Below are 57,671 nucleotides of genomic sequence, written 5' to 3'. Positions count from 1 at the left end.
AGAAGCCCCCGACACCGTCACCGACAGTGCCAAGGGCTCCCGTTATCCCGTTATCCCGATACCTCAGTCAATCTCCGTCTGCTCAAAACCACTGGAGCCGCTGGTTCAAGGCGCCTCTCGGCACCATAAACCCTTGGGCCCGTTTGAAATAAACCGGCGCTCCGCGCACGACCGTCAGCGATTTATAATAATCGATGTACGGGAAGCCGTAAGTCTCTCCCCTCGCAAAAGCGTACACGCTAAGCGCTTTAATCCACGTCTCGAACGCATCCTCCGGAATGTCCACGAACACCTCGGGCACGAACTCGTGCATATCTTCCCAGTTTTCCGAGAAATACAGCTTGCCGGCATAGTGGGAAGGCAGATCGCGCTCGATCGTTTTCAAGGCGGCATAAAAATGCGCGTCCTCGACGATTTTGTGCGTATTGGCATGGTCTTTATGTATGCTGTTTTTCCAGTGAGTAATAATGATGTCCGGCTTCACCTCGCGGATGATGTCCGCAACTTCGTATTTGATCTCATCGTTGACCGGAATTTCCGCATCTTTGTATTGCAGGAAACGGACGTCCGCGCCGAGAATTTCGGCCGATTTGTACGCTTCCTCGATTTTCTGCTTCGCATATTCGTCCGGCGTCAACCGCGGATGCCCTTTCTCCCCGGGAGTCAGATGCAGGAACGTCGCCTTATGGCCTTCCTGCGTATATTTCGCAATCGTCGCTCCGGCTGTCAGTTCCTGGTCGCCGGCATGGGCGCTGATCGCCAGAATATGTTTTTTACCTTCTCCAGCCATGGTTGATCTCTCCTTTATGTCTGTATAACGCCAAACCAAGTCCGTTCGCTCATCTACAATATTTTCTTGCACACATGAAACCGCCGCGTAATCTCGAAGCCGAGCTTCATATACAGCTGGCCGGCCGCCGTCGCCTCCCCGGTCCATAGAAACCAGGCGCCGTGCAGCCCTTGCGCGCGCATGTTGGCAAGGCAGTCGTGCAGCAGTATTTTGCCGAGCCCTTTGCCCTGCTGCGACGGATCGACGCCGAACGGCCCGAATCTTTCGCGGACGCCCTCGTAGCCGCCGTGCATACAAAACCCGACCAGCTTTCCTTCATGCCGGACGACATGGATCGCGGTCATCGGCAGTCCCCGCAGCAGCCCTTCACGGATCGCCCGGCCCCAATCGGGATTAAAGACATCCGCAGCCAGCTTGATCACTTCGATCAAATCCCGGTCCTGGGCCAAACCAAACTCGTAGCCCTCCCGCTCTCTTTCGCGCTTGAGCGCCTTCACCTCTTGCGGATACGCATAACGGACGAGCGAATAATCCATCGCAACCGGCGAGTACAGGCGGGCAAAGCCTTGTGCCGTCAAAAACGCGTACCCTTCCGGATAGCTCTCTTCATCGACGCCCGGTACGAAATAGTTCGGAGCATACGACGAGAAAAACACCTGCTTGCAGCCCCGCGCCGCCAAAAATTCGAATGCATCCTGCAGGAGCCGGGTTCCGACGCCTTGACGGCGCATCTCGGGGGCTACGAAGAAAAACGTGATCCATCCGTTGTCCGGCTCCAGCTCCGTTCCGATCATCGGCAGCAATCTGCGCAAGCTGTACACTGCCCCTACGAGCTGCTTTCCTTCAAACGCCAGGCGCAGTCCTTCCGGGTCAAAGTTGCCGTCGAGCAGCACCATATTGCGGAACCTCAGCGGCGTTACCGGATCGTGGCGCAAACATTCGTTCCACAGCTTGACGATAGCCGCTTCGTCGCCGGACTCGTAATAACGGTAGACGATTGACGTCATCTCAGATTCTCCTTTGCCAATTACTCGTAGATCAAATAAGCTTTCCGGGTTTTCGACCATTCGGCGGCTTCCCGGTCCCAGTCGTCCGCAATCCGTTCGGCGGACGATTCGTGCAGCGTCAGCCTTACCCGGTCGCTGCCGGTTAACAAGTCGATGAAAGGCTTGGAGCCTTCCTTATAGGGCGGCAGCCATTCGAAATGATCCGCATGCAGATCCTGTACCTGTTTCAGCAAATACAACCCGGTCCTTACAGCCCGGTACTCCGCCCGATCGGTCACATACACTTGAACGCCGCCGCACAACTCTCCCTTATGTTTGGAGAACATGGGGGTAAAATATACCGGATGAAAGACAACGCCTGGCAATCCGCGCCGGTTCATCGCTTCGGCCGTCGCTTTGCCGTCCAGCCAGGGGGCGCCGATCATTTCGAACGGTTTCGTCGTTCCCCGGCCTTCCGAGAGATTCGTTCCCTCGAACAGACAGGTGCCCGAGTAGACGCGCACGGTATCCATCGTCGGCATGTTCGGAGAAGGCATTATCCACGGCTGCCCCGTCTCCGGGAATTCCATATCCCGGGTCCAGCCTCCGAGCGGAACAACGGTCAACCGGCATTTCGGCTGCGATTGGTCGTTCACGAGCTTGGCGAATTCCCCGATCGTCATGCCGGTCCGGAACGGAACCTGCCAGACGCCAACCATCGACTGATAGCCGTCTCGCAGGACGCCTCCCTCTACCGTCCGTCCGCCAAGCGGATTCGGCCGGTCCAATACGATCAGTTCCTTGCCCGCCTTGGCGCAAGCCTGCATTGTATACACCAGCGTCGTTAAGTACGTATAAAACCTTACGCCCAAATCTTGAATATCAAATACGACGGCGTCCAAAGATTCGAGCATCTCCGCAGTCGGAGCCCGGTGTTTGCCGTAGAGGCTGAATACCGTAATGCCAAGACCCGGGTCCGGCTCGTCTTCGAAATAAACCCCGGCCTGCCGCTCTCCCCGAATGCCGTGCTCGCACGCGAACAAGGCGGTCAACTGGGCCGAGGATACACCGGCGCATACGTCGATCGTAGAACGAAAATGTGTAGTGATTCCTGTCGGATTCGTTAACAGTCCGATTCGTTTTCCGCCCAGATAAGCTTCCGCCGAATCTTGCAGCCGATCGGCTCCGGTTTTCACGGAAGGATGCCGCGTGAGACGTTCCAATTGAACGACCTCCATTCGTTATCTTCTTGGTATCGCTTACATCGTTTCTGTTTTCCGAAAAATTCCGCTTCCTAGTTTGTGCAATTCCGAACGCTCGTAAACCTTATTTCAACCACAGCCCCATTATAACACTCTGAAATAATATTTCAATATTAAAAATATATCATGAAAATTTGTTTTATAATCCAAATGCAGACAGCGACGTTCGACTCTCCTTTCCGAGCTCAAAAAAAACCGCAGCGCTTCGAGCTGTTACGGCTCGAGGCGCTGCGGTTTCGTTACTCCTTAACGCTGCTTCACCAAATTGTAGATCGCCTGTGCGGCTTCCGCCCGGGTTACAGCCGACTTCGCTGCGAACCGCTCATCACCCGTGCCCTGCATCAAGCCGGCTTCCGAGGCGGCATATACGTCTGCGCGCGCCCATTCGGAAATTTCCGACTCATCCGAATACCGCCCGGCAGCCGTGCCGGCCGGCCGTGTCCCCGACGCGTACGCGTACGCCCGCACCACCAGCGCCGCCATCTCCTCCCTGGAGATCGTAGCTTGCGGCTCAAACGCGTCAGCCGAACGGCCCTGGATCAATCCGGCATTGTAGGCCGCCGCAATCGCGTCGTAATGCCAGTCGGACCGCGTTACATCCGCAAACGCAGGCGTTGTTGCTCCGGAAGCGTCCTTCGTCAGTCCGAGCATCCGCACGAGCAGCATCGCAAACTCGGCACGCGTCACGTTACGGGACGGTTCGAAGGTGCGAGCCGACACCCCTTCGACCAGATGTTTCGCCGACAAGCTCCGGGTCGCTTCATACGCCCAATCCGTTTTGCCGACATCGTCAAACGTCTTGTCATATTCAAGGACGGCATACGTGCTGAAGTGATTCAGCGCGGCGGTCACGACACCTTTGCTCGCATCGGCCTTGCCGCCGACATAGTCCCATTCCTTCGTGCTTTCCTTGTATACATACAAACCGATCAGGTTTTCGTTTACCGATCCTTTGCGGTACGGCACTTCGACGTTAACCGGTTCACTGAACCGGTCCAGCTTTACCGACGTTTTGCCGCCAGCCGGTACGATCGTGATCGCGAATTCGTACAGGTCGCCCGCCGCAGTGACAGCCAGCCCTTCGCTTCCTCCAGCCGGCTTTTTGTCATTGGCTTGGTCAGCAGCAACCGGACGCACCGTAAAGATCACTTCCGCACCCGCACCGTTACCGTCCGCTGCGAGCTCCGTAATCTGCTTCAGGACCGCAGCCGGCACTTGTACCGAAGCGGCTCCGAAATGCAAAGCCAACCGGTCGTCGCCCAGCTTCGCAACTTCTGCAGCCGGCAGGACTGCCTCCCGGACGCCGGCCGGCAGTTGAACCGTCACTTGACCGTCCCGGCTGCCGCCAAGCTGCTCCCGGCCAATCGTCTGCCGTTCCCCATCGGGAGTCGAAGGCTGAACCGTTACCGGTCCAGGTCCAGGTCCGGGGCCGGAGCCTCCGCTAACCGGTCCGCTGCCCGGCGTGTCGTCCGTGCCGTCATCCGGGTTGTTGCCCGGGTTTTCGATAACGGGCGGAACATACTTGTCCGGATACGTGCCTTTTACGAAATTATACGTGTCCTCATAAATTTTCCGGTCTCTTGCAACCGTACTCTTATAGGCAAGCTGGAACGTATCGGTCGCCCAATACCAGGCGAGCGCCGACTCTTTCATATATTTGGCTGTGACGCCCTGATCCAGATAATCGTAAAACTTCGTCCGCAGCGCCTCGTCTCTGAAAATGTTATGATGCACTTCCATCTCCACGCCTAGTCCGAACCGTTTCGCCAGATCCGCCGTATCCGTCGGTCTTGTTTTCGGGCTGGTGTAGAAAGCGTAGTTCGGCTGGATAAAAGCGAAGTCGAAGCCAAGTTCCTTCCAGCGGAACGCTCCCGCCGCCTGATAAAACGGAATCCAATGAATCTTTTTGCCTTTCGCGTGCACGTAGGCCGTCGATTGCTTCACCAGCTCTTCTTCCCGGTTGCTCGCATAATTATGTACCGCCTCGTCGTACCAGTAAAAGCCCTCAAGCGACAAATGCTTGAAGCCGGCGGCTTCCCATTTCTGCATCAACAGATCGACATACCATTTCACAGCCGTCATCCGGTTGTCCAGCGCTTGATCGTCTCCAACGGCGTTATGGTCGAAATTGAGCGTTTTGCCGTTGACGACCCCGAAATTGTTTTGGATCGGAAGCGCTTTCGGAATGGAGATATATACTTTGTACTTGTAGTCCGGCTGATTCAGCTTCGTCTTGACGTCCGCAACCGCTTGCTCCAAAGCGGCAAGCTGAACGTCCGGCTTGAACAGCAGTTCGGCGTACTCCTCCCAGTCCTCCTTGTTCGAGGCGTAGGCGGCGGAAGTCACCGTACTCGCACTGATATAGGAGCGGTTTTTGGAGCTCGTCGGATAGTTCATGAATAGGATCGTGTCGTAAAACCAATCCTTAACAGCCCCGTCTTTATCGACATAAGCAACGACCGGTAAAATGTCCTCATATGTTCTCGGCAAATACACTTTTCCGTTTGTGTGCCAGCCCCCGTACAGCAAATATTCATGCTTCAATCCGCCTACCTGATCCGAGCCGGGAGCCGGAAACTTGTGCTCCTCGTTAGGCAGATACGGGCTGAAGTCCGCTCCGGCCGGAACAACGGCGTCTGCAGCTACCTGCGTCAGACCAAGCGCCTCAATCTCATCGAGGAAAATAAAGACGTCAACCTCGAAGCTGATTTTGATTTTCGAAGCTTTGACGTTCAGTCCTCCGAGCGTATACACATACTGCTTCGCGTCGAGCTTCACCGCCGAGCTGTTCGGAATTTTCCCGAGAAAATGCCACGACTGCCCGTCATCGTTCGATACCGATACGGCTAGATAGTCGGGTTTGTAAATCCCGGCGGAAGGGTCGTCAAGCGCCCGCACGTTCACTTCCCGAAGCGTAGACGGCTGACCGAAATCGATGACCAGGCTTCTGCCGATGTTGCGGAAAAAGCTGGCATACCGGGTCGCACCCTCTTTGCCCCAATCCCCAGTGCCCAGCAAGCTGTCCGTCAAAAACTTCACCTTCGCCTGCTCGCTGGTCCGAACGGCCGCATCCCCGGATTCGACCGACAATACCGGCTGCTTGTTGTACACCAGGTTGGTTACGGTATCTCCCGGAGAGCCCGCAGACCCTCCCGGATCTCCGGCCGCATAGGCCGGTCCGAACGGCAGCAGCGCCACCACTATGGCGAATACGAGCAGTCCGGTCATTTTGGATTTCCAACGCATAAAACGAACCTCCTTCTCGATAGTTCCATGCCTTGCACATCAGAAACTTCCGATGCAGCTTCCTTGATACCTACCACGTCACTCTCGGCTGGCCGCGTTTACATCCCTCCTTGTCGGAAAAGGTTTAAAAGCCGGAACGTTTCGCAACCGCTTACATTTTATGCGCATTCGCCGCCGGCTTTTTTCGCCTGCGAGAACGGCTGTAACGAATAATGCGCTTTCAGCCAAACGGTCCAAACGTCCCCGCACCGCGATTTATGTTACCGACACGGCCATTTAAACACAATTATCACTTCAAGCGCATGGAAAGATAAAACATTTCCCGTAAAAGAAAAAAGCCCCGCTGGGCTTTAACGACTTGGAAAACGTTACATTGGCGCTTCTTTTTTTGGGTGATACATTCACGCCGCTGGCTCTCCAAAAGCAATAAGAGTTTTTTGCAGCCTCTATTTTCAGCCTATTAGGAAAACAGAAGCGTATAAAGGCGGTTTGCGCCTCTTATTTCAACCAGTTGGCCGGTCTGCGCTCATATCCCGGAAATTAGGAGCCCCAAACCGCTCCTATTCCTTCCACCAAGACGATTTCAGACAAAATAAAAAACGTACAAACGAGGCTGTCGATTCATTGAGTAGAAGTGTTAGCAGGCCGTTCGAAGTGAAAAGTTACCTTCTTCTGCTCAAACAGGTTGTCCGGAATCCCTTGATTGAATAAGGATTGTAAGGTAGGGGATTCCAGACAAAACTCGCCAGAAGCTAATCTTTTCCCTTTCCACTTGGTTGTCCACAGTGAATCGACAGCCTCACAAACAACTCTTATCCAGCTCCAGCCGGCCCATAAACAGACGCCCCACAACAGCAGGAATTTATCTTAGCGGCTAAGGCAGCCTCTACTTCGCCCAAACCATTTTGGGCTCAAACAAGTTAGGCTCTCGTCCCATTTTGATACAGTGCAGAGCTGCCATATCCCGATACAAGCACGAAAGGCGAGCGGCCAAACCGCTCGCCCCCCTGCCTAACTTAATCGCTGCAGCTCAGCGCGTAGCTATGTCCCGCTTTCGTCGCAAAGCGGACAAGCCCTTCGCCTTCCGCCAGCACGTCGCCCGGATGCTCCGCGTCCAGCACAACCAGCCGGGCATCGCTGCGGACAACGCACACGCCTCCGCTCCTCGAACGGATGGCGGCCCGGGTCAGCTTGCCCTCGCTCCACTCGATATCGACCTCGAAGCCGCCTCTTGCCCGCAGTCCGCGGACACGCCCGCCGGGCCATGCCGCAGGCAGCGCCGGCAGCAGCCGCAGCTCTCCGCCGTGCGACTGCAGCAGCATCTCGGCAACCGCAGACGTTCCGCCGAAATTCGCATCGATCTGGAACGGCGGGTGATCGCCGAACAAATTCGGATGAACCGAGTGTCTAAGCAGAGCCGCATAGTTGTCGTACGCTTGGTCCCCGTCCTCAAGACGTGCCATAAAGTGAATAATCCACGCCCGGCTCCAGCCCGTATGGCCGCCGCCATGCTTCAGCCTCCGGTCCAGGGTGACGCGCGCCGCCTCGGCCAGCTCCGGAGTACCCCGAAGCGTAATTTGCTCCCCGGGGTGCAGCGCGAACAGATGCGAGATATGCCGGTGACCGGGCTCGACCTCCTCGTAATCGTCCGCCCACTCCATAATTTGACCGTGACGGCCGATCGCCGGCTCCGGAAGCTTGCCCAGCGCCTCCGCCAGCCGCATTCGGAAGTCTTCGTCAACGCCCAGCCGCACAGAGGCTTCCACGCAGCCTGTAAACAAGGCGCGCACAATTTGCGTATCCATCGACGGCCCGACGCACATACATCCGGTATTGCCGTTCGGCAGCCGGTATTTGTTCTCAGGAGACAAGGAAGGAGCGGTTACGAGCCGGCCTTGGTCATCCTCGATCAGAAAGTCCAGGAAAAACAACGCAGCGTCCTTCATAACCGGGTATGCCCGCTCCGCAAGGAACGACTCGGACAAGCCGAACCGGTAATGCTCCCAAGCGTGCAGCGCCAGCCAGGCACCGCCCGTCGGCCAGTACACCGCCGGAATGTACGTGCCTTGAATGGCCGTATCCGCCCATAGGTCGGTAGCGTGATGTGCGACGAAACCTTCGGCTCCGTATACGATCCGGGCCGTACGCCGCCCGTTCTCCCGAAGCCGGTCCAGCAGATCGAACAACGGCTCATGGCATTCGGCCAGTCCGGTGACCTCCGCCGGCCAGTAATTCATCTGCAGATTGATATTGATATGGTAATCGGCCTCCCAAGGCGGCGTATGGCTCTCATTCCAGATCCCTTGCAGGTTGGCGGGCAGAGATCCCGGTCTGGAGCTGGCCATGAGCAGGTAACGTCCGTATTGAAAAAATAACGATTCCAACCCGACATCCCTTCCGCCTTCCCGCACGCGGCGAAGCCGTTCGTCAGTCGGCAGCTCCGCCGTCTCCTCCGCCTGCTCGTCGTCCAGCTCAAGCGCCACTCTGCCATACAACGAACGGTGATCATCCTGGTGATCGCGGAGCAGCGCCTCATAGCCTTTCCGTGCCGCGGCCTCCACTTGCTCAAGGCACAGCCCGCGCGGATCACCGCACCGGAACGTCGTCTGGGCCGCCAGCAGCAAAGTAACGGAATCCGCCCCTTCCACCGACACAACGCCGCCGATCGTATGGACGCTCCCCCCTTCGGCAACCGCTTTCAATACGACGGAGTAAACGACGCCGTCCGGACCGCATTGTCCGCCCATCGCAATCGTATCCGATCCGATCAGCGAGATCTCCCCGTCGAACGGCCGCCGGTTCAAGTCCGCTGTAAAGGTAAGTGCCCCTGGTGCACCGGCAGTAAGCCGAATTACGATAACCTGGTCAACGGCACTTGAGAATTGGACCCTCCGAAATGCCGCCGATCCGCTGACAAATTCGACAACCGCCTTACCGCACGCCAGATCCAGCTCCCGCTTGTAGTCCTGAACGTCCTTCTCCACCCCTTCGAAGAACAGTGACAAATCGCCAAGCGTCTGATACGGGGCAAAATGATGCGGCATCGAGCTCATCGTGATTCTGGCGAGACGCTCCGCCTCCTTCGGTTTGCCTTCGAACAACAGGCGGCGAATGTCCCCAAGATGTCGGATCGCCTCCGGGTTGTCCCGCTGCTTCGGACCACCGTACCAGACGGAATCCTCATTAAGCTGAATCCGCTCCTCGGCCGCCCGGCCGAATATCATGCCTCCCAGCCTGCCGTTGCCGATCGGCAGCCCCTCGACCCAGCTTCTGGCCGGCTTTATATAAGTTAGCTTTTCGTTCATTTGACTCATCGAAATCCTCCTTTAAGGTTACCGGTAACCTCAATGTAAACGGACTTCCTCATTCTGTCAATGACCAGTTGTTCGACCGGGTCATGCAACCTGACCGTGTTTCCCTGTGTTTACGTATAGGAGCCCGTACATTCCCAAACGGTAGAACTTAAAGGAGGCATGAAAAGAATAAGCGTTTGGTTCCTATGGCTAGCGATAGCCGGTCTATTGTTTGGCTGCACGATGCATAAGCAGCCGGATACAGCCGGGCCTGGACATCAGGAGAGCGCCTCGTTGAAGCTGAAGTCGATTCAGGACATGAAAAAAGCAGCCCTCCAAGGCCGAATGAAAGAAATCAAAATGCCGCTGGGTTCGACTTTTCAAGAGATTGCTCAAACCTATGGTGAGCCGGAAGGCATCTCGAACGAAGAATGCTGGACGTATTCGTATGGTCATACCCGGACAGAAGGCGCTTTTTATTTTCATCATGACTCCTGTTCGGACGGGCTTAATGTTCTGAAGCCGGAAACCACGCTTAATAAAATTTCAGTGACTGCCGAGTTTTTGCAGATCCGGATGACAGCTGAGGACGTAAAGCTGGCATTGGGGAATCCCGACATCGAGTATGTGGGCGAAGCATACGGCGGCTACTACCTGATTTACAATTTAGCGCCTTATCAGCTGATCTTTATTGCAGATATGCATAGCGAATCCAAAAGCATACACAAAGTCAATGTGACCCGCATCAACGAGAAACAAAGTTAACAACCACAAACTGGCAGACAGCAAACAAAGAAAACCGCCCGGCGCTGAATCATCAGCATGAGCGGTTTTTTGATATTTTCCCATTACGCAAGCAACAAGACGATTATCCGCTATAACCCTCGCAGACTTAACATGTTACCCGCCAAACCATTCCCGGTCGATCAAAGCGAGGCACAAGTCCATCCCCTTCCGCTGAAAAGGGAGCGCCGGATCACGCTGGATCAATTGCGGGTCCTCCACCTTCGCGTAAGTGAGCAGCGCATCCCCCTTCTCGGTCATCATGCAGTTTACGTTCATATACTCGTACGGTCCCGTCTCAATATCCCCGACCTTGCTCCATGTCGCTCCGCCATCGCGGGACAAGGCGGCGGTCAGAGGCGTACGCAGTCCGTAGTGATGTCTGGTCGGATCGTACTTGCTGGCATTGTAAAACAACACCAGATCGCCCGTTCCCGGTATTCGCCGCAGACACGTACACGATTCCGGAGCGTGCAAGCCGGAAGTTTGCGGCATCGACCAAGTCTCTCCGTAATCCTCGGAGCGCGACAGGAACACCGCACCCAGCTGCGTACGGATCGACATGAGCAACTGCCCGCCGTCCCCTTCGGCCACAGACGCCTCCATAGCGCCTCTCATCGGCAAATCCAGAACCGTGCTCGCCCGCCGCCAGCTCACCCCGTCATCGTCGCTTAAGAAGCAGCTGATCGTATTGTGCTGGCCTCCCTGATGCCCCGTACCGAAATGATACGGCAGCAGCAGACGGCCATTGCTTAATACGTTCATATGGTTGGCTCCGCCCTGCAGCCATTGTCCCGCGCTCCGCTCCCATATGGCTCCCGCTTCCTGCCAAGTCTCTCCTTCGTCCGAGGACCGGAACAGGATCATACTCGAGCTGCTCGCGCCGTGATGCCCGCGCAGACAGTGCAGCAGCAAGTCGCCGGAAGGCAGCCGGGACAAGCCCGGAGCTTGCACATTATGATCGCCCGGCGATACGTCGACGAGCATTCGTTCCCCGTCCCAGGTGATCCCGCCGTCAGCCGAAGTTTTGGAGTAGATGCGGCACAATCCGAAATCGCTGCCTCCCCCCGGCCCCTCCTCGTATTTATGCCATACGAGCATCAAGCGCCCGTCCTTTAGCGCCACGATACTCGCCGTATCGTTACGCGGATTGCCGGCTCCGGATTCGGCGACTACTACATATTGAATCCCTGTATTCGACATAAGCTTCAGCTCCTTAATCCTTCACTCCCAAAAAATCGAACTGCTGCGCAAACAGACGGATCTGCTGCCGTTCTTCCTCCGTTAGTTGCTGAATCGGCTTTCTCGGCCGCCCTGTGTCTATGCCTTGCAGCCGCAAAATTTCCCGCTCGAAGGCGATAAAATCGTATTTCAGCAGCTCGGCGATCACCCGGTTCGCTTTCGCCTGCAGCCGGAGCGCCTCGGCCATGTCCCCCGCCTTGAACTTCGAGTACAGCTGTGTGAACAATTTCGGCATGATGTTATACGTGCTTCCGATTGCGCCGCAGCAGCCGACCGCGAGCCCGGCCAGCAGACATTCGTCCGGACCGTTGAAGACACGGAAGTCCGGCCCGCACGCTTCGATCAGTTGCTGCAGCTCAAACGTATCTTTGGACGTGAACTTCACTCCGGCGATATTGTCCACCTTGGATAACTCCTCGTAAAACCGCACCGTCGATTGAACGCCTGTCATCGCAGGGAAATGGTACAGGATCAGCGGAAGGTCCGACGCTTGCGCAATATCGAGATAGTGGCCGCGAACCTGCTCCGCACCGTGCTTGTAGTAAAAAGGGGCAACCGACGACACCGCATCGGCTCCGGCCCGTGCCGCATGTTGGGCCAGCTTGACGCTGGTAGCCGTATCCATCGCACCGACGTGGGCGATGACCGGAACGGTTCCGCGGACTTCGTCTACAATCACTTCCAATAATAGTTCCCGTTCCCCGGCGGATAACAGAAACCCTTCTCCCGTACTTCCGCCTACATAAAACCCGTCGACCCGCTTCCCCAGCAAATGCCGGACAAGCTTGCGGGTTGCCCGCTCGCTTATATTTCCCGATTCGTCATAGGGCGTAAGGATTGCCGAAATAATACCTTGAAATCGTTCTAAAGCTAACATGCTCTCACCTATCTATCCCGTCTCTGCGTTTTTTAGTTGCTGAATCGTCTTACCATTCTCCGGATTTCCTGTAAGCCTGCTTGGTTCGAAGAGCGAACTCGCCGCCCGCGGCATCGATTGCCTGGAGCAGCTCCCCGGCAGACTTGCCGGGCGCATTTCTGGCCGCGGGGATCAGCGTATCGCATTCATTGTCGTCCATGAAACGGACGGCCTCCAACAGCCGGCGCTCATCTTCCTGCGGAATGACGATGAAGCCGTGCTTGTCCGCATGAATGAGCTGGCCCGGCCTAACCGTACAACCAAATACTTCAACTTCACAGCCCCAGCGGACCGGCGTGCTATAGGCATGACCGACACACAATCTGCGGGCGATCGCCTTGAAGCCGGCGTTCGTCATTTCATCGAGATCGCGGATCGCACCGTCGGTAATCGTACCGACGCATCCTAAGGCGCGGTGAATATTGCTGTTCACCTCTCCCCAGAACGCTCCGATTACCCGGGGTGCATCCAAGTCCTGAACGACGACGATTTTAGGGCCGGGGCGGCTTGCCACATAGTGCCGGTATTCGCTCCACGCATTCGGATTGCTTTGCGGATGCGCCGGGTTCCCGGGCTCGATCTGGACCGTTACGGCATAACCGGTCATCGGTCCCATCTGTGGCATATAATCCCGCGTTTCCTCCCGATTGAACCCCGTCGTAATGTCGTGCTCCGTGATCGCTTCCCAACCATTGTAGATGGTCGGCGTATTCCATCTTTTCAACTTCAACAATTCGCCGTAGCTTGGACGCTGCAGGTTCATCCTTCAATCCCCACTTTCGCTTCTTGCCGCGGATGCTTACTGTTTCTTTTTAGCCTCCACAGCCTGGTTCAGCTTCTCGTCAGCCGTACGTAGAGCCGTTGCCACATCGCTCTCGCCCAATATCACTTTCGACAGCTCCCCGGCCGCGAAATGGAATTCATTAATGCCGATCAGCTCCGGATTGATCTTGGGGGCAGACGCAGACTTATTGTAGAAATAAGCGAAATTGTTTTTGTCTTTTAATTTCGGATTGTTTTGCATATACGCTTTTTGAATCTCTTTATTTTGCAAAGCCGTTGCCCGCCCATCCTTGGACGCCTTCATTTGAAACTCGTCGGAGGTGATGACGGTGATCGCTTTAAACACATCTTCCTTATGCTTGCTCGTACTCGTGGGCAACAAATATCTTCCCGCCGTCTTCGTGCCCATACCCGGAGCCTCCGGATAAGTCGGAAGCGCCACATAATCGAAGTTGATCGCTTTATCCGCGGCCGCAGCCGCTCCACCGCCTACCGTCATCGCTACGGTTCCGGTAAGGAAATCGCGTTCTTGAATCTGATCCGAGAGCGTATCCTTCGTGACGTGGTTGCCCGGAATTTCATAAAACCGTTTCACGTTATTAAACACCATTTTCCAGGAATCCGTGTTGATGACCGCCTTATCGTTGCCATCCAATGCCAGCAAGGAGAGCTGATTATTGATCACGAAAATATTCGACCAGTTGGCGCTTAGTCCCCTGATCTGCACGCCGTCCTCGACCCGGGTAAGCCTTTTGGCGAGCTCGTAAGTCTCGTCCCAGGTCATACCGTCCTTCGGATACGGAACTCCGAATTTATCGAAAATGTCTTTGTTGTAATAAAGCACGTAACCCAAGGAGGCATTTTGGTAAGGAATCCCGAAAACCATCTGATCCGCCGTCATATCTCGCATGGCCTGCACCGCATTCGGTTCCAGCCTGTTCAGATCGAAATTATACTTCTTAATCCATTCGTCCAGATTTTGACCGAGCTTCAGATCTAGAAACATCGGCAAATTAACTCTGGCGGTCATATACACGTCGGGGATCGTCCCGGCGGCAATCAGATCTTTCAATTCCGTACCTTTCCCCGGCACAATGTATTTCGTAGAAATGTGCGGATATTTCTCGCGAATCGGCTTGCCGAATTGCTCCTGGAACTCTTCTTCCGTGATCGGGATACCGGTAAATACAAGCTCTACCGGTTTATCGCCGGGTCCCGCCGTCTGCTGCCCCTGCTCCCCGCTTGTTCCGCCGGCTCCGCAGCCGGAGACCGATGCTGCGGCCAGAACGACAGCGGCGGCTAATAAGCTTTTTTTCATAGTAAAACCCCCTGTGTTATGATAGATAGCAGCTCCTGTTAAAGCGCTTTCCCTCTTGCTATATTCAGAATAACTTGATTAACTTTGGAATACGTCCTATATTTTTTCGATTCCTCTCATTATTTTCACTGTACGTTTTGTAAACCGAACTTCTTATTTCTACCAGAAGCTAGACTGATTACGCAGCAAAGGGGGCCCCCCATGCCGTCCGTATTCCCGCCGGTGCTAACCGATTATCCGAACAAAGACGGGTTTCCGTTTTACATTATCCAAAAAATAAATAATAACATCCCCCCTCACCGGCACGACTTCCTGGAGCTCTGCCTCGTTGTCGAAGGAAGAGGAACCGAGATTGTAAACGGAGTGTCGCATACGCTGGAACCGGGGACGATGACCTTTCTTCTTCCCTACCAAATCCACGAGATTCATGCAGACGCTGGCCTGGATCTGCTGCTCTACGTATGCAACTTCGACATGGGGCTGCTGCTGAACGCACCCGATCGCGAGCTCGGCCACTGCTTGCTGCATGACGACGAGACGAAGCTCGCGCCTTTCGTTCAGATCAGCCGCGAGCAGTACCGGGATATGCTCGCCTTGTTCGACCGGATGCAGCTGGAGTATAGCCGGAACGAGCGATGGAAACGGCTGATGCTCACCTCGATGCTGTTCGAGGCTCTGGCCGGATTCGACCGGATTCGTTGTCAGGCGGAACCGTCCATAGAGGCGGCAATAACCCGCAGATCGGATCATTCGACAATATGGGAAATCATTCACTACATCCACCAGCACTATCAGGAGCCGTTAACGCTCGCCGAGCTGTCGAAGCTGTTTCATTTCAGCGTGCCGAATCTTAGCAAACTGCTAAAGCGTCATCTCGGGACGAGCTTCATCGACTTCATCCACGAGCTGAGGATACGCCAGGCATGCAGCTTGCTCCAGTCGAGCCGGATGTCGATAACCGACATCGCGATGGAGGTCGGATTCCGTTCGTTCGCCAGCTTCTCGCGCGTGTTCAACGATCTGAAGGGCGTCTCCCCTTCGGTATACCGGAGAACATGGAGCGAGCGCTCCACGGACGCCGAATCTTGAACGGACAACAAAAAAAACGAACTGCTGCCCGCCAGCAGTTCGTTTTTTATTCATTCGGGAAGGGTTAACGTTGTGCAATCCCCCGCTCCGGTTCGGAGTAAACCGCCGCATACAGCTGCGCCATTAACCCCATCCCCATCTGTGACAAAACCCGGTATCCCCCTCGCTGCAGCTGGAGCCCCCCGCAATTATGCTGGCAGACGCCCTGCAATACCCCGTCCGGCGTCAAATACGTCTCCAGCGCCTGCATCGCTTCCCGGGCTGCGTCAAGCATTGTGTGCGGCAGCACACCGGCTCGCGCCCCGAGCGCCAAAGCGGCGGCAATCCCTGCCGAGCCGGAAGTCTCGATGCCCGTCTCCGGCTCCCCGAGAAAGCAAGACCACAGCCCTCCCGGCTCCCGCCGTGATAAAGCAATTTCAGACATACGCCTGAATTCCGCCGACACCTCTTCCATACCGGCCAGCTTGGCATAACGCCGCGAACCTTGAAACTCCATAAAGGTCCGGACGAATCCGAGCATGTACCAGGTGTAGGAGCGCGCCCAGTTCCGCATAATCCGCTTTTGCCCGCTACCGGAGACGATGCCGTACAAGTCGCGGCCGTCCGTAAGCGCCTTCCGGCGAAGCAAAAGCTGCCGTAGAGCCGTCTGCGCAAGCTGATCGTTCCCGAGTCTCGACGCAATGACCGCCATCGGATACCCCATCGTATAGGCGCCTTCCGCCGTAAGGGAAGTCTCCGCAGAGAGGATTCCTTTCTCTTCGACGAGATGGGAGTTCCAGTACGAAACCAGCTGCCCTACAAGCGGATGATCCGGTGTCAGCTTCGCGATAACGGCGATCGGCAGGGTGCTTTCGATTCCGGAAAAACTCCCGTCTGACGGCAGTCCGTGCAGATCCTCGTAAATCAGTTGGCCGTTATCGTTCACATATTGACCCATATGACCGGCGATCACTTGCTCGGCCCGATTCGTTTCCCCCATACGGCGCATATCGTACAATCCGTCGAGAACGCATCCTTCCAGCCAGCCAAAAGGCTGCAAACTGTCCAGAGACATCATCCGTTGCCGGAACTGCCGGATGTGCTGTCCATCCTCCGCCAGCATCAGGTGAGGAGCGAAGAACCTTCGGGTATCGTCGGCATTCAAGCCGTCAAACACCCATAAAGTCGAATCGGTCTCGATGATCCGCAGTCCGATGCCTTGCCGCAGCGCTGCTTGAACCTGCGCACGGGTTAACGGCAATTCAAAGGGCTGAAATACGTAGGCGTAGCGAATGTCGTAAGATCCCAGCCGTTCTCCGGAATCAAGCAAGTACGCTTCAACAAACAACACTTCTCTCATTTCCACAGCGATTGTAATGCGCAGCCTTGCAGCCAGGTGCGGGTTGTCCAGAAACCGCTGCATGGCCGAGCCATCCCACGTTAATTTCAATTCGTGGCCTACGCCTCCGATCGGTACAGCCGACCAGCCTGCGGGGACCCTTTTTCGTTCCGGCAGGCTGCGAGCCGGAGCGGCCCCTACCTTCGCCGCCTCATATATAACGGTGGTGTCTTCCATCTTGTGATGTTCCTCCATCCTGCAAAACCGAAAATCATGCCGCTCCGCGATGAGGGCCGTCACTTGCTTTTACTCATTTCGGCGGCAATTTTCTGATCCGTGCGTTCATCCGCCTCACGAAGTACAGTGTTAATGTCTTTTCCGTTCCACTGCAGGTCGTTGAAGGCTGTCTGGACTTCCGCCAGCGCTATTGCCTGGAAGCGGGTCAAGCTCGCGATCGGCGCCGGTTTCGCCGTAAACAAAGCTTTCACGTTTTTATCGTTCAGAAAGGGAAGCTCTTTGCCGAATTCATTCACCGTGTCCGCGTTTTGCAGCGCCGGTACATATCCTTTACGGGCCAGATGCTTCTGGAATTCCGGCGAAGTCACGTAGGCCGCAACCTGGAACGCCGCATCCTTATGCTTGCTGTTGGATGTCACATAGAAATAGCCGGGCGCATTCTGAGGTCCTGTATTGGCCGCCTCCTTGTAAGTAGGGTAGGTGGTCAAATCCCAGTCGAGCGTCTTGTCCTTATCGGCGAAGTATCGCGTACCCAAAGCATTGGGCCCAAGCAGCATCGCCAGCCGCTGTTCGCCGAACAGCTTCAATTGAGCGGAATAAGTCAGCGTGGTTTTGTCGTATTCGTTGTTCGGTATTTGAAATAAGCCCGTCAAAGACTGAAAGATCAGCTTGAATTTCTCTGACGACATCGTCGCTTTATTGGTCGCCGGATCGATAAACGACGGGGCAAGCGGGTCCAAAGACATCACAAAGCCGAGTGAAGTGCCGAAACCATAATAATGGACGCCGTCCACCACACGGCTCATCCTGCGGGTCAAGTCGTATAATTCCTCCATCGTCATGCCGTCCTTCGGATACGGAAGGCCGAACTGATTGAAGAGTCCTTTGTTATAGATCAGCGCAACCGAATCGATCGAAACCGGAAGACCGTACATCCCCCCATTCGCCAGCTGACGCTGCGCATCTACAGAAGTTTTCTCTAGCGGAGACAAATCATAGTTGTGCTCTTTCATAAGACCAGTCAGATCGTATTGAAGCCCGTTTTGAAGCAGATTCGTAGGGGTATTTGCGAATGAGTCGTAATAAATATCCAGTTGCTGTCCTGTTTCCAAAATCGCTTTAAGCGTGATATCCGGCGCGATGAATTCAGGTGTCACATGCGGAAACTTCTCCTTGATTTTATCACCGAATACAGCCATAAACCCTTCCTTCGAAGTGATCGACCCTATATTCATTTTGAATGAAAGAGTGACCGGTTCATGGGAAACAGCCGGCTCTCCCCCCTTGCCTGGCTGTTCGTTTCCCGCCTTGCCGCCGCTGCCTCCCGAGCAACCGACCAGACCCGCCTGCACCAACATGCATAGCGACAGCAGAACTGCGCCTTTTCTTATTTTCATTGTGCTTCCCCCTTGGATATTATGAAAGCGCCTGCAAATTTACCTGCGGCTGCCTCCGTCGTTTATTGCCTGACCGCGATGATCCGGTCCACGTACAGATTGGCGATGGCGCTGGAGTTCGGCGGAGCCAGCCAGAAATAACGGTTGGGCTGGTTCGGATTGTACTCGTATACCCACGGAAATTCCACGAAGCTGTAAGCACCGTCGGCTACATGAGCATAATCCATCGACGTCCGGCCTCCACCCGAAGGAGAATTGAAGCCGTAGTTAAATGCGATCGTTCCGGGCAAGCCGGTACCCGGATCTACACGGACGTTCGCGTACAATTTCCACTGGCCTTCGCGGGGCAGGACCGTATCGTGCAATTGAATGGCCCACTGATTCGTGCTCCCCTTCACCTTGGCCGCTGCTTGATCGGAAGCGGCCGCATCGCTTACGAGCGTTGTCCCTGCAGGTTCGTATAGCCAGAACATATGATCCTGGAAGTCCATCCAATCCGAATCGGGCAACCCGCTAACAAAGTCCGGGATCGTCGGAAGCGTCCGGCGTATATCGATCAGGCGGTACAACGATTCCATCGTACCCTTGCTCTTATAATTGATAATATCGGCCGTGTACGTTTTAAACCGGGCATAACGGTTATCGTAATCGGGGTCCCATTGGATATTCCGTTTGCGCGCTTCGCTCATATAATCAACGTATCGCATCAGGATCGTATAGTCCACCTCGATGCGCGTCCGCTGCACATGATTCAACGATACCGGATCGTTCGTCGCTGCCACAGCCTGGTCAAATAATCCGTCGATTTGACGCATCAGATCAAACGAAAGAAAAGGAGACGTGATGGGTGTAGAGATCGTAAGCGTAGAGTCGCTTTGCTCGAACGCCTCATGCAGCAGCGTAATGTACTGGCTGATGTACGGCGCGGCGTCTCCATAATACCCATTAACAAATTCGTCGATCAGCTCGCGGTAATCCTGATCCGGATTCCAGAGCAGCCGGGCGCCGACCCATGCGCGCAGATCGGTAAGTCCCGTACTGATCGGTGCGGTATTGCCGACAATATGCTCTCCGAAGTAACCTTTGACCGCAGGGAGGGTCGCCAAATACTGGATCGTTTCGCTCATCGCATATAGACTCGGATAAGGCATCAGATAGCCGCCGCCCGAAAAGTCCATGATATAGTCCCAAAACAAAATATTGTCCGACATTTGCGCCCATTGTTCGATATTCGCTTTGGAAAAGCTGTTTTTGGGGTCATTCAGCGCCCGGCCGTGATCTTTATAGATCGGGGCGAACGTAATGACTACATTATCCGGCAAAGTCATACCGGTCGGGGCCTCTTCCGTAAACATGTAAGCAAGCGTACCGATCCGCGCATCCGGAATTTCCGTCTTCACCCGGGTCGCAATATCGCCGACCATATCCATAACTGGCGCGGCAAGCGAGCCTCCGTGCTGGTTGGCGAACGCCAGAGAGTCCGGGTCCGGATTCCAGGTCGTGTCCTCTTGGCTGAAGCCGTAGGAAGCGTCTTTTCCCTCATTGACCCTTTGGGTAATGAGCTGGACCAGATTGCCGGCCGCGATACTGCGAACGCTTTCATTCATCGCCAGCAGTTGGTTTCCATGGTGATATTGAGTTTGCGGCACGATCTTTTTGAAGTTGTGCACGTCATAAGGCCAATAGGAGGACCAGCTGTCCAGCCAAGGTTCCGACTGAGGAACATGGATAGACCGGTCGCGATACTTCCCGTTCAGTAAATTATGGGCGCGGTATTGCTCATTATTGCCGTCATTGACGTACATTTCGCGGTATTCAAAGCGCGGCACCTGCACGTCGTTCGTGACACGGAGACGCAAGTTCGGGTTGGTCGGCACGAACGTATAGGAAGGCGAATACCATTTGACCCCGACATAATAATCCAGAAAATAGTTGACTCCATACATCGTTCCGCGCGGATCGCTGCCCGCGATGATGATGTACCGCTGGGCGGCGCGGATGACAAAGCCGTCCTCCCCAAGCGAATCTCCCGCCAGTTCCGGAACGAGATTCTCGGTCAACGCGTTTCTCCCGACGACAAATAGCGGACCGGCCGGCGGAGTCGTACCTTCGGACAGCTGAAAAGGCGCTCCGGTGACCTGGGTCAAATAATTTACCAGCTCTTGAGCGGCATGGCGTTCGATCGCATCGGCATTGGAGCTGACGAAGACGCCGTATTTCCCTTTTCCGTTGCTCGCCAGCATCATCTGGTTCCCCTGTCCGGTCATAGAGTCGGGCGCCGCGAACGTGAAGCTTTGCATCGTTACCACCACTAGAAGAAGAGACAATAACACTGACATCGATGTTCTAACCATCCGTATTCCTCCCGTTGTTCATAGTGAGACCCGCTTTCCTTCATAATCGCGATAGACGTATCCTGCTGCGCTCATGCCCTATGAGCCATCACCTCCATTCCGGCTCCGATTCTGTTGCTTCATCAAGGGGCGAGCGCAGTTGCTGCTGGAGATAGGGACACTGCCAGACGGAGAGACTTCACTTGCTGCGGCTAAGGCCGGTTCTTCTATACTTCGTCCCACACCCGTTTGGCGTACTCGAATCCTTGCCTTGTGGCGCTTCGGCATTCCTCTACGCCTTCGAACTCGATCGACATGCAGCCGTCGTATCCGGACTGCTTGATCAACCTCAGCACCTCGCGCAAGTTGATGTCGCCTTGGCCCACAATCGCACCGCGAAGCCAATTGCCTCCCGCCGTTGGAAACCAGCCGGGGCAAGCCGGGCCTGGGCTTCGGTCCGGCGTTCGGATATAGAAATCTTTCAGATGAACCATGGACGCAAGGGCTATATTATGTCTGACGCCGGTAAGCGGCAACTCGTCGACACATAGAAAATTGCCAATGTCGAGCGTAGTCCGGTAATTGTCGCGATTAACCTCATGGATCAAACGTTGCACCCTTTCGCTGGCCTGAACGTAATAGCCGTGGTTCTCTACACTCGTCGTAATTCCGTACGGAGCGGCGTAGTCGGCAATCGTGCGGCACGCTTCCGCCAGCTTCGGAAGATCGCGGTTGAAGTTGAGGACGGAAATGTCGCCGAGAGGACGCGATGCCACGTCATGACGCATCCGTTTCGCGCCAAGCCGCCGGGTTATCTCAACATGGCGTTTCACCCTGTCGATCGTCCGCTCATATTCCTGCTCATCGGCCGCAATGAAATTCGCACGGACGCAGTAGTTCGACACCTCAATCCCGGCCTGCCCCGCCTTGTCCCGAATCCGGTCTGCAAGCTCCGGCTGCTCCAGCAGATCGAATCCGACCGGAACGATCTCGACATGCTCCCCTCCAACTTCCGCAATCCACTCGATGGCATCCGTCACAGTCATTTCTCCGGATACGATCGCACCTTTCAAACTATACAAACTGATCCCCAATTTCATAAGCTTGCTTCTCTCCTTTGTCTTCCTACTGCAACCGCTTGTTTTTGGCAAAATCGGGGAAAAAGACCGGACTTCCGCCTCGTAATGCAGATTGCGCCGAAAGCGGCATGATGGAGCTGACGGCAACGGAATCGTACACATCGAAGTCGGGCCGGCGCTTCTCCACAACAGCGGTTGCGAATTCTTTCATGACAAAATAGTCGCCGAATCGGGCGGCCTGCACGGCCTGCTCCCGGTCGGTCTCGTCTCTCCACCACGGGTGTTCGAAAGTCCCGGCGTATTCGGACAGCTTGGACCAGGATACATTGCCCAGGTACGATTTTCCGGGTGTGCTGCCATCGAGCCAGATCAAGGGCTCCTCCACGGTGTCGCGGCCGGATACGAAGGCTCCCTTCGTTCCTTGCAGCTCGTAGGACAAGTAGTTGAAAGGCCGCGGGGACGAAAAATCGTTGCGCAAATAAATAACGGCTCCTTGTTTGGTGCGTATAAGCGACAAGCAGGAATCGCCTTGCTGCCAATAATCCATCCGGGCGCCGGGGTGATCCGGACCGAACACTTCCTTGAAATAGTCGCTTTGCGCCGCCGGCTTCGATACGATGGTCGTCATATAATCAAAGGCATCCCCCCTATTGATGCCAAGCCACTGCGATACCGGTCCGAGCGAATGGGTCGGGTAATTGTTGCCGTTGAACTTGCGCATCATCTCCCCCCTCCACTTCAATTCCCCCCGGTCATCGTGAGTGGCTGTCCGGACATCATGGATGTAACCGCACTCCGCATGGGTCAACTCCCCGAAGGCTCCGGATTCGGCCATAGTCCGCACCATCATGTTCGTCCGGGTGTAGCAGAAGTTTTCGGCTAACATGTAGACGGCCCCCGTCCGCTCGACCGTCTGGACCAGCTCCCAGCATTCTTCTATCGTTTGCGCGGATGCAACTTCACATAGCACATGCTTGCCGGCATTCATCGCTTGAATCGACTGGCTGGCATGAACCTCCATCGGCGTGGCCAGCAGCACCGCATCGATATCGCCATCGTCGAGCAGGTGCTCGAAGCTTGTGAACGTGCGGATATCCGGATACTGCCGCTTCCATTTGGCAAACACCTCTTCATTCAGATCGCATATGGCGCTCACTTCGACAAGTTCGGGTAAAAAATCGCAGCATTTGTGGTAGGCAAAACCGCGGTTCCCGCCTACTACAGCCAATCGCACTCGTTTGGTCATCCCGATCGCTCCTTTAACTCGATTCTTACTATGAATTATAAGAATTCAAGCCGGAATCGGAATGGAAAACAGTCAGGCCAATCTGTAAAAAACTCAGATCCGACTTTCTGACCCCATCGTCCCTATACGCTGCCGGAACAAGTGGGTTATAATCAGACACAGATCGCTCACGACCGCTGTAACCCAAAATCGATCAAGGGGGGAACGGTTTATGCAAAGCGCGCAAAGACAAAAGGGGAACTTTTCCAGCTATCTTGCCAATGTACAGACCGCTATTCTCAGATCTTCTTATCGGATGTTAGGTGCAGAGTGGAGTCATTCCAATTTGACATACGATTTCAACCTGTTGTATTACATGGTTTCCGGGAGATGCAAGATATGGGTGAACGGATCGGTCATCACGCCCACTTCCGGACAGCTCGTTCTGCTGCCGGCAGGTGCTACGATTTCCGCTTCATCGTATAACGGGGAAGTTTTCGGAAAGTATTATTGCCACTTTACATCCACGATCGGCGAAACCCGCCTGTTCGATTTGCTGGAGCTGTCGCTATTGATCGATGTGGAGGATAAACCGCTCATGGGTGAGCTGTTCCGGGAGCTGAACGAATCGCATAACGGCAATGGCATGACCTCTCTTCTGCGCGCCAAAGCGACGTTATTGCAACTGATTTGTTATTGTATAGAGAAAAGTCCGAAGCTGATCATTAACGATTCCGGTCATCTGGACGTGCAGCGGATTACCCGGGTGCTGGAATATATCAACTTGCATCTGGCGCAAAAATTGTCCGTAGACGAGCTTGCGAAGCTGGCCCATTTTCATCCCCGTTATTTCATAACGGTGTTCAAATCGATGACCGGTTTTTCCCCCATGCAATATATTGCCAAACTTCGCTACGACCGCGCTTGCACGCTGCTGCGGACAACCAACCTGAATATGAACGAGATTGCCGACCGGGTCGGGGTATTACCTGACTATTTCACGAAATTTTTCAAGCATCATGGCGGCGTTTCCCCGTCTGCGTACCGGATCGACTTCGCCACAGCGTTCCGTGAAACCGACTGGCAGGAGTATCGCCGACCGTAGTGCCGGGAGCGAGGCTGGGCTGCCGGGTTTATGTCCGCGGGATGTTGATGGGCGTCTGCAATGCAAATAACCTTCATCAGAGATGAAGGTTACCCGTACGTATGGAAGCCTGTTGAAGATTCAACAGGCTGGCTGAGTAGTCTCAATCGTCGTCCTCGTCATCGCCTTCGGCGAGCCGGCGCAAATATTCTTCGTCCGCCCGGTCGCGGGCGCGGCCTTTTTCCTTAAGCCGTTCGATGGCTGGCATGATGAGCAAGTCGACTTCTTTTTGCACGGTGTAGGCGAGATCGTACCGGTTTTGCGACTCGAGATACGATCCGACTTCCATCAGCGCGTTATACCGATCCAATTCCTCACGGGTGAGCAACCCCCGTACCTGAACGCTGCAATGTCTCACGGGCCAACGCCTCCCGGTTCATAACGATTAGAACTTTCCTTTGCGCAGTACGAGCGAGATGCCTCCGATAATGTACAAATACCGCATGTCGATCAGCTTCTTCATCATTGCGGCGGTGCCGCCCTTCAGCTTCTTGCCGAAGACGATCCCGATCGCTTCGCCTTTGCCGAGCGAGGCGACGACGCCTTTGTTGTCGAACTTGAACTCGCGCAGCGGCTGGTTCCGGATCGACGCGACCAGGTTGTAAGCGCACGTGACGCCTTGCTGCATCGCAATCTGGGCCGTAGGCGGGTAAGGCCTGCCTTGTTCGTTCATAATGAGGGAGCAGTCCCCGATAATGTACACATTCTCATACTGTTCCGTCCGCAAATACGAATCGACTTTTACCCGGCCGCGCATCGCCTCGAAGCCGGCCTGCTCGACGAGCCGGTTGCCGCGGATGCCGCCCGTCCAGACGACCGTGGACGACTTGATGTTCTCTCCGTTCGCCAGGACGACGCCTTCGGGTGTGCACTCCTTGATCGCCGTCGCAATTTTGAACGTAACGCCTTTGTCCGTAAGCACCTGCATCGCGTATTCGACCAGCTCCGGATCGAAGCCCGGAAGAGCGGTCGGAGCCGCTTCGATATTATAAATTTTGACGAGCGACGGATCGACGTCGAATTCTTTGCACAGCTTCGGAATCCGGTCGGCCAGCTCGCCGATGAATTCGATGCCTGTAAACCCGGCTCCGCCGACGACGAACGTCAAATAATCTTTGCGTTCCGGCTCGCGCTTGAACTTGGCGAACTGGTATTCAATATGCTCCCGGATCAGCCGGACGCTGTTGATGCTGCGAATATTGAAAGCAAACTCCTGAAGTCCCGGGATGCCGAACGTTTCCGATTCTCCGCCCAGGCCGATGACGAGATAGTCGTAGGACAGCGTGCCGTCTTCGAGAATAACCTTTTTCTCCTGGGGCTTAATTTGAACGACGGTCGACTTGACGAAATCAATCTTGAACTCATCGATCAGTTTCGATATGCTGACGCGGGCATTTTCCGGATTGTCCGTACCTGCCGCAGGCATATGAAGATGAGTTGTGATATAATGATAATCGTGCTTGTTGACCAGCGTGACATTCGCCTCGTTATAATTGAGCTCTTTCTGCAGTCGGAGAGCGGTCAGCACCCCGCCATAGCCTGCACCCAATATGACGATTCTTGGAACTGTACTCATCTCGTATCCCTTCCATATCCGGTTTGTTGGCTGTCGGATAGCTGTGAAAAATTACACAAGCGTTGTCAGACAAAGCTCAGTTCAAGCTTTCCAGACGCCGACTGTTCATGCAACCTCACGCACACCGTCAAGCTCTCTCTATATGACCCAAATTGCCGCAGCGGCAAGGCCGCTCGTACAATATTCGACAATACTTATCAATATTTGTTACCTGCAATCATATATCTTCCTATTGAAAATATCAAGCGACAAACTGTCTAAATTTTGTCGTTATTTGTGACAAAATCGCTTCCCTTCTGCACATTCCTTTGTTTATAATAAGTGGTGTGAGAAAATGTAACAAGGCTGTACAAAATGCTATGGAGGTGTCTTTTCGTGTCAGCGAATGTACAAAATCAAGGCGTGACGGATATTATCGTCATCGGCGGCGGGCCTGCCGGGATGTTTGCAGCATTTTACGCAGGAATGCGCCAAGCTTCCGTAAAAATCATCGAGAGCATGCCGCAGCTAGGCGGACAGCTTGCAGCGCTTTATCCTGAAAAATATATTTATGATGTTGCGGGATTTCCAAAGGTGACTGCACAGGAGCTTGTGAACCGTTTGAATGAACAAATGAGCCATTTTCCGGTTGATGTCCGGCTGGAAGAGAAGGTTCTGAAAGTGACGAAGAAGGACGAGCGTCTGTTCGAGGTCGAGACCGATCAGGGCGTCCACCAATCCAAGGCGATCATCGTTACGGCCGGCGTCGGCGCTTTCGAGCCGCGGAAGCTGGATTTGCCGGAAGCGGCCAAATTCGAGAAAAAAAATCTGCATTACTTCGTAAGCGATCTGAACAAATTCGCCGGACAAAAGGTGCTGATCAGCGGCGGCGGCGACTCTGCGGTAGACTGGGCGCTGATGCTGGAGCCGATCGCCGAGAAAGTAACGCTCATCCACCGCCGCGACAAGTTCCGCGCTCACGAGCATAGTGTCGAGCTGCTGAAGCAGTCGAAGGTTGAGGTGGTTACGCCGGTTGAGATCGAAAGCTTGAACGGAACCGACAAGATCGAATCGGTTACGATTAAGGAAGTAAAATCCGGAGCGGCCAGCGTCATCCCGGTCGATGCGGTCATCGTCAACTTCGGCTTCGTCTCCTCGCTCGGACCGATTGCCGAATGGGGCTTCGAGATCGAGAACGGCTCGATTATTGTCGACTCCCGTATGGAGACGTCGATTCCCGGCATCTTCGCCGCAGGCGACATTACCACTTATCCGGGCAAGCTGAAACTGATTGCGGTCGGGTTCGGAGAAGCGCCTACCGCGATCAACAACGCCAAGGTATACATCGATCCGGATGCGAAGCTTTCCCCGGGCCACAGCAGCAACATGAAGTTTTAATATAGCACGCTTAGAAGCGCTCCGCGGCCATCCGCGCGGGCGCTTTTTTTCGCGTTCCGCATCCGCCCGAATAGGTTTCGCCGTGCGGAGGAAACCTATGGGCGGATTAGGATCGGGATTTTCCGATAACGGGACGTTGATCATGCGCGATCAAGATGTCCCAACCGGAAAGGAGAATGGCAGATGTCCTCGTTATGCCCTTACTGCAACGGAATGACCGCTCTCAACCTGCAATGCCCGCAATGCGGAAACCGTTTGTTCGACGGCGGCCGCCTCGACGACTACCTCGGCCCGTATTCGCCTTATCGCGCCATCGACGACCTGAAACTCACGAACGGATACCCCGATCTGGACCGGCGGCTGTGCGTGCACCAGACCTATTGCGAGAGCTGCGGCTACAGGCAGGAGGTGCAGGCGGAAGAATGGCTGACATAACGCCTTGAATCCTTCCGTTCATCGGCCGTCAGCCATCCGCCTCGCCTGCCGCATGGCGCTCCCGAAATTCCGTCGGCGTCATTCCCTCGTATTTATGGAACACCTTCGTAAAATAGCGGCGTTCCGCATATCCTACTTTATTTCCGATCGACGTGACGCTTTTGCCGGTCATCACGAGCAGCGACTTGGCCTGCTCCATCCGCTGCCGGGTCAAATATTCGACGAACGTCTCCCCGAACTGCTGCTTGAACAGCAGGCTGAAATAGCTGCAGCTGATGCCGAGATAATCGGCAACCTCTTCGATTCCGAGATCGCTGGACATATGCCGCTGAATATAGTCCTTGGCCGACACCATCAGCACTTCGCCCGTTTTCTTCGCCAGTCCGGCGTTCATGCAGGCGGTTGTCAGCCCGTCGATCGTATCGAGCAGCTCCTTTACGCAGACGCTTTTCTCCAGCTTCGCCCATACCGCTTCTTCCTGTTCGCCCTCAAGCAGCCCGATCTCCCGCATCTCCCGCATCAGATGAAGCACGACGAAGTGCAGCATCTGCTCGCCGCGCAGCACCGAAAATGCGAGGATCGCCTTCACGCCGGCATGAAGCCCCTGTGTCGCCTGTTCGACCTTGGCTCTGTCCTTCGTCTTCAGACCCGCAACCAGCTCGTCGAGCACGCTCCAGAGCGGCTCGTTCGTCTCGCCTCCGTCTCCGGCTCCGTCCACGAACACCACATGCTGTTTCCCCGGCGACAGTTGAAGGGACCGCTGTACGCATTTATAAGCTTCCGCCAAACGCTCCATCGGTACCGGCGACGCGAAGATGCCGATACTGACCGTCAGCTTGGCGTACTGTTCGACAGCCGCCTGCAGCGAGTGCGACCAGACACGGATCTGTTCCGTTCCGGGAATCGCGCGGTCCGGACGATGCTCGAGGAGCAGGCACCATTCGCCTTCGCGGGTTTGCAGCACCGCGTAAGCCTGTTCATCAGGAAGCAGCGCCTCCTGCAGCACGTTGCGGACCGCGAAATTCCATAGCTTCCGCTCCCGTTCGCTCCACGGCCGGGCGATTTGCGAATAGCCGTCCAGATCGGCGATGAGCAGCGTATAAGCGGGTTGGTCCGGCAGCTCGCCTTCCTCGGGAAGCAGATGCAGCGAGCAAACCGACGTATAGTCGAGCAGAACGTCATGCAGCATTTTCTCATAAGCGAGGCTGGACAGCCGCTTCCACGTCTTCTCTTCCTTCAGCCGTTCCATCCGCTTCTCCCGGATTTGCAGGGCGAGCCTTTCCACAATCTGCCGGAGCTCCTCGTAATCGATCGGCTTCAGAATGAAGTCTTTGGCGCCGTATTTGACCGCCGAACGGGCGTAGTCAAACTCCTGGAAACCGGTCAGCATCACGACCTCGCCCTCGTACTTTTGCTCCTGCAGCCATTTCAGCAGCGCGATCCCGTCCATAACCGGCATCCGGATATCGGACAGGATAAGGTCGGGAGCAAACTCCCCGACCAGTTCCATCGCCTTCACCCCGTTCGTCGCCATCCCGACGACGCCGATGTTCAGCTCCTCCCAAGGAATAACCGTCTGCAAGTTGCGCATAATGTTGATTTCGTCGTCGACGAGCAGCGCCTTTAGTTGCATCGCTTGTCACCCCGCCTCGTATTTCGGTATCGTCAAGCGAATGATCGTGCCCTTCCCTTCCTCGCTGCAAATGAACAAGCCGTACCGGCTGCCGTAATGAATCCGGGTCCGGTCCGCCACGTTCGGCAGGCCGAGGCCGACCCGCTCTTCGTCCGGTTTGCCGGACTCGGCCGCACTCCCCGTGCCGGGTATCTGCTCCGGCGTCTTATAGCGGAAACGCGACAGCGTGCCGTCCGCCATCCCCGCCCCGTTATCTTCCACGAACCAAACGATGCTGTCTCCCCGTTCCTCAGCCCGGACCCGGATCAGACCGCCCTGCTCCATCCGGTCGAAGCCGTGCTGGATGCTGTTCTCCACCAGCGGCTGCAGCGTCAGCTTCAGGATGGAATAGGACGCCAGCTCGGCAGGCACGTCGATCTCGTAGTCGAACAGCTTTTCGAACCGGTAGCTCTGGATCTGCAAATAGTTGCGCAAATGGTCCAGCTCCATCGAGATCGGAATTTCCTCCCGCTGGCTGAAGCTGATACGGAGAATCGTACCGAGCCGCTGCACGAGCTGGCTCACTTTGCGTCCTTCGTTCTGGGCCGCGAGCGCATTGATCGATTCCAGCGTGTTGAACAGAAAATGCGGCTTGATCTGCGCCTGCAGCACCATCAGCTCGGCCTTCGTCTTGCGCCGCTGCTCCAGCTTGACCTCCTCAAGCAGCGCTCCGATCCGCGATACGAGGGAATTGAAGCCTCGCGCCAGCACAGCCGTCTCGTCCGTCGCCCTCGTCTGTACGCGTATGTCGAGATCGCCGATCTCGGCCCGCTTCATCGAGCTGACGACGCGGAGAATGAAGCGGATGTTCCGGTGAACGAACAGCAGGTTGAAGAGCAGCGCGCACAGCAGGCAAAACGCCGTAATCGCGGCGATCCATTGCAGCAGCAGCACTGTCGTCCCGGACAGCGCCGCCCAAGGCGTCACCGATACGAGCGTCCAGTTCATCGAGCCGAGATCGCGCAGTTCCAGATGATGGACCGATACGACGCTTTCGACGCCGCCGAACGTCATCTTCCCGCTGTCGTATCCCGCCGACAGGTCGAACTTCCTCTCCGTCTGCTCGAAGATCACGCTGCCGTCCAGCAGCTTCATATTGTCGACCATCACGACGCCGCTGCCGTCCACGATCATAAACCGGATCTCCTTGCGGGGCCCCGTCCCGAAGAAGTTGAAAATTTTGTCCAGCTCCTGAAACTGCAGCTGCTGCACGAGAATGCCCTTGTTGTCGATCGTATATTTATCGTTGACGATCCGGATCTGCGTGAACAGCCGCCCGTCTCCCGTCAGCTCCGGCAGCTCGTGCGGGCCGATCCATTTGGACAAACCGTTCAGCCGCTTCACTTCCTCATAGACCGGATGCCGGATCAACTCCTCGAACGATATGAGCTTGTGGCCGATTTTGCCATCGCCGAATCCTTGCCCGCGTAAATTGTACAGCACGGCGGAATATACCGGCGGATACGACAAAAACGTCCGCTGCAGCAGCCGGTTGTACTCGGCCAGCTCGATCCAGTCGACAGTCTCCTTCTCCTTAAGCGCCGCCTGAACGTCCTGCTGCAGCATATGCGCTTCGGAGAAATAGTTCGCTTCCTTGAGCATGTACGTAATGTTGCGTCCGACCGCCTTCAGCGTAAATTCCGACTGCTCCGCGAAATTTTCCTCAATAATATGCTGGGAGACGGTATACGTGATGACGCCGAGAACGAATAACGGAACGACGATAAAAGCCAAAAACGCTGTAAATACTTTTTTGCGGAGATTCATCCGATCAACCTGCTTCCGCCTGACGAACCCGGGGATGTCTCCAACCGTGCGGACGGTCCTGTGCCGCCGCCGTACCGGTCCTGAACCGGTTTATGCAGCTCCCGGTTGGCGTTGTCCTGTGCCTGCTGCACACGCTCCAGCAGCTGGATCGCCGTCGTTTTACCGCCGATCAGCTCCTGCATCCCGGTTTCGAGCGCTTCCCGCACCTTCGCCTGCACGATCGAGTCGAACGCCGGAAACGTCCGTGTGTCAGCCGCCTTCAGCAGCTCGCCGACGATCGGACGGACGCCGGACAGATCGGCCAGCTTCATCGCCGGCAGGATGCCGACCTCGGCAAGCTGCCGCTTCTGCATCTCCTCGCTGAACATGATCCGGATAAACGCTTTTACGGCCTCCAGCTCCTTGGCGTTCAGATGGGCGGAGAAGCCGTACCCGTTCGAGTAGCTGGCATTGATCGTCCCGTCCCCGGGCCCTCCCATGCTCGGAAAGTTAAAAAAGCCGACATCGTCCTCGACGACCGACCTGCCCGGAGCCGCGAGCCCCGAATTCGCCCAGCTGCCGTCGAACACCATCGCCGCCTCTCCCTGACGGAACGCGGTCTGCTGATCCGCATATTTCAAACCCAGACTATGCTCGGGAAAATATCCTTTCTGAACGAGCTTCTCATACCGCTTGAACGCTTCGGCTACGTCCGGATCGGTCCATTTTTTCGTGCCGTCCACGAAGCCCGGCACCGAACCGGTTCCCGCCATACGCACCCACATCGTATTCATCATCATATTGATCACCCAGGCGTCGGCAGAGGCGAGGGCGAATGGAGTGATGCCTTGGGCATGCGCTTTTTCCGCAACGGCCAGCAGCTCCTCCCATGTCGCCGGCACCTGGGCGCCGAGCTCGCGGAACAGCCGTTTGTTGTAAAACACCCCTTCGACGAAGCCGGCCGTCGGCAAGCCGTATATTTTCCCATTCACCGAAAATTCATCAAGATTGAAAAACTGCTCCTTCAAGCCGAGCTCGCTTAAGATCGGCGTCAGGTCGAGCAGCCGGTTCGCCTTCGCGTATTTGTGCGTATCGGCCCCGCCGAACAGATCGAATATTTTCGGCGGCGCGCCCGCAGCCATCTCCGCCGGCAGCTTCTCGAAGCGGTGCACCTTGTCCTCCAGCCCTTCCATCTCCACCTTTAAGCCGGGAACGGCCGCTTCCATCCGGAAAGCGACGTCCTCCAGCATCTTCAGCCTCGGCCGCGCATCGTCGCGCACCTGCACATGACGCAGCGAGATCGTGAACGGCTGCGCCTGCTCCCCGGACTTCCTCCCGCTTTCGAAGCTGCAAGCGCTGCCAGCGATCGCAAGACCGAGTATGCAGGACAGCAGGACGGACGCTTTCCGGTTCATACGATCGATCCCCCTTGCCGCTTCTTCTCCTTTTATCATAGCCGATTCACCGCTCGTTGTCAGTCCGCCCCTCCCGGCGGTCAGCGAACCCGAAAGAGCCGGTGACGGGTAAACAGATAGCCTCCCGGCGCCTCTACCCTTTGACGCTGCCGGCCGTCACGCCCTCGATAATTTTACGCTGCAAAGCGGCGTAAACGATCATTACCGGAATGCAGCTGATCATAACCGATGCGCACAGCGCCCCATAGTTCATATTGAATTTGTCCATGAATTGCACGACCGCCACGGGAAGCGTCCGGAGGCTTTGGCTGGACAAAAACAAGTTGGCCATAATGTATTCGTTCCAATGGTTCATGAAATTGAGAATAAACACCGTTACGAGCGTAGGCGTGGTCAGCGGCAATACGATCCGGCCCAGCAAGCCGTACACGGTCAGCCCGTCCACGATGCCCGCCTCCTCCAGCTCCTTCGGCACCGATTTCAGAAACGCCGCGATGATGAATACGGACAGCGGAATCCCGAACGCCGTATAAGGGACGAGCAGCGCGAACGGCGTATTGTACAGCCCCATGTCTTTAATCATAATATACAACGGGATCAGCAGAGATACCGGCGGAATGAGCAGGGACAGCAGCAGGGCGCCGTACACGAGCTTGCTGACGTTCGGGAATTTCATCCGGGTGACTGCGTAAGCGATCCCTGTCGCGAGTAAAATCCCGATGATCGTAGACAGCCCGCTGACGTATAAACTGTTCAAAAAATACATGCCGATATGCGAGCTCGAAAAGGCGTTGACGTAGTTGTCCCACTGGAACGTCTCGGGCAAGCTCCACGGGCGGAGCACAATTTCGGAGTTGCCTTTGAACGACGAGTTAAACACGAACAGCAGCGGATACAGCACGACAGCGACGTACACGAGCAGCACGAGATGCGAGATCCATTTGGTCCGCTGCAGCGTCATCCGTATTCGACCTCCTCGCCCCTTCTCGTGATCAGGTGAAAAATAAGCGTCAGTACGCAGGTGAAGAGGAAAATGAGGATCGAGATCGCGTTGGCGTAACCGAACTGCGACATCGAATACGCCTGCTTGTACATATAGGTGCCCATAACCTCCGAGCTGCCGAACGGTCCGCCCGATGTCATGATCATCACGATATCCATCGCCTTCATCGCCCCCGTAATCGACAGCAGCATAATGACGAGGATGACCGGACGGATGAGCGGGATCGTCAAGTAACGCGCTTTGCGCCAGCCGACGGCGCCGTCGATCTCCCCGGCCTCCTGCATCTCTTTCGGGATGGCGAAGATAGCCGCGAGCACGAGAACGATATAAAAACCGGTCCACTGCCAAGCATTTGTGACGAGAATGGCAAGGAACGCGAAATTTTCTTCCCCGAGCCAACCGAGCGCCCACGATTCGAGTCCGACCGCGCGCAGCACCTGGTTGACGAGTCCGGCATCCGGATGATAAATAAACTTCCATATGACGCCGACGATGGCCGTCGAGAGCACGCTGGGCATAAACACCGTCGTTTTGTAAAAGTCGAGAAACCGCCGCACGCCGCTGACGAGAATCGACAAACCTACGATAACCGGAATTTGGATGAAGATGGAAAATAACACGAAGATGATGTTGTTTCGAAGCGCGATCAGAAACTTTTCGTCCCGGAACGCCTTTATAAAATTGTCCAAACCGTTAAACGTCGCTTCGTTGATGCCATTCCAGCTCGTCACCGAATATTTCAGCGAGCTGAACATCGGGACGACATAAAACGTCATGTACAGCGCCAGCGCCGGGAAAACAAACAACGCGTAAGCGAGCGGGTTGCGCAGCACTTTGTTCATGGCGGCCTCCTCAATCCGGCATAGGCCGGCGAGCCGGAAGCCACCGCAATCCCGTGACGCCCGGCTTGGCCGCTGCCTGTTTATTTTCGTTAGATGTAACGCAGCATCTCCGCTTCTGGCGGATTTATTTCGCTTTGTTCGCCTCGTCCTGCGCCTTCTGCATCGCCTCGGCCGCTTTGGCCGGCGTCACTTTGCCGCCGAGCAGCTCCTCCATCGTCGTCTCCAGTGTCTTCTTGACCGTCGCCTGCACAAGCGAGTCGAATGCCGGGAACGCGCCTTTTTTGGCGGCGACCTGCGTTTTCACCACATCGGCTACAAGCCCTTTCGTATCTCCGATATCCGCCAGCTTCATCGCCGGGATGCGGCCGGAGTTTTTCAGCTCGCGCAGCTGATTCGCTTCGTTGAAGTAGTTTTTGATGAACGCCTTGACCGCCTTCAGCTCGTTTTCGTTCAGTTTGCTGGAGAAGCCGTAGCCGTTGGAGAAACCGCCGTTGATCGTATCGTCGCCGGGACCGCCCATGCTCGGGAAGTTAAAGAAGCTGACGTTGTCCTTGATCGTCGACTTGTCGCCGGTGATGCCGGCGATCGCCCAGCTGCCGTCGAACAGCATCGCCGCTTGGCCGGTGTAGAATTTCGCCTGGCCGTCCGGGTAACGCATCGCGATTACATTTTTATCGATATAGCCGTTTTGCTTCATCTCCTCGAGCTTCTTGAACGCTTCAACGACCGGAGCGTCCGTCCATTTCGACGTGCCTTTGGCGAAATTTTCCTGAATCTGCGTACCGCCCAGCCGGACGAACAGCGTGTTCACCACCATGTTGATGACCCAGCCGTCGCCACCCCCGCCGCCCATCGCGATCGGAGTATACCCTTTGGCCTTCAGCGCTTCGTTCACTTTGAGGAATTCGTCCCACGTCTTCGGCACCTGTACGCCGGCGTCCGCGAACATTTTCGTGTTGTAGAAGAAGCCTTCGACGAAGCCCGCATCCGGCAAGCCGTAAATTTTGCCGTCCACCGTAAATTCGCTCAGGTTCATAAACTTGTCTTTCAGCCCGAGCTCGGCGAGGATCGGGGTCAGATCGAGCAGCCGCCCGGCCTTGGCGTAATTTCTCGTGTCGTCGCCGCCGAACAGGTTGAAGATCGGGGGCGGATTGCCCGCGGCCATCTCCGCCTTCAGCTTCTGGTCGCGGTTGACGACGTCATCCACCCCGTCCAGCTCGAACTTCAAGCCGGGCACCTGCGACTCGGTCGTTTTGACGACGTCCTGCAGCAGCGCCAGCGTGTTTTTGGACGTTTCCCGGACGTTGATATGACGGAGCGTCATTTTAAATTCTTTCGGCTTCTCCGTCTCGGCCGGTTTGGCTCCCGTCGCCGGAGCTTTTGGATCGGTTCCTCCGCTGCCGCAAGCCGCAGTCGTCGCTGCCATCGAGAGCGCCATCAGGGCGGTTAAGACGGTTTTCGTTTTCTTCATTAGAAGAGACCTCCTCGTTCGAGCGTCTAATTTGGATTCGCTTACAATTCAAATTATAGGAAGGATACCAAATTTCCAGTAGACGGACATTTCTCGAATCGGGGGATAAAAATCTCTACCGGAATATGCGCGGAGGCTGGTCCGGGCTGCCACTTCCGGGCTCTGCGGTGAGGGGGCCAGAGCTGTCATAGGGAGCCGGGCGGTACAGTTTTCCTGTGCCGCCACGGGAGCACGGGCTTTTGATCAAGTTAGGGGGTAAACTTGACTTCGTTTGGGCAGGAGAGGTGCCTGGGGAATGGGGGTGAGGCTAGTGCAGGTAGGGTGGGAACGCGGAGAGTACGGCTAGAGTGGGAGCGCGGCGAGTTGTGAGTTTGGGGAGTTTGGGGGTGCGGGGAGTTTGGCTAGAGCGAGAGTGCGGAGGTGCGGCGAATTGGAGTAAGGCGGGCTGAAGTTGGAGTTGCCGGAGGTATATAGGAGTAACCAGGAAATACTGTAGCAGAAACAAAGCAGGAGTGTAGGCGTAGGCGCAGGAGCGGCAGGAGTAACAGTAAAGGTGTAGTCTTAGGTGCAAGTGCGGCGGGGGCAGCAACAGGAGTGCAGGCTTAGGTGCAAGTGCGGCAGGAGTAACAGCGAAGGCACGGACAGGTGCAAAGCAGCGGACAATAGCAGTCTTTTGCAGCTCTTATTCCTCGCGAAATTGGGTCTCAGCCAAAATAAGAGCCTTTAGCGAGACTGTCGATTCATTGTGTAGAAGTGTTAGTAGGCCGTTCCAAGTGAAAAGTTACCTTCTTCTGCTCAGACAGGTTGTCCGGAATCCCTTGATTGAATAAGGATTGTAAGGTAGGGGATTCCAGACAAAACTCGCCAGAAGGTAATCTTTTCCCTTTCCACTTGGTTGTCCACATTGAATCGACAGCCTCTTTAGCAGCCGTTATTTGAAGCCTATCAGCCGGATTTGCAAAATTTGGCGAAAATATGAGTCCCTATCATATTCCAATCCAGTCCGGCACAGCCCGTCCATGCCCCCTCTAGCTCAGCCGTTGCCTGCAATAGAAAGCTAGCTTGCTCAGTCCCCCCTTGCCCGCCACGTCGCGCCGGACCGGCGGCTCCCGGGGCATGCCCCGTCTCCAGCTCCAACAAAAAAGCCTGCAGGAAGCCCGGTCAAGGCGCTTCTTGCAGACTTCTTTACAATCCCCCGACACCGGCGACCCTGGCCTAACCCTGGCCGGATATTGACGCCAGCAGCTCCTCCTTATGCTCCAAAGCATACTGGAGCAGCTTCCACATCGGCAGGACGCCCTCGTCGCCGTAACAGGGCATATACATCAGCTGCATAAAGACTGCTCCATCGAAGACGATTTCCTTTTCCCGCTCGCTTAGCGTCATCTGCGACAAATACCCGGCATAAAACGCCTTGGCGTTCGCCGAATCGAAGCGGATCGAGCCGTCCTCCTGAAAACGGACGAATTGGCAGATCAGCGGGTATCCTGCATCGATCAGCGGAGAGCCCGAGCCGGCATCGTCAAAATCAAGAAAAACAATACGTCCGTCATCCGCCCTCATCGCATTGTGAGGCCCGATGTCGGTATGGATGAACGATTGCCGGTACGCTTCGAAATCGGGCAAATCGTCCACGATCCGATCGTATTCCCGCTTGAACGGATAATCGTGAAACCTGTCGTACATGCCGGCAATCCGCTCCTTGACGTTCAAGCCCGACTCGTGCGGATAGTCGGCGATCGTATGCAGCAGCGCCGAAGCTTGGCCCAGATCGTATGCGTCTTCCGGGGTTTCCCGAAGCGGCTCCCCCTCGACGAACTCCATCAAGTACAGGAAGGTGTCGTCGTGCCGGACATACAGATCGGCCCCCATCGTCGTGCAGATCGAGGGCGACAGCTTCAGTCCGCGCCCTTGCATATGCAATAAAGCATGCGTATACTGCCGGATGCTTGCCTCCGGGAGCGACGGAGCGAACTGCTTCAGCGCAAACTTCCCTTCGCAGCATTCCACAATGTAGATCGAACGGCTCCCTTTGGATTCGATTTTACCGGCAATCCGAACGTCCCGAAGTCCCCATTGGTCCTGAAGTGTAAGCTTTACCGCTTCCATCCCTTCTCCTCCTTCTCTGGCCGTATCCAAATTGCTCTAGCTGCCGCAAACGTATCATATTCTTCTTCGTCGGATAACGTCCTTCTTCCTTCATAGGAGAAGCCCGCTTTTTCCAGCACTTTGAGCGATTGCCGGTTGAACGGCTTTACAATCGCCGAAATGTCGTGAAGTGATGTATGATTCGCAGCGATTCCGTTACGATCCCGCTTCGACTATCATCGCACATCCCCCCTGCCCCTCATTGTACCCGATGCTCCCCCTGCCTGGCCCGGAATAAACGGTATTACCTATTTTCCCCGCTACTGTTTCGAGAAAAAAGGACCTCGGCCTCCATTATGCATCGGAAGCCAGGTCCAATTGGTTCGAAACGGGGATGTCCCCCTGTCAGGCGGCGAATCTTTCGGGACAGCTCCTTCGCTGTCTCACACGATGTCTCCCGCTTCGTCTACCGGACGGCACCGGCTTTTCGCAGCGCCTGGTTGTAGGGTATGACGACCGGCATGCCGCTCTCGGCCGATTCGGCCGCCGCGATGGCGATCGCCGCGCTGTCCCGCGCGCCCCATATGCCGGGCATCGCCGGGTCTCCTTTTTTCACCAGATCGACGAACGTCTCCACGATGGCGCTGTCGCCACCGCCATGGCCGCCGGAACGGCGCTCGGGGTAATACGTCTGGACCTCCTTCGAATGGCGCTTCATCACCGTTATTTTAAAATCCTGCTCATTGTTGTAGAACCCGGTAATCTTGCCCTTGGTCCCGGTGAACATGAACTCCCTCGTATATTCGGGAGTAAAGTGACATTCCATATACGAGATTCTGGCCCCGTTGTCGTAATCGATCAGCACCAGTCCGTTGTCATGCGTATCGATCTCCTCCGCGTATACGCACAGGTCGTCCTTCAGCTTCACCCCGCCGTAATCCATCTCCAGCCCTTTGCGATTATCGACGTAATAAGCGCACGTAGCCGTCTCGTCACAGCTCCGGCACCGTTTGTCGCTCGCTGCGCCGCCCCCGAACACGTCCAGCCCGCTGGAACAGTACACTTTCACAGGCGAGGCGTCGATCAGCCAGTTGGTCAGATCGAGGGAGTGCGTCCCTTTTTCGAGGATAAGGCTTTTCACATAGTCCTTGCGCCTTCTCGGACCGTGATAATAATAGGTCCCGCCGACCGATACGTTGTCGACGACGGTTCCAATCTTAATCTCGCCGATTTCCCCCGATGAGATGATCCGCTTCATATCTTCCATCAGCGAGCAGTACCGAAGCTCCAGACCGACCATAAAGACGCGTCCCGAGGCATATCCGGCCTCCGCCATCCGGTCGCAATCTTCGATCGACTGCGCCATCGGCTTCTCGAGATAGACGTGCTTGCCCGCCCGAAGCGCGGCGAGCGTATGCTCGGCATGGACGTGGTCGTTGCTGCAGATGATGACGGCATCCAGACCCGGCAGTTGCAAAAACCGCTCCAGCAAAGTCGTCGCCGGAATGTCGCCCAGCTTCTCCCGGGCGAAGCCGAGACTGTCCTCGCTAATATCGCATAACCCGACGATCTCGCAGTCCGGATGGTTGCCGAAATAGCTGCCTCCGAAATAAACGCCGCGTTTCCCCGTTCCCAGAATACCTACCCCGATTTTATCGCTTTTCATTATATCCGCCGCTGTGATGCGGCTTCCCTCCCTTGCCTTGTACAGGTCTGCCTACGGCCGGCGCCGCGTTTCCCCTATCGGAGCTCCTGCCTGCGCCCGCGCTATTATCGTACTAAGGATCGGCCCGGACGTTCTATATAAGCTGATGCTGTTTATTGATGCTATCGTGCTTTGTTGCCGCTTCGTCAGCCACTCATGGTATACTGGTATAGTAATCGATAACTGTTCGGACGAAGGGAAGGAATGATCCGGATGATTTCCATGGAGCTGAAGCACGATCCTTCTGTCGGGAAGCGATTTCCGTTTAAAATGAGCAACGTACGGACTCCCAAAGGCCGCTATCTCGTCTCGCCCCATTGGCACGAGCATCTCGAATTTATCCGGATTGTACGTGGACGGGTTCTGGTTACGCTGGACAATCAATCGTTTTACGCCAACGCCAGTGACATTATTTATGTCAACAGCAGGCAGATCCATTCGGTTCAAATAACCGGGGAAGGCGAGAAGCCCTGGATTCAGGGGATGATTTTCGACCGGATGTTCGTGACGAACCTGCTGGAAGGTTTTGAGACGAGACAAATATACAATCTGTTCGTCCGCACGAGCCGGGAGCAAAGCTTCATCGGCCGCTCGCATCCGTTGTCGCGGGAACTTGAGGACTGTATCCGGACAGCGGACACGGAGTATTCGGAGCGGGACATCGGTTATGAGATGGCCATCAAGTCGTGCATTTACCGGATGATCACGGCTATGCTTCGCCATTACAAGCGGCAGTTGCAGCAGCCGGTCGAGGCGGATCTGAACGTGCTCCGCCCTGTGCTCGAATATATCGAGGAGAGGTTCGCCGAACGGCTCTCGGTTGCAGAGCTTAGCCGGATCGCGAACATGAGCGTTTCCCACTTCAGCCGGACGTTCAAGCAGGTGACCGGCGTCACGTTTACCGACTATTTAACGGCTACGCGGATCAACATAGCCAAGCACCTGCTCGTGACCGGTCAATGGACGATAACGGAAATCGCCGAAAAGACCGGGTTTTGCAACATCCACTACTTCGGCAAAGTGTTCAAGGAATCGACCGGCGTAAGTCCGCTGCAATTCAAAAATGAGAAAATCCGCAAAGGCAATTCCGAGGAGAACGGGCCGTAAAGCGGCTCGCTCCGTCGCCGTCCCCCGCCGGGAGAACAAACAAAAAAGCTCAGTTTGCCTGAGCTTCTTGACCATAAAAATGAATGTTTAGTTTGCGTCTTTTAATTTCTGCGAGTAACAGCGATAAGAAATCCCGGTCGAGCTTCAGTTCAGTCGCCTTCAAGTAACAGTCGATCAGCGCTTCGTTGCTTAACGTTTTCATTCACATCACCTTAACTCATTCCTTATTTGTCTATATCGTATCATGGCATATCTTGTTGAACAACCGCCCCCTTGTCCACACGTTTTTGTGGATATCTTGTGGGCACATTGTTGACAACTGTCTAAAGCTGTCTGGCGGTCGAGTCGAATAATGTGAATAAAGTTATGCACAGCTTGGCAGGGCCGTCCCCCTATAAAAACATTTTATAGAATTATTTAGTAGATAGATTTACGTGATAGATTTGTACGTCCTTCGCCTTACGACCGGGCCGTTTTCGGACGGTTGCAGCCCAAAACAAAAGCCCCCAACTCCGCTGAAGTCAGCAGGTTGAAGGCTTTTGGCGCGAATTCTTTCATTCCTATTCTGCAAGTCCGGTTGACGCCCAAGGCACGTTGCTTCTCATACTCGGTAACGATGCTTTCAGAAGCAGAACACGAAGCACTTTCCGCCGCCTCCATCATCCGTCCGCCGGTTCCCGGAGCCGGTTACGGTCGTCACGTATCCGACCGGTCCGGATCGGCAACTTCCCAGACGATGCTCAGCTTGCGGTCAGCCCAGGTACGCACTACCGCTTCCGCGGCCGCCTCCACCTCTTCCTGGGTCAGTTCCTCGAGCCTGATATCCTCGATCTCGACTTCATCTTCTTTTACCAGCTCGCCGCTTACCGACAAATGGATCTTGATTTTCACCCTGGTTCCCCCTCTGCAGAGCATCCGCCTGCCGCTGTCATTTGCATCATTATACCTTTTTCATCCAAAAAAAGACACATTCGGGTTTTCCGATCCGCCTACTTTCCGGTACAATAGAAAGCGGAGGGGGATGAATGATGGATACAGACGCGCTCGAACCGTTTCTCGCAGAACAGCGGAGCAGCCGCAACAAGCTTTACTCGCTGCTCGGCAGGCTGCCGGCCCGGGGCCGCCCGATCAGCTCAGAGACCGTCCACACCGAAGACCGGGGATCGTACAAGCTGGAGAAGCTCAGACTGGACCTGAATGGAATCGAACCGGTTCCCGCCTACCTGCTGCTTCCGAAGCAGCCGCGGCACGGGCGGGAGAAATCGCCGCTTATTGTGTACCACCATTCGCACGGCGGATTTTACCAGGCCGGCAAGGAGGAGCTGCTCGCTCCCGCGCCTTACATGCAGCAGCCCGGCTATGGGGAAGCGCTGACGGAACGGGGATACGCCGTGCTCGCGATCGACTCCTGGGTATTCGGGGAACGCAGCGGACGTTCCGAATCGTCGGTGTTCAAGGAAATGCTCTGGCAAGGCCGCTCGATGCTCGGCATGATGCTGTACGATGCCATCCGCGCCGTCGATTATGCGGTGACCCGTCCGGACATCGACGCTTCCCGGATCGGGACGTGCGGCATGTCGATGGGCAGTACGATGGCTTGGTGGCTCGGCGCGCTCGACACCCGTATCAAGGCGGTAGCCGACATTTGCTGCCTGACCGACTTTCACGCACTGTTGGAAGACCGCGGTCTGGACCGGCACGGCTTATTTTATTACGTGCCCGACCTGCTTACCCATTTTACCGCTTCGCAAATTAACGGACTCATCGCGCCCAGACATCATCTCAGTCTGGCAGGCAATCTCGATCAGCTTACTCCGGCCGCCGGACTCGACCGGATCGACAAGGAGATGCGGACCGTATACGGCTCGATCGGCTCCGCGGATGCCTGGAAGCTGCTCCGTTACGACGTCGGCCACCAGGAGACGCCGGAGATGCGGCAGGAAGTGCTCGACTTTTTTGATCGGGTCTTATGAGCCCCGGAATCATCAGCTATCCAAACAGCTGCGTTTTCGCCACAAGCGGATCGCGGCTTTTTCTTTGTGACGGCGCTTAACGTCCGCAGATCCGGTATGTCTTCCGCCGGTAACACCCATACTATAGCGGAACATATTGGAAGGGCGTGAGTGGACATGCTGCCTATTCTCCGAATTTATACGGCCGATCTTAGCCGCATCGCCCGCAATTGGGCGGCAGCCGTCATCGTGCTCGGACTCGTCTGTCTTCCTTCGCTGTACGCGTGGTTCAACATCGAGGCGTCATGGGACCCGTATGGACAAACGGGGGGACTCGTCGTAGCGGTCACCAATCTCGATCAGGGAGCGGCCATCAGCGGCAAGCCGGTCCGCATCGGCGACGAGATCGTCGAATCGCTAAAGAATAACCCGGCCATCGGGTGGGTGTTCGTTAACGAGGGCAAAGCCATGCGTGGGGTGCAGCACGGGGATTATTATGCCAGCATCGTCATCCCGGACGATTTCTCCGCGAAGATCGGCACGATCGTAACAGACAATCCGCAGAAGGCCGAGCTTGTCTATTACGTCAACGAGAAGGTTAATGCCGTTTCTCCGAAAATAACGGGCAAAGGGGCAAGCGGCATTATCCAGCAGGTCAACCACCAGTTTATTAAAACGGCGAACGGGACGATCTTCCGGATCATGAACGAAATCGGGATCGAGCTGGAGAGCAGCAGGCCGACGATCGAGACGGTCCGCGACACGTTGTTCAAGCTGGAGGCAATGATTCCGGAGATCGAGAAAGCGGCGGCCGCGATGACCCGGGACGTCCGCAAGGCGGAAGAGATCGCCGCCGGCGTGCAAAGCCGCCTCCCCGTCATCGCACAGCTGGCGCAGGACGGCGTGCTGCTCGCAGACCGGCTGAGCGCCGTGCTGGAGCGGGGCTCGGAAGCGATTCAGGCGGCCGGTCCGGATGTAGGCAACGATCTGCAGCTGCTCAAGACGACGGCCGACTCGGCCAAGCTGCTCGTGCAGTCGTTCTGGGACGGTACGGCATCCGCCGCCCTTCCCGAGCTCGGGCTTGAGCGTCTGTCCCGCCGGCTGTCGGCGGCTGCCGATACGACCGAGGTGCTGCTGTCGCTGTTCAACCGGCTGAACGGCTTCCTCACCGGCAATCCGCTGAGCGGCGCCGCCGACAAGCTCGGCCAAGCGCAGGAGGCGTTCCGGCGAATGCAGCGCACCACCGACTCGCTGCGCGATGCAATCGCCTCTGGCGCCAAATCGTACGACGCGCTGCTCAGCGAGCTGGAGCAAGGGGCCGGCCAGACGTCCGAAGCGCTGGACTCGCTGCTGGGCCGTTACGAGACGGAGCTGATGCCGCAGATCGTCCAAGGACTGATTCGGACGAGGGAATTGGCCCAAACGGCGCTGGACGTGTTGAAGCAAGCGAATGCGGCTTTGCCCGAAGTGTCCCGGCTCGTCAGCGACGCCGCAAGCGTACTGGCCGCCAGCGGCAATGCGCTCCAGACGGTCAGCGACAGCCTCCCGGCAGCCGCCGCCAAAATTCACGGGTTGGCGGACCGGATACGGGCGCTGGAGCGGGAAGGGAATCTGAACGATCTGATCGGTCTGCTCCGGAAGGATGCGGACAAAACAAGCGAGTTTTTCGCCGAGCCTGCCGTGCTGCATGAAAACCGGCTGTTCCCGATTCCGAACTACGGCTCGGCGATGTCCCCGTTTTTCACCACCTTGTCGCTGTGGGTCGGAGCTCTGCTGCTCGTGTCGCTGCTGTCGGTCGAGGCGGGGAACGAATCCGGCGTGCCGCAGGAAGGCTATGTCGTTTATTTCGGACGGTTCCTTACATTCTGGACGCTGGCGGTGATGCAGTCGCTGCTCGTCACGATCGGAGACTTGGTTTTCCTCGGGACGTATGCGGCGAATCCGGTATGGTTCGTCTGGTTCGGCGCCGTGATTAGCTCGGTATTCATGCTGATCGTCTACACGCTCGTCTCGGTGTTCGACAATGTCGGCAAGGCGATGGCGATCGTCCTGCTCGTCCTGCAGTTGGCCGGCTCCGGCGGTACGTTTCCCGTACAGGTGACACCGGCCTTTTTCCAGGCGATCCATCCGTTTCTTCCGTTCACCTATGCAATCAGCCTGATGCGGGAAGCGGTCGGCGGCTTGCTGTGGGACATCGCGACCCGGGATCTGTGCCTGCTCGGCGTTTATGCGGCCTTGTTCCTGATCATCGGAATTACGCTGAAGGACTGGATTAACCGCGTGAGCGCAGGGGTTGTCCGCAAAGCGAAAGAAAGCCGTCTGATCCACTAGGACACCTGTGCCAGGCAGGAAATTTGCCTCCCGGCGGAGAACAATCAAGGCAGGAGGTGTTTCCGAGTGATGGTCGAGAAATATCCGCTCTTGGAGGAGCCGGGGAAATCGATGTTTGTATTTGCCGCCGGAGGCAAATTTTACGGTCATATCATCAAGGACCGTACCGATAAAGGTCCTGCCAAGTTTTTGTTCGAGACGGCCCGTTACGGCAGCCTGGAGGAGCTCAAAGCAGAGTATCCGCCGGCGGAAGGCTGACTGCCTTTCCGCTTGAATACCGCATTTTTACGGAACAGGTAAGGGTGAATCCGGCATGGCATTCGGAATTACGAGGGAGCAGCTTAACGAGTGGAAGGAAACCGTATTGAGGGGCGAGATCGCGTATCTGACCCATTATTGGCTCGATCCGCGCTTCCCGGGCGTGCGTACGGTGACGAAGGTGGGGTGCTCCGATCTGGCGCGTTTAACCGAGTGGTGCGTCTCTTACAGCCTGAACCCCCGCTATATCCATAACCGGCCGCCGTTCCCCCACTTCGATCTGATGGGAAGCAAGCAGGTCGAGATTTTGCGGAGCGAACGGTTATGGAGCCATCTCGAACGATTTAAGCTGCTGGAGGAGTAAAGCTTCGCCTCCGCTCACTTGCGCATAAACGAATGCAGACCCTTCGGCGGAAGCTGACGCTTCCCGTCCAAAGGGTCTGTTTGTGCTTCGCCGATGATCCGGCCGAGCCGCTAATTCGCGCCTTCCCGCTTCGGCAGCAGCTTCATATACTCGTCGGACATCTGCATTAACGCCAGCGCGTAATAATAATCTTTCTTGTAGGGAGTCAGGTCGGCTACCGGCTCCAGCGTATCCAGATCGACGGCCGAACCGTCTGCGAAGCCTTCTCCCGGGATAAACAGGATATCGTCGTTGACGAACGAGCCCGTCGGCAGGAAGTAACGAATCCCGAACACGTTGCGCTCGATATTCAGCAGATCTTGTCCGAAATGAACGTACCCCCGCTCCTGGAGCGGAATGCCGAGCAGGTTCGCCACCGTCGGCATCATATCGAGCTGCCCCCCGGCTTGTCCGATCGACTCTCCTTCGGTCTGTCCGGGCACGCGGACGATAAACGGAACGTTAAACCGGGTGACATACGGGTGGTACGGGATGCCGAGTTGGCTCGACACTTCGTCCGGATCGTTGTACTGCGGCTTGAGACCCGAATGATCGCCGTACAGGACGAGAATCGTACTGTCCCACAGTCCCGCTTCCTTCAATCCGTCGATCAGCGTTCCGAGCGCATAGTCCGCATAATGGACCGACTGCAAATAAGCGCCGACCTGCGTATCCTGATAGGTTTCCAACGATAGCGGCAGTTGGTTTCTGTCCTCCGGCACGACAAACGGATGATGATTGGAGGCGGTTATAAACTGGGCGTAAAACGGAACGCCGCGTTCGTTCAGCTCGGCCAGCTCCCGGATTCCGGTGCGGAACAGCTCCTCGTCGGACGCCCCGAACGCATTAAACGAATCGCCGGTAAAAAACGGCTTGTCGAAGTAACGATCGAATCCGAGCGCCGGATACAGCTTGTCGCGGTCCCAGAAACGGACGTCGTTGACGTGGAACGTCAAGGACTGATACCCTTCCTGCTTCAGAAGCTTCGGGAAGCTCGGCAGCTCGCGGTTGCCGAAGCCGGTCGACATCGGAATCGTGCCGGCCGGATACAGCGACGTATTGAATATAAACTCGGCGTCGGACGTATTTCCTTGACCGATTTGCTGATAGACGTTTGTAAAATGATAGCTTTCCCGGACGAGCTCGTTCAGTACGGGGGTCAGCGGCCGGCCGCCGATTTCGTAGCCGATTGTGAAGTTTTGCATCGATTCCATCTGAACGACGATTATGTTTTTGCCTTTTTGCGAACCGAACAGCTTCGGCTGTCCGCCTTCGGCAGCATCGGCCCCGCGATACGGGAATTTCGATTGCACCGCCTCGATTACGCCGGCCGCCTGTCCGATATCGGCAAATTGGGTCGTCCGGCTGTTCTCCCAGCTGTCCCAGGCAAAGGCGCTCTGGTAGTTGAAAAATCCGAGCTGCTCCGCCCGGATCATCTCGTTGCGGACTTTCCCTTCGGCACGGATCGACAGCGCCGATATCGCTACCGCGACGACGACAACCGCCGTCATCGAAGCTTTTCGAAGCGATAACCCGCTCCATACGTCGAGCCGGCGGCGTCTGAGGATCAGCCAGGCGATCGCCGCAAGCAGCATGTCCGCAAAAAAGATGAAGTTTTCCGGGTGCATCGACTTCTTGACGCTGCTCGATACCTGCATAACCTGCTTCAAGCCGTATAACGAAGTATAAGTCACGATTGATCCGAAATGGGTGTAATACAGCGTCGCCGACAACAGGATCACCGATACGACGATATTGAGCGACCAGAAGGCGGCTTTTTTCCCGCGAAGCGGCATGAATAGCTCTACCAGTCCGGCCAGCACGACAACCGAGGCCATATCCAGCGCGGCGCCGCTCCAGTCGATTTTCTCATATATAAACAACCGTAGTGCAATCAGCTTCATCCAAAGCAGCAGCGACATGCGGAAAAACGTACTTCTCCACCATACCGGCGCCGCTCCGCCGATCTTCATCTCCATCCCCCCGCTCCAGTACCTGAAAAGCATCCCTATCATTATAGCGGTCCAATATTAATTTTACGTTAATAGATAGGAGGAAGTTACACAGAAGACGGGCCGGGAGGAAGCGGCAAGAAGGGAGCTCAGCGGTCTCTGTACCCGGGGTGCGAGTAGTCGGGATGCCTCAGCTTGGCGAGCAGGCCCGTCCGCTCGATATGGTCCCGGGTTCTCGGCGTGCCCAGCTCATACAAATAAGAATAAACCCGGAGCAGTTGCTCGTTGTAGTCCTTCGTCGCTTCGTCCCGGTCGGCCGACTTGTAAGGAATCGGCGTCCGGACGAACGTGCTGAAGTCGTCGGCCCGCTGCGTCTCCAGCAGCTGGCTCAGCCGCCCGGCCTCCTGCTCCGTCGCCTCGATCGTGAACTCGTATTCGGAATGTATAGGCTCTGTGCCCGGGCCGATTCGCACGACGCTTAAGTTCGAGACGGAGACGAGGTACGTGTCTTTCTCCGGTCCCGCGGTCCGCTCCACATGCTCCGTATCCGGAGCATCGTTCCTATTCGTCAGGCGGCTGCGGTTCGTTTGGCTTGTCCAATTCATGCGCACCAGCTCCTCTTCGGCGTAATTAGTTATGAATACCCGGCCGGCCGCTCCGTTAAACACCAAAAAAACGCGCTATTGTCCGAGGACAAGGTACGAGATCAGAGCTTAAACGCTTGCTGCGTCCGGTCCCGGCACCGGCGATTCACTCGGCCGTTCCAAGGCACACAGTCAGCTCTGACTTTGTACTAGCGCGTTTCCCATATTCCATCCTACCGTTTATCGGTCACCTTCGGCCGGATCGGGGAGCCGTCCCCGCTGCTGCCGTCACGGCCGCTTCTGATGAAAACATTTTCCGCTATAACCGCCACCAGCACACCCATCAACAGTCCGTTACCAACCATCGGCCGGATAAAAGGCGGCAAGTTCAAAAAAGCTTCCGCAGGAATGTTCATTAAAGATACGCCGAGAATAACAGGCCCGGCCAGACGCAGCACCATCCCGTTCGTAAGCGGCAGTCCCGCCGCCACCCGCAGCGCGGAACCGAACAACGGCCAGTAAGCGACGAACAGGACGGCTTGCGCCACACTGAGCGGCATCGCCGACAGATGGGTGCCGAGCGGCGGCACGAGTCCGATGACGATAAACATCGCCGATCCCGCAAGGAACGGCGCCCGTTTCAGCAGTCCGGTCGTCTGCAAAAAGCCCAGCGTCGAGGTGAACGGCGCGTACGGGACCAAGCCAAACGCTCCGCCCAGAACGGTAAAACCTCCTGTCAGCATAAACGAGCGGCGGAATTGACCCGAAGCCGCCTTCTGCGCGTACAGCTCGTCGGCCCCCCGGATCGCAGCCAAATTGTTAGAGGCGTTCAGCAGCCCCGTCAGCAACGCCGTCAAGAATATCCCCCACGACAGATGCGGCGTCCCCCACGGAAACAAGGACAACAGCGAGGAAGCCGCTTCGCCCGTCCCAGCGGAACTGCCGCCGCCCCCCGCCTCCGTCACCGGCGAGGCCAGCCACAGCGAATAACCGATCCAGCCAGCCGCTATGCCGATCAGTACCGCATAATTGCGGATCGGCCCTTTCCCCGCCTGCACTACGATCACGAGCACGGCTACGAGCAGCGACAAGAGCATCACTTGCACCGATACCGGATGACCGGGCGTGTAATCCAGCATGCCCTTGAAGAACAGCAGCGTCAGCTGCAATGCGAGCAGAAATAAATAAACGCACGTGACGACCGGCCCGAACAGACGGGCCAGAATATGGCTGAACCCGGTAGCACCGATCAGAAACGTCACAACCCCGGAAGTGAGGATGCCGAGCGACAACGCTCCGCCTACCTCGGGAAGAGACATGCCGAGCGATGGGGCGGAAGCCGCCATGCCGAGCAGCATCCCCCACCACATCCCCGAATGGCCTTCCAGCAAAGGATAGCGGTGACCGAACAAAGCCTGCAGGGCGCTTGCCGCCCCGGTCAAGATGAACGCGCGCTGCAGCGCGGCGGCCACCTCCGCATCGGACAGCTCGAAGGCAACGCCAATAGATAAAGGAACGACTACCGTATTGGCAAACATAAAGAAGAGCCACTGAAGCCCGCCCAGCAGCGTTTGAACAGAAGTGGAGCGATTCATGATGATTTCCTTTCCCTGGCGCTGACTCGTTGCCGCCGTCCCGCCTGCGCGGTGCCGAGCGCTCCCCGTCTTCTTGCCGGTAGTCCGCTTGACCGGAGTCGTCGCCTCTGGTTCCGGCACAGGCAATTGAGACAATTCCCGAATTCGATCCCGTTATATGTAAATGTACAACTATTGTTGATTGATTCGATGATTGAATTAGGGACAAGTCCCATCCTAGCATCCCTTTTGCTTTCGGGTCAACACCCTGTGTCCGCAATTTCCTATTGCTCCCGGCCGGCCAGCCGGGTTTCCTTCGTTATGACCGTTTCCTCTTTTCTTTGTTGCCTTCGATCGCGGTGATAATGCTTTTTGCAAAATCCTTTGGAGTAATGCCGTTCCCCACATCCCTCCAACTGACATGTCCGGATGATCGGCGATCTGCGTCTGCCCATTATGTACCCTCCTGAAAGCCGGCTGTTCCTCATGATCGCTTCAGAGCGTATAAGGTTTTGCTGCCCTATTGTAGATTAACCAACAGTGTAGGACAGGTTCCTATACAAAATCTGAACAAATAGACCTAGCGCGCATGATATTTTCGGAGGATTGACTTCTATTTTCTTTCGTGATATGATTAATAAATTGTGTGTGTTATCGCATTGCTATACCTCCAAACTACTCCACGCCATTACAAATTCCATAACCCTTAGAGTTTGATTCGATGTAGGTACCTGATTCACACTGGCACGATCAAGGAATCGTAAGGATGGAAGAGAGGTAGGGCTTCCATTGTTTTAGGTCATTCCGATTTGTTCGAGAATGGCGTCATTGGTTTGCAGGAACGTAGCCATATTTTGTCGAAAAATACGCAGTAACCCTCTAATTGTCGTATCGATCGCTAACACACATCCATACAACGCCCCGGCTTTTGGCCGGCGGCGTTTTTTGAACGTTAAAGAATGTTTAAGTTTACTAAAGCGTTAAAGCGGTAAAATAAAACATTATTTACCAAGAAAAGCCTCCGCTTACGCAGGGTCATTCATCGTGGAAAAGGCTTCGTTTAAAAGCTTTTCTTATTTGGAGTCATCGGATAAAGCTGAGGGTCTTCCTGCAAAAAAGAAAAAGCCTTCCGGTTAAAGCGTACGCAGACGTACACCAACCGGAAGGCCGTTTATTAAAAACTGGACTGTAAAAGGGCGGTCAGCACTGCTCCGGATTCGGCCTGCCTTCCTCTTCCTTCGTGCGGAAGCTGCTGCCGCAGCCGCAGGTCGCGATTGCGTTCGGATTGTGGATCGTGAACCCGCCCCCCATCGCCGACTCTTTGAAGTCGATCTCAAGGCCGCGCAAATATTTGGTGCTGTCGCCGTCTACGACGACCTTCAGACCGTTAATATCGAGCACCTGATCGGTTCCTTGCTGATCGTCGTCAAATCCCATTCCGTATGAAAAACCGCTGCAGCCTCCTTCCTTAACGCCTACGCGCAAGAACAGGTTCGGCGTTTCCTCGGCGGCCAGCATTTCTTTAATTTTATCGCAAGCTTGCTCCGTAATCGTAATCATGTTCGTTCCCTCCTTCGTTTCCTTCGCACTTTCAGTATACTCCTATTCGGTTGCCTCCTCAAGAGGCCGCGCCCCGCCGGTTCCCGCCGCAGCAGGATAAACCTGCTGTTGCCCGAGCCACCCGGTAGGTTTATAATTAGATAGGTTAAGGGTACGATTCGGGTTGAATCACTTGGCAAGGAAGGAGCCACTACTTTTAGAATTTGAATACGTAATGGCTTCTTAGATCAAAGGAGGAGCACCTATATGAGCATCATCGTAACGAACCCCGACAAGCGTATGGCTGAGATTGCCGACAAGGTCGAGAACGGCGAGCGGCTTACGCTGGAAGACGGAGTTTTTTTGTATGAATCCGACGATTTGCTGACGATCGGACAACTGGCCAATCAAGTAAACCTTCGCAAAAACGGCCGCAAAGTTTATTTTATTGAGAACATGAGCCTGTACTTTACAAACGTATGCGAAGACCGGTGCGCTTTTTGCCATTTCCGCCGCGACGAAGGACAAGAAGGAGCTTATACGCTAAACCCCAAGCAGATTCTGGACTATGTCGGCAAGCATTACCACCCCTTGATGCGCGAGTTCCACATTACCGGGGGGCATAATCCGCACGTCCCATTCGACTACTACGTCAATTCGATCCGCGTTCTGAAAGAAAATTATCCGAACGTAACGATCAAGGCGTATACCGGAGCGGAGATCGACTTTTTCTCCCGGATCAGCGGACTTTCCTACAAAGAAGTGCTGGTCAAGCTGTCCGAAGCCGGACTGGGCACGCTGCCCGGCGGCGGCGCGGAGATTTTGACCGACCGGTACCGCAGCAAAATGAACGTGGAGAAGGCGACGTCGGACCAATGGCTCGACGTGCACCGGACCGCTCACAAGCTCGGCATCCGCACACATGCGACGATGCTGTACGGCTCGATCGAGACGAAGGAAGAACGGATTCGCCACATGCTCCAGCTTCGCGGCCTGCAGGACGAAACGAACGGATTCATGGTATTCATCCCCAATTCCGTCCAACCGGCCAATACGACGATGGGCATCAAGCGCCGCACTTCCGCTTTCGACGATCTGAAGACGATCGCGATCAGCCGGCTGATGCTGGATAACGTTCAGCATGTCAAGGCTTACTTTATCAACCTGGGCACGCAGCTTGCGCAGCTCGCCTTCACCTTCGGAGCCTCCGACGCTCACGGAACGATCGTGCAGGAACGGATCAGCCATTCCGCCGGCGCTTTGTCCCCGGAAGGCCTGACGCGCGACGAGCTTGTGCATCTGATCAAAGGGGCGAACCGGATTCCAGTGGAACGCGATACGTTCTACAACGAAATTCAGGTGTTCGAGTAATTTCTAATAAGCTCCCGGCCTTCTCATAATCTTCCGTTTCGCGTGACACCCTAATACCAACAACATCAAGATTAGCATCGTTACTAAAGGATTTTGGAAAGGAACTCATCTGGAATGGGTAAATTCGTCATTTTGGGCGGCGGGTACGGCGGGCTTACGCTCGCTTTGCACCTGCTGGAGCAAGATCCCCCTCACGGCACGGAGATTGTGTTGATCGACCGTATGCCGTATCAAGGACTAAAAACCGAATATTACGCGCTCGCCGCGGGCACCGTATCGGAAGCGGAGATTCGTGTGGCGTTCCCGACCGACCCGCGGATTATTTTGAAGTACGGCGAGGTGACCGGTGTCGATCTGGACAACAAGCTCGTGATGATGGACCAGAACGATCCCGTCTCGTACGATTGGCTCGTCATCGCCCTCGGCTGTGTCGATAAGTTCCACGGCATTATCGGGGCGGATACGTACGCTCACGGCATCCAGACGTTGTCGGCATCCCGCAAAACGTATCAGGCGATCAACGATTTGAATCCGTACTCGCAGGTTTCGATCGTAGGCGGAGGGCTCAGCGGCGTAGAGATCGCTTCCGAGCTGCGCGAAAGCCGGCCCGACCTGAACATTCGCATGATCGACCGCAGCGCCAGCATCCTGTCGTCGTTTCCCGACAAGCTTCAAGCCTATGTGCGGGACTGGTTTATCGAGCATGACATCGAGATGTTATCCCGCGTATCGCTTCAACGTGTCGAGCCGGGAATGCTGTATAACGGCGAGCAGGAAATCAGTACCGATCTGACCGTATGGACGGCAGGCATTCAGCCGAGCCCGATCGTGCAAAATCTGGACCTGCCCAAAGACAATCAAGGCCGTGTGCTGCTTAACGAGTATCATCAAGTTCCCGCTTACCCCGAAGTATTCGTCGTCGGCGACTGCGCCAGCCTTCCGTTCAGCCCGAGCGCTCAAGCCGCCGAAGGACAGGGCCGCCAGGTAGCCGAGGTGATGCATGCGCTCTGGAAAGGCGAGAAGCCGGTCATGAAGCCGATCAAGCTGAAAGGCGTGCTCGGTTCGCTCGGCAAAAACGCCGGATTTGGCATGATGGGCAAAAAGACGGTCATTATGGGGAAAGTGCCGCGTGTGCTGAAAAGCGGAGTTTTGTGGATGTCCAAGCATCATTTCGGATAAAATCCGGCCCCCCGAAATTCCGCGCAGGCGAAAAACCGGTTCCCGGAGGAACCGGCTTTATTCGTCCAGCCAATCGAACTGCTTCTCCCACTGCTCGATTTTGTGCAAAATCGCCTGCAACAGCTCGTCCGCCGTCTCCGCCGGTACGATCTCTCCGTTGACAAGGGCGTAGGGCTCCATATAACACTGCCCGCAGTTGCCGAGACAGCCGTATTCGATGACGTCGATGTCCGGATTTTGTTCCAGCTCGCGCATGACGGCATCGGTGCCGTGATGCATATTGTTCGTACAAAATTCTACGATCGGTCTCATGTTCCCACCATCCGGTTCCGCACCATTTTCATTTCGTGTATAATGTACTATAATAATATGAGAAAGGAGATGAGGCAAATGAGCGAGAACGTACAACAAGAAGCTGTTTATGATGAAGTGCTCGAAGTATTGGATAAATTGCGCCCGTTTCTGCAGCGTGACGGCGGTGACGTGGAATTGGTCGACGTAGAGGACGGAATCGTAAAGCTGAAGCTGATGGGTGCTTGCGGAAGCTGCCCCAGCTCGACCATAACGCTGAAGGCCGGTATCGAAAGAGCACTGGTTGAAGAAGTGGAAGGCATTACAGAGGTCGTCCAAGTATTCTAAACCATTTCACTCCAAAAACAGGGTGGCTGCATAATAAGCAGTCACCCTTGTTAATGTTACAGAAAGCTTGAGTTCGCTAAAGTGGTAAAGCTTCAAAGCAATGCTTCAAAAAGCAAACTGTGAGTTTCTGTACCAACGAAAACAGAACAATCCAGGTACATACCGCAAGGAGGAATATCGGGATGGATCAGCATCAGCAATGGCTGGAGCAGGCGATCCGCATGGCGGAACTCAACGCTGGCAGCGGAGGAGGCCCCTTCGCCGCCCTCGTCGTTAAGAACGGCCGTATTGTCGGCAGAGGGGTCAACGGCGTTCATCTGGACCATGACCCGACTGCTCACGCCGAACTGCTCGCGATCCGCGAAGCCTGCATCCATCTGGAGACGACGGATTTATCCGACTGCACGCTGTATGCCAGCGGCGAGCCTTGCCCGATGTGTATGGGCGCCATCTATTGGGCCAGACCCGGCAACGTTTATTATGCGTGCAGCAAGCAGGAAGCGGCCGATGCGACGGCTTTCGGCGACCCGCTGGACGGCTTTTACCAAGAAATGCTCCAGCCTTCGCAAGCCCGCTCGATTACAATGCGGAAGCTGGAAAGCGGCAGCAAGCTCGCTCCCTTTTATGCATGGCGCGATATGCAAAGCGAGTAATCCCGACAGTTCCCGGAACTTTGTCCATAGAGGGAAGTAATAAACAGCCCGGGTATGTTGCGCAAAAACGCGATCCGTACATTCGAACGATAGACGTAGCCTGCTGGTCAAGGGCCGATGTTACTGTAAAGAAATATCGGGAGCAGATCACTTCTCCTGTTCAGCCTTCGCTTGCCGTACTTCTGCTCTCGTACATATCTTTCACAATATCTTCAATGCTCGTCTCCCGCATCTGGATGTCTTTGACCCGGTTGTGCGCCGTCAAAATTTGAATCACTTCCGGAACGGTAATCTGCTTTTTCTGAAATTGGATCGTTTTCAGCGGCCCTTCTTCTTTGACAACGGTCAGCCGTTCATCCTCAAGCCAAAAGCTGTCCGAGTCCAGCTCAATGCGGATAAAATGCCCGCCCGCATAGCTTTCCTTGAATGCCGATAACGAACCGTCATACAGCACTTGTCCTTGATCAATCATAATGATGCGGTTGCAAATTTGCTCAATATCGTCCATATCATGGGTCGTTAACATGAGCGTCGTCTGCTTTTCTTTGTTCACTTCTTTCACAAATTGGCGGATGCGCGATTTGGCGATAATGTCCAGCCCAATTGTCGGCTCATCCAAATATTTACGATCGTAAGAGAGCCGAAGGTAAGCCGCATAAAGTGGCTCTGGTCGCATGCGCAAATAAGCTGGTTAATGGCTACACGCAATCTTGAAAAGTAAAAAGCATTCCCGTCCAGTTTAACAAAAACATTATTGGTATAACTTTCCAAAACGAATGGGATTGGAGGGTTATTTGGTGTGCCCTTATTTAACTATACCACATGATTCATTTTTATTTTGATGGGAATCTTGACAAGCTATTAGCTGGTATAGTTCTACAAGAAATAATTTCTCTATTCACTTAAATAGATTTCGATTCTTTCTTTCCCCTTCCCAATATTATTACGCTTCAACATAATTTCTCCAACTTCACCTGTTTTCTTCAAGTGAGTTCCACCGCAGGGAACCTTTGAAAAACCCTTAACTTCCCAATATCTTCTTCTATTTCCTTCGTCACTGAAGGCACTAGTGATGTCTAAGTTTGCCTCAATGATCTCACGGGATTCTTTCTCGATCAAAGGAAATGATTTTGAAATGTTCTCGTGCCATACGAAATCTATTCGGGCTTTATCTTGAGCGATATGAGCGCCTATTTTCTCGATACCTTTCAAATGTTTATATGCTAATTCTAATACAACCTCCGCTGCAAAATGTAGTCTCATAAGTCTATAACGACGATCCCATTCTATGGTCATCGTCACTTCATCATCAACTTTTAAATCATGTTCTTTTTCTACTGTATAAATGATTTCATGACCATCTTTCTTTGCTTGATGTACGGAATACCCACCAATCAATCCTGTATCACTATCTTGACCTCCAGAGAAAGCATAAAAGATGGTTTTTTCCACTGTAATGTCATTTCCGTTTACACTGGCTATGCGAGTATCTAGTTTTGTTAAATATGGGTTTGTCCAAAATACTTTTTCAACCATATCAGCACTTCCTTATCACATCATGAATTACATACCAGTTTTACGATTCAGAATAATGCATGACAACTTGTAGGATGACATCTTCATCCGTGTCATTTATATATTTGTGTGTAATGTTTCCTGCAAATCGTATAGCGCCTCCTTTAGACAAGGTATACTCGTCATCCTTAATCATAATTTTAAATTCCCCTGTAATAACAGTAATATACTCTTCGACCCCCACATTGTGGGGTTTGGAAACATAGTTTCCTTTAGGTTTTAAGACAATCGTGAAAATTTCAATTTGAGTTTGCGGATTGAATGGAAATAATAAATAGACTAGACAATTACCGTTATCCTCCGTTATATCTGGTACTTCTTTTTGATTAACAATGGATATTGTAGATTCGTCGTCTTTAATTAGCGATGAAAAAGAGATATTAAGTCCCGTAGCAATTTTCCAAAGGGTAGTCACTGTTGGCTGTGTGTCCCCACGCTCGATTTGATGTAGCATACCTTTACTAACCCCAGTTAAATCTGCCATTTTATCTAAGCTTAATTGCCTTTGCTTTCTCACACGTTGCAAGTTGTGTCCTATCCTGATGTGAATACCATCCAAGAAATAACCTCCTTTTGTTCATTATATTATACAAACATAACAGTATAAAAAACAAGTCGATTAAAACTGTAGTTATACTAATCTGCCCTTTAGCTTAAATCGGGTAGGAGGCTACCCATTAATTGAGTAGCCGACCTCCCACACCACCGTACATACCGTTCGGTATACGGCGGTTCCTTAGATCACGCAGTTATTTGTCGATAATATTCTGAAAAGAAGAGAAA

General features: G+C 55.0%; 48 protein-coding genes and 2 pseudogenes. 14 read left to right on the top strand and 36 right to left on the bottom strand.

Annotated elements, in window-relative coordinates:
* Positions 1-82 precede the first annotated feature (82 nt).
* From AC3Y2E_RS26970 to AC3Y2E_RS26950, 5 genes are all read right to left on the bottom strand, one after another.
* Positions 83-790 (bottom strand): PIG-L deacetylase family protein, encoded by a 708-nt coding sequence (locus tag AC3Y2E_RS26970; protein ID WP_190928952.1) that lies wholly within the window; start codon positions 788-790, stop codon positions 83-85.
* A gap of 53 nt (positions 791-843) precedes the next feature.
* Positions 844-1,797, bottom strand: a complete 954-nt coding sequence (locus AC3Y2E_RS26965) for a GNAT family N-acetyltransferase (protein WP_379215974.1) — start codon at positions 1,795-1,797, stop codon at positions 844-846.
* A gap of 20 nt (positions 1,798-1,817) precedes the next feature.
* Positions 1,818-2,999 (bottom strand): exo-beta-N-acetylmuramidase NamZ family protein, encoded by a 1,182-nt coding sequence (locus tag AC3Y2E_RS26960; protein WP_379215972.1) that lies wholly within the window; start codon positions 2,997-2,999, stop codon positions 1,818-1,820.
* A 285-nt stretch (positions 3,000-3,284) separates the two neighbouring features.
* Positions 3,285-6,284, bottom strand: a complete 3,000-nt coding sequence (locus AC3Y2E_RS26955; RefSeq protein WP_379215970.1) for a DUF4855 domain-containing protein — start codon at positions 6,282-6,284, stop codon at positions 3,285-3,287.
* Between the two features lie 1,016 nt (positions 6,285-7,300).
* Entirely contained in the window at positions 7,301-9,598 is a 2,298-nt protein-coding gene (locus AC3Y2E_RS26950) for a glycoside hydrolase family 95 protein (protein ID WP_379215968.1), read from the bottom strand.
* Positions 9,599-9,871: 273 nt separating this feature from the next.
* On the opposite strand from AC3Y2E_RS26950, the gene AC3Y2E_RS26945 reads away from it, so the two are divergent.
* Entirely contained in the window at positions 9,872-10,342 is a 471-nt protein-coding gene (locus AC3Y2E_RS26945) for a hypothetical protein (protein WP_379215966.1), read from the top strand.
* 135 nt (positions 10,343-10,477) lie between these two features.
* Here AC3Y2E_RS26945 and AC3Y2E_RS26940 read toward each other — a convergent pair whose 3' ends face one another.
* The 4 genes from AC3Y2E_RS26940 to AC3Y2E_RS26925 are packed head-to-tail and all read right to left on the bottom strand — an operon-like array spanning position 10,478 to position 14,619.
* Positions 10,478-11,563: a sialidase family protein gene (locus AC3Y2E_RS26940; RefSeq protein WP_379215964.1), complete on the bottom strand. Its 1,086-nt coding sequence runs from the start codon at positions 11,561-11,563 to the stop codon at positions 10,478-10,480.
* 13 nt (positions 11,564-11,576) lie between these two features.
* Positions 11,577-12,479, bottom strand: coding sequence for an N-acetylneuraminate lyase (locus tag AC3Y2E_RS26935; protein WP_379215962.1), 903 nt, complete (start codon positions 12,477-12,479; stop codon positions 11,577-11,579).
* Between the two features lie 49 nt (positions 12,480-12,528).
* Complete coding sequence (locus AC3Y2E_RS26930; RefSeq protein ID WP_379215960.1) at positions 12,529-13,281, bottom strand: RraA family protein; 753 nt, start codon at positions 13,279-13,281, stop codon at positions 12,529-12,531.
* A gap of 36 nt (positions 13,282-13,317) precedes the next feature.
* Positions 13,318-14,619, bottom strand: coding sequence for an ABC transporter substrate-binding protein (locus AC3Y2E_RS26925; protein ID WP_379215958.1), 1,302 nt, complete (start codon positions 14,617-14,619; stop codon positions 13,318-13,320).
* Positions 14,620-14,820: 201 nt separating this feature from the next.
* Here AC3Y2E_RS26925 and AC3Y2E_RS26920 point away from each other — a divergent pair, with 201 nt between their 5' ends.
* Positions 14,821-15,708, top strand: a complete 888-nt coding sequence (locus AC3Y2E_RS26920) for an AraC family transcriptional regulator (protein WP_379215956.1) — start codon at positions 14,821-14,823, stop codon at positions 15,706-15,708.
* Between the two features lie 64 nt (positions 15,709-15,772).
* Here the strand turns inward: AC3Y2E_RS26920 and AC3Y2E_RS26915 are convergent, their stop codons facing one another.
* From AC3Y2E_RS26915 to AC3Y2E_RS26895, 5 genes are all read right to left on the bottom strand, one after another.
* A complete protein-coding gene (locus tag AC3Y2E_RS26915) occupies positions 15,773-17,263 on the bottom strand; it encodes a glycoside hydrolase family 88 protein (RefSeq protein ID WP_379215954.1) in 1,491 nt (496 codons plus the stop codon).
* A gap of 59 nt (positions 17,264-17,322) precedes the next feature.
* A complete protein-coding gene (locus AC3Y2E_RS26910; RefSeq protein WP_379215951.1) occupies positions 17,323-18,660 on the bottom strand; it encodes an ABC transporter substrate-binding protein in 1,338 nt (445 codons plus the stop codon).
* A 62-nt stretch (positions 18,661-18,722) separates the two neighbouring features.
* Positions 18,723-21,014 carry a DUF4838 domain-containing protein gene (locus AC3Y2E_RS26905; RefSeq protein WP_379215949.1) on the bottom strand — a complete coding sequence of 764 codons (2,292 nt, stop codon included), beginning with the start codon at positions 21,012-21,014 and terminating at the stop codon, positions 18,723-18,725.
* Between the two features lie 206 nt (positions 21,015-21,220).
* A complete protein-coding gene (locus AC3Y2E_RS26900; protein ID WP_379215947.1) occupies positions 21,221-22,093 on the bottom strand; it encodes a sugar phosphate isomerase/epimerase family protein in 873 nt (290 codons plus the stop codon).
* A 25-nt stretch (positions 22,094-22,118) separates the two neighbouring features.
* Positions 22,119-23,318 (bottom strand): Gfo/Idh/MocA family protein, encoded by a 1,200-nt coding sequence (locus AC3Y2E_RS26895; protein WP_379215945.1) that lies wholly within the window; start codon positions 23,316-23,318, stop codon positions 22,119-22,121.
* 382 nt (positions 23,319-23,700) lie between these two features.
* On the opposite strand from AC3Y2E_RS26895, the gene AC3Y2E_RS26890 reads away from it, so the two are divergent.
* Positions 23,701-24,402 (top strand): AraC family transcriptional regulator, encoded by a 702-nt coding sequence (locus tag AC3Y2E_RS26890; RefSeq protein ID WP_190928936.1) that lies wholly within the window; start codon positions 23,701-23,703, stop codon positions 24,400-24,402.
* Between the two features lie 142 nt (positions 24,403-24,544).
* Here the strand turns inward: AC3Y2E_RS26890 and AC3Y2E_RS26885 are convergent, their stop codons facing one another.
* Together AC3Y2E_RS26885 and AC3Y2E_RS26880 are read right to left on the bottom strand one after the other, a co-directional pair.
* A complete protein-coding gene (locus AC3Y2E_RS26885; RefSeq protein ID WP_190928935.1) occupies positions 24,545-24,799 on the bottom strand; it encodes a hypothetical protein in 255 nt (84 codons plus the stop codon).
* A 27-nt stretch (positions 24,800-24,826) separates the two neighbouring features.
* Positions 24,827-26,017 (bottom strand): NAD(P)/FAD-dependent oxidoreductase, encoded by a 1,191-nt coding sequence (locus tag AC3Y2E_RS26880; RefSeq protein WP_379215942.1) that lies wholly within the window; start codon positions 26,015-26,017, stop codon positions 24,827-24,829.
* A gap of 441 nt (positions 26,018-26,458) precedes the next feature.
* On the opposite strand from AC3Y2E_RS26880, the gene AC3Y2E_RS26875 reads away from it, so the two are divergent.
* Both AC3Y2E_RS26875 and AC3Y2E_RS26870 read left to right on the top strand, forming a co-directional pair.
* Positions 26,459-27,394 carry an NAD(P)/FAD-dependent oxidoreductase gene (locus AC3Y2E_RS26875; protein WP_223836685.1) on the top strand — a complete coding sequence of 312 codons (936 nt, stop codon included), beginning with the start codon at positions 26,459-26,461 and terminating at the stop codon, positions 27,392-27,394.
* 183 nt (positions 27,395-27,577) lie between these two features.
* Positions 27,578-27,829: a hypothetical protein gene (locus AC3Y2E_RS26870; protein WP_379215940.1), complete on the top strand. Its 252-nt coding sequence runs from the start codon at positions 27,578-27,580 to the stop codon at positions 27,827-27,829.
* A gap of 28 nt (positions 27,830-27,857) precedes the next feature.
* On the opposite strand, the gene AC3Y2E_RS26865 is transcribed toward AC3Y2E_RS26870, so the two are convergent.
* The 8 genes from AC3Y2E_RS26865 to AC3Y2E_RS26830 all read right to left on the bottom strand — a co-directional run bounded on the left by AC3Y2E_RS26865 (position 27,858) and on the right by AC3Y2E_RS26830 (position 39,732).
* Positions 27,858-29,462 (bottom strand): response regulator transcription factor, encoded by a 1,605-nt coding sequence (locus AC3Y2E_RS26865; RefSeq protein WP_379215938.1) that lies wholly within the window; start codon positions 29,460-29,462, stop codon positions 27,858-27,860.
* Positions 29,463-29,468: 6 nt separating this feature from the next.
* Positions 29,469-31,268 (bottom strand): cache domain-containing sensor histidine kinase, encoded by a 1,800-nt coding sequence (locus AC3Y2E_RS26860; protein WP_379215936.1) that lies wholly within the window; start codon positions 31,266-31,268, stop codon positions 29,469-29,471.
* Entirely contained in the window at positions 31,265-32,662 is a 1,398-nt protein-coding gene (locus AC3Y2E_RS26855) for an extracellular solute-binding protein (RefSeq protein WP_379215934.1), read from the bottom strand. The genes AC3Y2E_RS26860 and AC3Y2E_RS26855 overlap by 4 nt, the downstream gene beginning before the upstream one ends.
* A gap of 133 nt (positions 32,663-32,795) precedes the next feature.
* Positions 32,796-33,623 carry a carbohydrate ABC transporter permease gene (locus AC3Y2E_RS26850; protein WP_379215932.1) on the bottom strand — a complete coding sequence of 276 codons (828 nt, stop codon included), beginning with the start codon at positions 33,621-33,623 and terminating at the stop codon, positions 32,796-32,798.
* A complete protein-coding gene (locus AC3Y2E_RS26845) occupies positions 33,620-34,507 on the bottom strand; it encodes a carbohydrate ABC transporter permease (RefSeq protein ID WP_379215930.1) in 888 nt (295 codons plus the stop codon). Before AC3Y2E_RS26845 ends, AC3Y2E_RS26850 begins: the two co-directional genes overlap by 4 nt.
* Before the next feature lie 124 nt (positions 34,508-34,631).
* Positions 34,632-35,978 (bottom strand): extracellular solute-binding protein, encoded by a 1,347-nt coding sequence (locus AC3Y2E_RS26840; RefSeq protein WP_379215927.1) that lies wholly within the window; start codon positions 35,976-35,978, stop codon positions 34,632-34,634.
* A gap of 1,215 nt (positions 35,979-37,193) precedes the next feature.
* Entirely contained in the window at positions 37,194-38,087 is an 894-nt protein-coding gene (locus AC3Y2E_RS26835) for a phosphotransferase (RefSeq protein WP_379215925.1), read from the bottom strand.
* A gap of 445 nt (positions 38,088-38,532) precedes the next feature.
* Entirely contained in the window at positions 38,533-39,732 is a 1,200-nt protein-coding gene (locus AC3Y2E_RS26830) for a Gfo/Idh/MocA family protein (RefSeq protein ID WP_379215923.1), read from the bottom strand.
* 243 nt (positions 39,733-39,975) lie between these two features.
* Here AC3Y2E_RS26830 and AC3Y2E_RS26825 point away from each other — a divergent pair, with 243 nt between their 5' ends.
* On the top strand, positions 39,976-40,878 hold the full coding sequence (locus tag AC3Y2E_RS26825; protein WP_379215921.1) for a helix-turn-helix domain-containing protein: 903 nt from the start codon (positions 39,976-39,978) through the stop codon (positions 40,876-40,878).
* 49 nt (positions 40,879-40,927) lie between these two features.
* Here the strand turns inward: AC3Y2E_RS26825 and AC3Y2E_RS26820 are convergent, their stop codons facing one another.
* The 3 genes from AC3Y2E_RS26820 to AC3Y2E_RS26810 form a co-directional block, all read right to left on the bottom strand.
* Complete coding sequence (locus AC3Y2E_RS26820) at positions 40,928-41,080, bottom strand: sporulation histidine kinase inhibitor Sda (protein WP_190932464.1); 153 nt, start codon at positions 41,078-41,080, stop codon at positions 40,928-40,930.
* Positions 41,081-41,337: 257 nt separating this feature from the next.
* Positions 41,338-41,541 (bottom strand): hypothetical protein, encoded by a 204-nt coding sequence (locus AC3Y2E_RS26815; protein WP_379215918.1) that lies wholly within the window; start codon positions 41,539-41,541, stop codon positions 41,338-41,340.
* A 33-nt stretch (positions 41,542-41,574) separates the two neighbouring features.
* Positions 41,575-41,769, bottom strand: a complete 195-nt coding sequence (locus AC3Y2E_RS26810; RefSeq protein ID WP_379215916.1) for a hypothetical protein — start codon at positions 41,767-41,769, stop codon at positions 41,575-41,577.
* A 134-nt stretch (positions 41,770-41,903) separates the two neighbouring features.
* Here AC3Y2E_RS26810 and AC3Y2E_RS26805 point away from each other — a divergent pair, with 134 nt between their 5' ends.
* The 4 genes from AC3Y2E_RS26805 to AC3Y2E_RS26790 all read left to right on the top strand — a co-directional run bounded on the left by AC3Y2E_RS26805 (position 41,904) and on the right by AC3Y2E_RS26790 (position 45,783).
* Positions 41,904-42,851, top strand: a complete 948-nt coding sequence (locus tag AC3Y2E_RS26805) for an alpha/beta hydrolase (protein ID WP_379215914.1) — start codon at positions 41,904-41,906, stop codon at positions 42,849-42,851.
* A 156-nt stretch (positions 42,852-43,007) separates the two neighbouring features.
* Positions 43,008-45,161, top strand: a complete 2,154-nt coding sequence (locus tag AC3Y2E_RS26800; RefSeq protein ID WP_379215989.1) for a YhgE/Pip family protein — start codon at positions 43,008-43,010, stop codon at positions 45,159-45,161.
* 69 nt (positions 45,162-45,230) lie between these two features.
* On the top strand, positions 45,231-45,419 hold the full coding sequence (locus AC3Y2E_RS26795; protein WP_379215987.1) for a hypothetical protein: 189 nt from the start codon (positions 45,231-45,233) through the stop codon (positions 45,417-45,419).
* Between the two features lie 55 nt (positions 45,420-45,474).
* Positions 45,475-45,783 carry a hypothetical protein gene (locus tag AC3Y2E_RS26790; RefSeq protein ID WP_190932468.1) on the top strand — a complete coding sequence of 103 codons (309 nt, stop codon included), beginning with the start codon at positions 45,475-45,477 and terminating at the stop codon, positions 45,781-45,783.
* A 110-nt stretch (positions 45,784-45,893) separates the two neighbouring features.
* Here the strand turns inward: AC3Y2E_RS26790 and AC3Y2E_RS26785 are convergent, their stop codons facing one another.
* The 5 genes and pseudogenes from AC3Y2E_RS26785 to erpA form a co-directional block, all read right to left on the bottom strand.
* Positions 45,894-47,801 carry an LTA synthase family protein gene (locus AC3Y2E_RS26785; protein ID WP_379215909.1) on the bottom strand — a complete coding sequence of 636 codons (1,908 nt, stop codon included), beginning with the start codon at positions 47,799-47,801 and terminating at the stop codon, positions 45,894-45,896.
* Between the two features lie 122 nt (positions 47,802-47,923).
* Positions 47,924-48,379 (bottom strand): hypothetical protein, encoded by a 456-nt coding sequence (locus AC3Y2E_RS26780; protein WP_379215907.1) that lies wholly within the window; start codon positions 48,377-48,379, stop codon positions 47,924-47,926.
* Positions 48,380-48,591: 212 nt separating this feature from the next.
* On the bottom strand, positions 48,592-50,088 hold the full coding sequence (locus AC3Y2E_RS26775; RefSeq protein ID WP_379215905.1) for a uracil/xanthine transporter: 1,497 nt from the start codon (positions 50,086-50,088) through the stop codon (positions 48,592-48,594).
* 128 nt (positions 50,089-50,216) lie between these two features.
* Complete coding sequence (locus tag AC3Y2E_RS26770; RefSeq protein WP_190932471.1) at positions 50,217-50,387, bottom strand: hypothetical protein; 171 nt, start codon at positions 50,385-50,387, stop codon at positions 50,217-50,219.
* A 745-nt stretch (positions 50,388-51,132) separates the two neighbouring features.
* A pseudogene (gene erpA / locus AC3Y2E_RS26765) lies at positions 51,133-51,495 on the bottom strand (iron-sulfur cluster insertion protein ErpA); the annotation flags it as partial.
* A 243-nt stretch (positions 51,496-51,738) separates the two neighbouring features.
* On the opposite strand from erpA, the gene mqnE reads away from it, so the two are divergent.
* Positions 51,739-52,842 carry an aminofutalosine synthase MqnE gene (gene mqnE / locus AC3Y2E_RS26760; protein ID WP_379215902.1) on the top strand — a complete coding sequence of 368 codons (1,104 nt, stop codon included), beginning with the start codon at positions 51,739-51,741 and terminating at the stop codon, positions 52,840-52,842.
* A 114-nt stretch (positions 52,843-52,956) separates the two neighbouring features.
* Positions 52,957-54,021: an NAD(P)/FAD-dependent oxidoreductase gene (locus tag AC3Y2E_RS26755; protein WP_379215900.1), complete on the top strand. Its 1,065-nt coding sequence runs from the start codon at positions 52,957-52,959 to the stop codon at positions 54,019-54,021.
* A gap of 57 nt (positions 54,022-54,078) precedes the next feature.
* On the opposite strand, the gene AC3Y2E_RS26750 is transcribed toward AC3Y2E_RS26755, so the two are convergent.
* A complete protein-coding gene (locus AC3Y2E_RS26750) occupies positions 54,079-54,333 on the bottom strand; it encodes a YuzB family protein (protein ID WP_190932530.1) in 255 nt (84 codons plus the stop codon).
* Between the two features lie 117 nt (positions 54,334-54,450).
* Between AC3Y2E_RS26750 and AC3Y2E_RS26745 the strand changes: the two are divergent.
* Together AC3Y2E_RS26745 and AC3Y2E_RS26740 are read left to right on the top strand one after the other, a co-directional pair.
* A pseudogene (locus AC3Y2E_RS26745) lies at positions 54,451-54,660 on the top strand (NifU family protein); the annotation flags it as partial.
* A gap of 182 nt (positions 54,661-54,842) precedes the next feature.
* The gene (locus AC3Y2E_RS26740) at positions 54,843-55,313 is read left to right on the top strand and encodes a nucleoside deaminase (RefSeq protein ID WP_379215898.1); all 471 of its coding nucleotides are present in this window, start codon (positions 54,843-54,845) and stop codon (positions 55,311-55,313) included.
* Between the two features lie 160 nt (positions 55,314-55,473).
* Here AC3Y2E_RS26740 and AC3Y2E_RS26735 read toward each other — a convergent pair whose 3' ends face one another.
* From AC3Y2E_RS26735 to AC3Y2E_RS26725, 3 genes are all read right to left on the bottom strand, one after another.
* Complete coding sequence (locus AC3Y2E_RS26735) at positions 55,474-55,989, bottom strand: hypothetical protein (RefSeq protein ID WP_379215896.1); 516 nt, start codon at positions 55,987-55,989, stop codon at positions 55,474-55,476.
* 218 nt (positions 55,990-56,207) lie between these two features.
* Positions 56,208-56,849 carry an alanyl-tRNA editing protein gene (locus tag AC3Y2E_RS26730; protein WP_379215894.1) on the bottom strand — a complete coding sequence of 214 codons (642 nt, stop codon included), beginning with the start codon at positions 56,847-56,849 and terminating at the stop codon, positions 56,208-56,210.
* 40 nt (positions 56,850-56,889) lie between these two features.
* A complete protein-coding gene (locus AC3Y2E_RS26725) occupies positions 56,890-57,447 on the bottom strand; it encodes a helix-turn-helix domain-containing protein (RefSeq protein WP_379215892.1) in 558 nt (185 codons plus the stop codon).
* Positions 57,448-57,671: the final 224 nt, after the last annotated feature.

Source organism: Paenibacillus sp. MAH-35 (assembly GCF_058135425.1).
This window is presented reverse-complemented; position numbering and strand designations above follow the sequence as displayed.

What these genes read in the sequence shown, in the direction of transcription:
- AC3Y2E_RS26785 (WP_379215909.1), bottom strand. Translation starts at nt 47,801, where the DNA reads ATGGAGATGAAGATCGGCGGAGCGGCGCCGGTATGGTGGAGAAGTACG.
- AC3Y2E_RS26830 (WP_379215923.1), bottom strand. Translation starts at nt 39,732, where the DNA reads ATGAAAAGCGATAAAATCGGGGTAGGTATTCTGGGAACGGGGAAACGC.
- AC3Y2E_RS26780 (WP_379215907.1), bottom strand. Translation starts at nt 48,379, where the DNA reads ATGAATTGGACAAGCCAAACGAACCGCAGCCGCCTGACGAATAGGAAC.
- AC3Y2E_RS26750 (WP_190932530.1), bottom strand. Translation starts at nt 54,333, where the DNA reads ATGAGACCGATCGTAGAATTTTGTACGAACAATATGCATCACGGCACC.
- AC3Y2E_RS26875 (WP_223836685.1), top strand. Translation starts at nt 26,459, where the DNA reads ATGTTTGCAGCATTTTACGCAGGAATGCGCCAAGCTTCCGTAAAAATC.
- AC3Y2E_RS26845 (WP_379215930.1), bottom strand. Translation starts at nt 34,507, where the DNA reads ATGAACAAAGTGCTGCGCAACCCGCTCGCTTACGCGTTGTTTGTTTTC.
- AC3Y2E_RS26800 (WP_379215989.1), top strand. Translation starts at nt 43,008, where the DNA reads ATGCTGCCTATTCTCCGAATTTATACGGCCGATCTTAGCCGCATCGCC.
- AC3Y2E_RS26860 (WP_379215936.1), bottom strand. Translation starts at nt 31,268, where the DNA reads ATGAATCTCCGCAAAAAAGTATTTACAGCGTTTTTGGCTTTTATCGTC.
- AC3Y2E_RS26825 (WP_379215921.1), top strand. Translation starts at nt 39,976, where the DNA reads ATGATCCGGATGATTTCCATGGAGCTGAAGCACGATCCTTCTGTCGGG.
- AC3Y2E_RS26955 (WP_379215970.1), bottom strand. Translation starts at nt 6,284, where the DNA reads ATGCGTTGGAAATCCAAAATGACCGGACTGCTCGTATTCGCCATAGTG.
- mqnE (WP_379215902.1), top strand. Translation starts at nt 51,739, where the DNA reads ATGAGCATCATCGTAACGAACCCCGACAAGCGTATGGCTGAGATTGCC.
- AC3Y2E_RS26950 (WP_379215968.1), bottom strand. Translation starts at nt 9,598, where the DNA reads ATGAGTCAAATGAACGAAAAGCTAACTTATATAAAGCCGGCCAGAAGC.
- AC3Y2E_RS26790 (WP_190932468.1), top strand. Translation starts at nt 45,475, where the DNA reads ATGGCATTCGGAATTACGAGGGAGCAGCTTAACGAGTGGAAGGAAACC.
- AC3Y2E_RS26740 (WP_379215898.1), top strand. Translation starts at nt 54,843, where the DNA reads ATGGATCAGCATCAGCAATGGCTGGAGCAGGCGATCCGCATGGCGGAA.
- AC3Y2E_RS26840 (WP_379215927.1), bottom strand. Translation starts at nt 35,978, where the DNA reads ATGAAGAAAACGAAAACCGTCTTAACCGCCCTGATGGCGCTCTCGATG.
- AC3Y2E_RS26730 (WP_379215894.1), bottom strand. Translation starts at nt 56,849, where the DNA reads ATGGTTGAAAAAGTATTTTGGACAAACCCATATTTAACAAAACTAGAT.
- AC3Y2E_RS26900 (WP_379215947.1), bottom strand. Translation starts at nt 22,093, where the DNA reads ATGAAATTGGGGATCAGTTTGTATAGTTTGAAAGGTGCGATCGTATCC.
- AC3Y2E_RS26795 (WP_379215987.1), top strand. Translation starts at nt 45,231, where the DNA reads ATGGTCGAGAAATATCCGCTCTTGGAGGAGCCGGGGAAATCGATGTTT.
- AC3Y2E_RS26880 (WP_379215942.1), bottom strand. Translation starts at nt 26,017, where the DNA reads ATGAGTACAGTTCCAAGAATCGTCATATTGGGTGCAGGCTATGGCGGG.
- AC3Y2E_RS26835 (WP_379215925.1), bottom strand. Translation starts at nt 38,087, where the DNA reads ATGGAAGCGGTAAAGCTTACACTTCAGGACCAATGGGGACTTCGGGAC.
- AC3Y2E_RS26940 (WP_379215964.1), bottom strand. Translation starts at nt 11,563, where the DNA reads ATGTCGAATACAGGGATTCAATATGTAGTAGTCGCCGAATCCGGAGCC.
- AC3Y2E_RS26865 (WP_379215938.1), bottom strand. Translation starts at nt 29,462, where the DNA reads ATGCAACTAAAGGCGCTGCTCGTCGACGACGAAATCAACATTATGCGC.
- AC3Y2E_RS26965 (WP_379215974.1), bottom strand. Translation starts at nt 1,797, where the DNA reads ATGACGTCAATCGTCTACCGTTATTACGAGTCCGGCGACGAAGCGGCT.
- AC3Y2E_RS26920 (WP_379215956.1), top strand. Translation starts at nt 14,821, where the DNA reads ATGCCGTCCGTATTCCCGCCGGTGCTAACCGATTATCCGAACAAAGAC.
- AC3Y2E_RS26915 (WP_379215954.1), bottom strand. Translation starts at nt 17,263, where the DNA reads ATGGAAGACACCACCGTTATATATGAGGCGGCGAAGGTAGGGGCCGCT.
- AC3Y2E_RS26925 (WP_379215958.1), bottom strand. Translation starts at nt 14,619, where the DNA reads ATGAAAAAAAGCTTATTAGCCGCCGCTGTCGTTCTGGCCGCAGCATCG.
- AC3Y2E_RS26870 (WP_379215940.1), top strand. Translation starts at nt 27,578, where the DNA reads ATGTCCTCGTTATGCCCTTACTGCAACGGAATGACCGCTCTCAACCTG.
- AC3Y2E_RS26755 (WP_379215900.1), top strand. Translation starts at nt 52,957, where the DNA reads ATGGGTAAATTCGTCATTTTGGGCGGCGGGTACGGCGGGCTTACGCTC.
- AC3Y2E_RS26815 (WP_379215918.1), bottom strand. Translation starts at nt 41,541, where the DNA reads ATGATGGAGGCGGCGGAAAGTGCTTCGTGTTCTGCTTCTGAAAGCATC.
- AC3Y2E_RS26895 (WP_379215945.1), bottom strand. Translation starts at nt 23,318, where the DNA reads ATGACCAAACGAGTGCGATTGGCTGTAGTAGGCGGGAACCGCGGTTTT.
- AC3Y2E_RS26805 (WP_379215914.1), top strand. Translation starts at nt 41,904, where the DNA reads ATGATGGATACAGACGCGCTCGAACCGTTTCTCGCAGAACAGCGGAGC.
- AC3Y2E_RS26935 (WP_379215962.1), bottom strand. Translation starts at nt 12,479, where the DNA reads ATGTTAGCTTTAGAACGATTTCAAGGTATTATTTCGGCAATCCTTACG.
- AC3Y2E_RS26910 (WP_379215951.1), bottom strand. Translation starts at nt 18,660, where the DNA reads ATGAAAATAAGAAAAGGCGCAGTTCTGCTGTCGCTATGCATGTTGGTG.
- AC3Y2E_RS26820 (WP_190932464.1), bottom strand. Translation starts at nt 41,080, where the DNA reads ATGAAAACGTTAAGCAACGAAGCGCTGATCGACTGTTACTTGAAGGCG.
- AC3Y2E_RS26970 (WP_190928952.1), bottom strand. Translation starts at nt 790, where the DNA reads ATGGCTGGAGAAGGTAAAAAACATATTCTGGCGATCAGCGCCCATGCC.
- AC3Y2E_RS26905 (WP_379215949.1), bottom strand. Translation starts at nt 21,014, where the DNA reads ATGGTTAGAACATCGATGTCAGTGTTATTGTCTCTTCTTCTAGTGGTG.
- AC3Y2E_RS26930 (WP_379215960.1), bottom strand. Translation starts at nt 13,281, where the DNA reads ATGAACCTGCAGCGTCCAAGCTACGGCGAATTGTTGAAGTTGAAAAGA.
- AC3Y2E_RS26770 (WP_190932471.1), bottom strand. Translation starts at nt 50,387, where the DNA reads ATGGGCAGACGCAGATCGCCGATCATCCGGACATGTCAGTTGGAGGGA.
- AC3Y2E_RS26850 (WP_379215932.1), bottom strand. Translation starts at nt 33,623, where the DNA reads ATGACGCTGCAGCGGACCAAATGGATCTCGCATCTCGTGCTGCTCGTG.
- AC3Y2E_RS26855 (WP_379215934.1), bottom strand. Translation starts at nt 32,662, where the DNA reads ATGAACCGGAAAGCGTCCGTCCTGCTGTCCTGCATACTCGGTCTTGCG.
- AC3Y2E_RS26735 (WP_379215896.1), bottom strand. Translation starts at nt 55,989, where the DNA reads ATGCGACCAGAGCCACTTTATGCGGCTTACCTTCGGCTCTCTTACGAT.